Below are 57,671 nucleotides of genomic sequence, written 5' to 3'. Positions count from 1 at the left end.
TCTGCTTCGGTTACGATCAACCCGTTTACCGCGCCAAATAATTCGATTGCCGAGTCGCTGTCTTTGTAATTGTTTACCGTAATTGCCTTAACACGGCCGTAGCCCATGGCCATCAATTGCGCCTTAACATCAACAGAGAGGCCGGCAATGTTAAAGTCTATCTCTTCGGTATAACGCGGGCCCACCTGGGTTTTGGCCAGCTTGCTCGTGGTATTGAAGCTGTTATTGGTGCCCTCGAATTTGTAAACCTTAGCTGCGCTTACCGCAGTAAGACCTGTAACGATCAATGGGTTGGCCACATCGTAAGTGAGGGTGATATCATCCTGATTAAAAATGTAGACCACATCTTCGATGCCCGATGTAACGGGCCCGGCCGTACCCAGGCTAAAGCCCGCGTTTATTTTATTGTAAATTGACATAATTTAATTATTGAATTATTGATTTGGTGAATTGTAGGAGTTGTGATTGAGTTGATTAATCGTTAATTCACTCAATCACTAACTCGCTAATTGCCCTTAGGCGCTCAGGTAAAACAGCTCGTTAGCAAACTTGTAGTTTACGGCGGCTTTCATGCGGGCTTTCATCCGTACTACGTTATCGTTTGTGTAAGGCTTCATATAAACGGTAGATAGTTCTGAAGCATCGCCCAGCAGATCAACACCCAGGAAAAGGTTTGATGAACGAGCGCCCAAAATGGTATTGGCCTGCCAGTGGTTCATGAGTTGTAGCGGCACACCCAGGTAATCCATCTTCTTCGGATCAGTAAAGGCGTTTAATACATTAACTGCTTTATCAGCTTGTGCCTGTGCGTAGGCATAGCCAACGTGAAGCGGGATCTGCAAGTTAAAATCTTCCTGGCTGCGGTCGGCAGGATCAAGCTGGGCGTAAATTCCGGTTAACACATCCAGCACATTACTGCTGTTAATGTAACTTACAGTAGCAGCGGTTGAAGAGCCGCTGAACGTAGCCGGCCTGCGGGTGTTTACTTCGTTGTAATTACGCACTAGTTTAAAGGTAGTGGCACTTGCTACCTGGATAAAGTACGATTGTCCCTGCACATCGATACCTGCGCCGCCGTTTGTTGTATCTTTACTGGTACCGGTTACGGCAGTTATAGTTACTACATCGCCATCTTTGAGTGTAGAGGTAGAGCTAACGGTTACCTGCCCCGTGCCGCTTATGGCTGAAGCTGCCATCGACGTATTCGCTCTACCCAAACCTACTTTATAAACGCCGCTTGCAGCGGCTATAGTTGGCAATAAACCGGTGAACGGAGCGGTAAAAGCCGCCTCTTTAGTAGCGCCTTTGCCCAGCCAGTACAAACGCTCGTTAGCAATCTGTATCTTGGTGAGGTAGCGTTGAACCATAAAATCACTCAGGTCAACTACACCTTCGTAATCCTGGAAAGCACCGGGCTTTAACTGCTGGGTTTCCCATGATTGTACCAGCTTGTCCCATTGTTCCTGTTTCATGAATTCATACACTACAGGGTCAAGGTAGCTTTCATGTTGGGCGGCTGTGGTGCCCTGGTCTGTAAACAGGCCGCTTGGGTCTTGCAGTACCACATCGTCGTCTACATCAAGGATCACCTTGCGTGCTTTAACGTCGTTAATAACAGTTAGCAGTCCACGCTTTACGGAGTCGGCCTCCAGCAGCGTGCTTGCCATGAAACCCGCCAGCGCTTCACCGGCATAGGTGTTGTTTGTAAATGTAAATTGAGCCATTTCTTTTTTTTGTTGATTTAGTTAGATGGTTTATTAAGCAGTAGGAATTGGTTAAGTGCAGGTTACTTGTTATCCGATGTTTTATATATTTGAGTATTAGTTACAGCTATGGAGCATTCAAAATATAACCCCGATGAAATTCTGCAGATACTGAATGATTTTTATCATTGTCAGGCGGTTTTTGATCCAGAAGTTTATCCGGGCGAAGATTTGACCTTCCAGACCACTATTAAGGAGTGGAAAGAGACTTGCGATTTGGTAAATTATAAAAGCTTAGCTAAGTGTTATCATGACACATTTCAGCTTCCGACATGTTTAGAGGAGTTGGAAGAGATCTTGTCGACAAAGACAACTTCGCTGCTGGGATTTTGCCGTTATATAGCTGACTACGCAACAAAGCAAAACGTATCGCCCATAGTAATGATGGGGCAGCCTTGCATATCTGCTGCAATTTTCAAAACACTCATCAGTAACTTAAAAGACCGCGGTGTCGATATTCAACATATCAGTCCAAGCTCTAAATTCCCGCCACTTTTTTATAAACACGGTGCTATAATTTTAGAGGAAGTAAGCAAGTTGGCACCTGGTTCCTTAACAAAATTTGAGTTTGAGGATAATCGAATCAGTAAAGCGGGTAGTGTTTTTCTTCTTTTTTTCCTGCTTGCTATCATCATCGTGCCAGTATTCTGGCATTTTCATTGGCTGTTATTCGTTCCTCTTTTTGCGGGCATTACCTTATTGACCATTGGCAGCAAGTTTAGCCCTGCCAAACAAATTATCGGTGGTTATGATACTGTTAGAGATCTGATAAAAGGGATGCAGGCGTTCATGTAACTCTTATCAATGTTAGTTTATTCTGCTGTAGTTATTAATTTCTTTTTTATTTCCCCACCGCCTTCTTTACAGCATTTTGTGCCAGGGCACTTTGTGGGGCAAAAAAGGGTTGGGTTTCTGTTTTTGCCTTGCTGCTGCGTTTAGATCCTTCCGGGGTGAAGTCGCTTTTTATTTCGTTCTTTACCTCCTCCCGGGTTTTAGTGAGGCGGGTATTGGCTTCTTCTAAAGCGGCTTTAGCCTCAGCCAATAAAGCGTTTTGTGCATGTAGGCGGGCCTTAAATTGTTTGATATCGTTTTGTACATCGGCGGGTTTACGGGTCTTTTTAAATTTGTCGGCAGGCATCTCTTCTTCTTCGTCTTCATCGACAATCTCTGCCGGCGATACCTTTTGTACTTTACCTTTTTCGATAGCCAATTGCTCGCCGTCGGCTGTGGTATAGGTGTCTGTAATGGCAGGGGTGGTCATGTCCTCGTCCTGGTAAACTTCGGTGCCTTCGCAAAGATCGCCGCTGTGGTGCAGGGAACCTTTGTCTGTAACGGTTTGCTTGTTGACCACTTTCTTAAAAAAGTTCATAATCTTGTCTAAAACGGAGGTGGTGCGCTCCATTAGTTCTCGGTTGTCCATGTTCATAGTTGTTTTTTGGGTTAAGATCTTATTGATGCAACGCTGATAAACAGCTGGGGCGGTATCAGTGTATTTTTTGATGAGCGCGCTGTTAATGATGGTTTCGGCGTAATCTTCAATGGCATCTATAAAGCCCAGGTTAAGCGCCTGGTCGGCTGTCATCCAGGTAACGGAATTGATTAAACTGTTAACCGTAACGCTGTCCAGTCCGCTTTTGTCCATATAGATCTGCGCCAGTCGTGATTGCACTACATTCAGCATCTGCACATCTTTTAAAAGCTCATCGGCATTGCCGCCGCTGCCTATCATTGGTTTGTGAATCATGAGCAACGCATATTTGCTCATCACTATTTTGCTGCCTGCCATGGCTACGATTGATGCTGCCGAAGCTGCCAGTGCGTCGATATAAGTGGTTACGTTGCCGGGGTACTTCTTCAGCAGGTCATAAATGGCGATGGCATCGAAGGCACTGCCGCCTACCGAACTGATGTGCACTTCCAGATCTGCGCCGGCAGCGATCTGCAACTGGGTTTGGATGTAGGCCGACGATAAACTGCCCGTTCCGATGCAATCCGTTTCGGTATCATATAGATATATCTTCATTTTTTAATTAGTGAGTTATTAATTTAGTGAATGCGCTGGTTTAGTTGACTGAACCTTGATTTTTAGGATTTTCGATTGCTTGATTTAAAAATCGTGAAATCCTTTAATCATTATAATCAAGGTTCAAAAGATTGGTTTTGAATGCCGATTGGCATAATTCAAAGGTCGGAACAATTTATTTTGGTTGTGGTGACAGTAATTTGTCAGTAACTTGTAATTGTCATCCCGAACTTGTTTCGGGATCTCTAAAGATGAGCATTTGTGCAACATATAAACCTTAATGAGAGGTGTTGAAACAAGTTCAGCATGACCTTTCAATTGGAACTATACAAATATCAGCACTATCACTCCGACTTATGGTGACAGTAGTTTGTCAGTACCGTGATGTTGTCTGAATCAGGATTATCAGAATTCTTAAATTATCAGGATAAAAATTTTGATAATCTTTTAATCCTGTAAATTCTGATTCAGACGATCTAACTGTACAAATATCGGTGCTATTCTTTTTAGTGATGGTGACAGTAGTTTGTCAGTATGATTGTCATCCAAAATCACCTGAAATCTTTTAAAGAAAACTATCTATCAGTAGAGACAAGTTGATTACTCCTTGGGAGCGATTAAATTAATTGAAAAATCGTTAAACTCTGTTTTTATTTCTTCGATTAATGGATTTTCATTTAATGTTAGAAAACCTAAATACATTTCCTTTTTATTATCCGTGTCGTCGCCTATTACAACTTCTATTGAATGTTTTACTATTGTGTTAGCTTTAACTATGGTATCAGACCATTTATTAAATAATTTATTTCTACACGCTTGTTTTCCGTCGTTTGCATCACAATGATACAAAAGAACTGTTTCAATTCCTTGCTCTTGTAAAAAGTCTAAACAAATTTTATAAATTGTACTGGCTACTAATTCGTCATTTTTGTTTTTTGAGTCAGCATTGAATTTCTTTTTATGAAACCCAAAGGCATAACCTTTTTGTAGCAATAAAGGATAATTGTTTACATAGCCAGTGTATTCATCCATGTTGAAGTATACAGTATAACCAAGATTATGGTCAGTAGTAAATACATAGTAAATACTGCCATCCTGTTCCTCGGCTTCAAAGTAAGAGTAGTATTGATCAGGCAATTATTTGCTTTTTTTTGCCTTGTTGAATAAAGGAAGGTTATCGATTTTTTTGAAAGTTTCGGCTTTCTTCCTATTCAAGTCATCAAAAAAAGCAATAGCCTTTAGATTATTCGGCGATATTACAATTTTTTTAATTTCCATTTTCGATAGTTTTTATATGATTACATACAAACATAAATATTTGTTTCATAATAAAAAATTATTAGAAACGAGACCAATTGTGAGTGTAAAGTTGAAAAGCTTAACACTTTTTCACTTTTGTAGACTTTCATCTTGTCAATTGGCAATAGAAGCAGTTATAATCGTTCTAAACAAGTTGTGATGCATTTATAATATAATTATATGTATAAAATATATCATCGCTACAATCTCTTATAATAGCTATTTTTGATATTATTTGGAATAATTATAAATTGTATTTTAAATGTAAAATAAATAATTACCCTTTTATTTAACGATTTAATTATACCATTCATATACGTATTATAAAATGCACCCCGCACCACAATCCCGCACCTCAAACAGTGAAGCAATTCAGCGCCCGCCAGATGGTGCGCTCGTCCTTACCGAACTTTACTTCGGCCTCCAGCACGGCCTGGTGCTTGGTGATGGCGCGGGTTTGTACCTGGGCATTCACCCACAGGTAGATCTCGCGATAGGTAAATACTTTGGCAGTGATAAAACCGGCCTTGTACATGGCCGAGAATACCCCGTCGTCGAACAGGGTGTTGGCAAGTTGGATATTCATAAGATAAGTAAAAAGTAAAACGTGAGATATCAAAAGTCAACGCAAGGGTGTCCCGGTTTTAATTTGACTTTAAATTTGAATTAAAGATTCACCCTGTTAACCGTTTGGGCCAGGATGTTTTGCTGGTTGTTAACGTCCTTCACATCCACATAAATAGGGGGGAAGTTGTTGATCATTTGATAGGCCAGCGTGTTGGCCAGTTCTTTGGCATCATTAACCGGTTGGTTATAATAACGGTTGGCATTGCCGCCATCTGTATAGATGCCGCCTATGGCATAGCCGCGGCCGGTGTTAGATACCGAGAAATCGCGCCCGCCGTGGGCCACGTTGATGGCGCTTACCAGGTTACGCGCCCAGGGGTTGCGCATGGCCTCAGACACTACTACGGCCTCGCCGCTGCGCAGATAGGCGTTGGTATTATCGGTACGGCTATAGCCTGGTAGTAGGGTACCGCGACCATCAGATACGAAGTGCCCGCCTTTGGCAAATGCCGGTGGTTTCTGCGCCAGGATGGTAGCCACTTGCAGCGCGGTAGAAGCGATGATACCGGGGATAACAAAGGGTGCGATTACGCCCGTTTGCGCCGTTACCTTGGTTACCGCCAGCGCGCCGTTAACTATCGCCTGTAACAACGATGCCCGCTGCTCGGATTTAAAAGCCTTGAGTTTTTCTTCAGCTTCCTTTTTCTTGTACTTATCTTCAATAGCTTTACGCTGGGTGGCTGTAAGGCTGGTGTTACTCAGCTCGCCGACCTTTTGGGTTTCCAGCCCCTTTAGCTTGGCATCACTTGTCGACTTGATGTTGTTGCCGATGATGGAAAAGGCCTTATCGGCAACCTGTTGGGCGGAGTTCAGGGCAAATTCCTTACGTTGCTGCTCGTGTTGGTTAGCTACATCGGTAAGGGACTTTTGCTTGTCCAGTTCCAGCTGTTTTATCTTTTCGGTATTGCCGCCGGCGAGGGCAATTTCGTAATCGTATTTATCAGCTATCAACTTTTTCTCGGCATCCATTTGCTGACCGGGGAGGATGGCTTTGTTCAGGTCTTTTTCATCCTGCTCCATTTTACCTTTCTTTAATTGCACGTCCCGGTTATGCTGTTGTTCGATGATGTTTTTAAAGCGGGCCTCCATAGCAGCTTTAGCCTTTTCATTAGAGAGGTCTAAATTGTTGCCAATATTTTGATGATAGGTTTGCTGCAGCTGCTCGCTTTGCTTATTGTACTCCTCCTGGCTTACAAGTTTTTTTCTCAGTTGATCGTTCAGTAAAGCTAACTCTGTGTCATAAAGCTTTTTTTCTTCTCCAATTTTTTTAATAGCATAGCCCGAAGCCGCCTCAAGTACCTCCAGATGAGGTGGATGAACATCTTTAGGTGCTTTTGCTTTTAATATTTTCCTACTTGTGTTGACGGTTTTCTCTCCGGCATTTTTATAGGCTTCATGATATGCTTTTCCGGCATTGCCGCCTAACTCAACCATTTCATTTTTTAAATGATTGAAACCGTCTTTAATAGTAGTAGTAGTTTTATTGATTTCTTTACGGAGCGTTGATACCCCGGCAGAAATTTTTTCGGGGTTTAATGTAAATACGCCGCTAAGTATATCGCCCAATGCGCTAAAACTTTTGCTGAAAGTGTTTATAAGCCCTGTCCAGAATCGTTTAATGGTATCACCCGGGGAATACAGTGCATCTACAATCGATCTGCCCAGGCTTAAAAAGGCTCCGTTTATTTCATCTACAACAACTCCTACGGCTGCTAGTATGCCTTGAAATCGTTTAATCCCTATTTTATCTTTGGTAAAATATTCGGTAATCGATTCAAGCACCAAAACAAGCAACCCAAATCCGGTTGCTTTCAACGCCGAACCAACGCTTCGCAAACCTGTTTTAGCTACATCTAATCCGTCTTTCATCGCGTTAAAGCCTTTCGAAACAGAATCTAACACAGGTGCAAAATCACCCGCTCCGCTATACAGATCTTTATATGAATCTTCAACAGCCTCTATTGATTTCTTATGAAAATCGAAAACCTCCCTGCTTTTCTCAAGTTTTTTCCCCTGATCATCTACCGTTTTACCAAGCAGCGCAATTTGATTGTTTAATTTTGATGCACCTGTAACGTTATCGCCTTGTGAACTGGTAAGATCTACATATTGTGCTTTCAGCGACTCCAACAAGGCCTTGTTTTTTTCAAATGAACCTTTCGCCATGTCCAGCATCCTGGTGTTTTTATCAATCTGTTCGTTGTTGCTTTTCAAAGCGTTTTCAGCTTTTCTTAACTGCACGGAAATGTCTTGATAGGCCCTGGACGATTTTTCAGACGTTACTGCCATCTTGGATTGAGCTTGCATCAGCTTATCAAGCGTGTTAGTTAACTCAATGTTAGCGTCTTTTAAATTCTGTGTTTCCGATAAAACTCCGGATATACTTTTATCACTTTTCATATTATGTAATTTATGCTATTTGGCATATTTAAATAAAAAATATAAGCCCGAAACGGGCTTATTAAATTGTTTAGATTTTATTAAAAATCAGCTTTTTCTTTTTCTTTGCCCTGTTTAGTAGCCTTTTCTGTTAAATTACCCTCACTATAAATTAATACAACAGATCCGTCACTTTCAATTGTAGCAAATATTTTATTGTTTTCATTTGTCCATATCGTTTCATAATCTGCATTGCCAGTGGTTATGGCTTGTACCTCGAAACCATTTCCATCTTCGTATGGTTGCTTAAAAGTTTTGTGGCTTTTACCCTTTCCATAAACATCACTAATATCACTCACTAAACTGTTATAGTAATCTATTAGTTGAGGTTCTAACTCGGGTCTAAACACAAAATAAGCTCCATATGCCTTGTCATCTATAAACATTACAAAAAAGCTTTCAGCCTTTCTACTCCCTAATGAAATATTTGACGATGATAATAGAGTTGGCGAAGCGCCGGGGCTTATTTTACCACCCCTGTTTTTAAGTGCTGCTGTCACTTCAGCTACAGAACTTCCAAACTTTATGCCCAAAAAGGAATCTATCGGCTTTGTGGTTTGTGATTTAGCGTGAAAGGCAAAAAATAAAAAAGTGATAAGAAGGAGTTTTTTCATGTTTATAATTTAGTTGTATAGTTTACAATTGTTTAAGATTTAGAAGTTTTTCTGTTTTTAAAAGTGTGGTTGTATCAAACGTAATGTGCTTCGTTTTTTTAATAGCCTCAGATTCTTCTAATCTTACATCTGCAGCTTCTACGTAATAATAATCATTAGCTAAAACATAGCCTTTTGGGATAGTTATTTCATAGCCGCGATCAACAACGCGCTCATTAGGTATTAAGCCATACCATTTTACGTTTGTGCCACTTCCAACAAGCATCGTAAGGCTATCTTTTTCGGCAAAGGTGCCGATAAACGCTGATCCGTTTTTAAATAAATTTTCTTTTGTAATGACTATTTCGCTCATATCAAGCATCAGGTTACTTTTGTTATTTTTATCCAATTGCGCAATTATTTTTCTTTTCTTATCCACCGATAGCTTCATTTTTTTTACGTCAGCCTCTGTAATAGGTCTTATAAGACGGTTAAACCTAAACACAGCATCAGATGTATCTGTAACAAAATATTCGTCGGCGTAAAGTTTATCGTTTTTTTTTATCTTGTACCAGGAAAGATCAGCAGCCTTGTCATGCTGACGTATAAAATATATACCAGCTACAAATACCAGTAAAACAGTTAATGCCTTGGATGTACCATATTGGCGTACCCGCCTGTTCCAAATGCCTGTATGTTTTTCCCAATCAATTTCCAGAAGCTGATCCCTCAAGCTGCGCTCTCCAAATATTCCCATAGTTAATTAAAAGTCTGCGTTACTCTTTTTTTTATCTTGCTGAGACTTCAACGCCATTAAACTTTTGTCCTGGTAGGTTAGCATAATGGATAAATTATCGGTTATAATAACCATAACACTTCCAGGCTGTTGTTCATCTTCCAATCCCCAAAGCGTCTTAAAATCTGCTTTACCTGTCGATATAGCCGTTACTTCGTAACCATCACCATCCTCATACGGAGGCTTAAATTCTTTTGTAACAGTGCCCTCTCCATAAACCCCGGCAATATCTGCAACTAAATCATTGTAATAATCTAATGTTTTTGCCTCTAATTCAGCTTTGAAAATAAATCCGGCCTGGGCTGCTTTACCATTTGAAAAGGATACAAATGAATGAGTAGTTTTTCTGCCGCCTAATTTGATGTTGTCAAAAATTAAGAAATCTGCTTTGCTACTTGCTTTGATAAAAACAGCACCTTTAGCTTTTAAACCGGCGATAACCTGTGCTGGGGTACTGCCAAATTTAACACCTAAAAACGACGTGATGGGTTTTGTTGATTGTGATTTGGCCTGTAAAGCCGTACATAAAAACAGTACAAGTAAAAATTGCTTCATGATGGTATAGGTTTGCTAATATTATTGGTAAATATAAAGCTTAGTTTTTGAAATCCAAATAGTTTAGAAATTATTTCGCCTTAAGTAACAATACTAACAAATCATCGTCCAATAATAAATTGACCAATGATGATCGTATTAAAATCCGACTACTTTAGCACCCATGAGCGCCTTACCCGTTTTATTAACGAGAACCATATTAAGAGAGAGGATATTTTAGTAATCACTCAAATTCCCGGATCATTTACCATTTTATTCTATGCGGATGATTCGGTACAGGAGGTTACTCACGGGATGTTCTCTTAACCCAGTTTCACCAGTTCCACCTTTACGGGCTGCCCTTTGCGCCAGCTGTCTATCTTGTTAATGTAATAATAGGCGCTATCCTGCTCCAGGTAAACTGGGACTAACAGATCAAGTGTTAAAATATCCCGGGGCGAGAGCATAAAGTAACGTTCTACCTTTTTGGTTTGCTTCAATATCTTCTCCAGTTCGGGGTAATATTGCTTGCGCAGGTCGTCCCAGTGCAGGCTTTTACCGGTCATATCCGTACGGTAAAAGTAGGGGACGGATACGGCGCTGTTCACCACATGGTCATGCGCGGGGTTGCCATCGGTGAATTTGATGGTTTTGCCGCCGTGTTCGCGAAGGTCTATGGTTTTATTGATCAATACACGTGGCGATACCCCGATATTAAAATCGTTGTCCTCGTCGGCACCTTCTGTCATTTTTATCTGGGCGATGCTGCCGCCAATGTAGGGGCGGTTAAGAGTAGGGGCAAACTGGCTCTCAAACAGGTCGGCCGTGGCGGGCAGGGTCTTATCGGCCACGGTTATCCGGGCATCGGCAAAGCCTTTGGGTAATACGGCCTCGTCGTCTTTATATTTCAAATAATTTACCTGCGCATAATTTCCCAGCTGGAAAGCCACGCTTTTGCCCTGGTTCAAACACTTATTAGTCCAGTTTTGGGCCACGGGTATGTTACCTACAATGTCCCTGAAAGATGCAAAGTTGATAGTACGGGTATTGGTATCCGTTTGGCAAACAACACCAAAACGCTGTAGCACATCTTTAAGCAGGTCCTTTTGGCTGATATCCGGGAAGATGCGCTCGCACTGAATATCCTGCCCGTATAAAATGCCTTTGCTGGTAGGGATGATGGTCAGGGTTGCCCCGGTTTCGATGCTGAAGTAGGCGGGCCTGTCGCCAAAAAATTCGTAGCCTACTCTGAGCTGGTTACCTGCGGCCAGATCTACCGATGCCGATAATACTGTGTTGGAAAAATTGCGGTATCCCCTGATGCTTCCGCCGCTACCGCTTAAACGCTCAAAACCGCCTGCAAAATCAAAGTCGGTTTCGGCCAGTGAAATGGTGGTGCCCGCATCGGTATAAAAAATGCTTATTTTTAACGATGACGGGTGGCTGCCCGTTACCCGGCCTTCAAAACGGAGTGCCGGAATGGTGAGCTTAACCTCCACATTGCTGATCTGTTTGGCCGTAAAGGTGGTGCCCCCGGCAAACTGCCCGGCCGGATCTTTGATCATGGCATTGAACGGGATGTTACCCTTATTATCATATATCGGGATGTGGCTAACATTCAGTTTTTGGCCAATGGCCGCTTCCAGTCCGTAGGGGTTAGCCTTGTTCTGATACTCGGTGCCATGTTCAAATGTATTGTTGCTGAACTGTGCAATGAGCAGCGGGTACAGCGGGTCTTCCATTAACGATCCCACCCCTTTGTATCCATTGGCGGCCAGCAACATATCAATGGCGGTTTTGATGAAAAAGCCGGGGCGCAGGTAACGCACATTTACCTCGCACTGCCCCGCGAAATTGTAAAGCAGGTTGCCGTAATCAACCACCGGCCATATCCAGCCCTCTGTATGGGTTTGCGAGGCTACCACGTTGGCTACATTCCAGTTATGCTCCCATTTTTTGAATGGATGGTTGGCACCGTAGGCGGTGGTTTCATCGCCCATGTCATACAGTTTGCCGCTAATGGCATCAAAAAAATCTACGTTGCCGCTCAATATGGTTATGTTGGCGTTATCCTGTTCGATGCCGTTTAAAGTGGCCAAACCATAAGGGATGATCTCTAACCCGTCCTGCACAATTTTGGCTTCATAATTATCATAAGGTGCGGCTGTGGCAAAGGCCACATCATCCGGGAAGCCTAAAATCTGCCTGTTACGCTGCGTAAGCGGCAGTTTGAACTGGTTGCTGGTATTGCCCTGCTGGTTTTTCACCTCGGCCAGGTTGTTGATCTGGAAAGTGAGCGCAATGGGGCTATCGTCTGCAAGGTCAACTAATTGATTATTGATATAGAGTTGGATTTGGTTCATTAGATGTTACTAAATTTGTTATTTTCGCAAAAACCTTATCATGAAAAAGATCTACGCTCTGCTGCTTATTACACTACTTTGTTTAACTTTTTATTCTTGTAGAAAAGATTCACCGGCTAACAATACCTTCACAATTGTTGGTGAATGGCGAATTGATTACCGCATTTACGATTACTACGCGAATGGAAAAGTTTTGGATACTTTCACTTACCAGTACGATAATAGTAGCCTGGAATACGCGAATTTTAATGCGGATGGAACCGGCAGCTTTAAAAAAGCGGGCGTAGTGAATACAACATTTAATTACTCTGTTTCAAGCACCACAATTAAATTAACCAATGTTACCGCTATAAGTAACGGAACATCTAATACAGTTAGAGACGCTACTTACACGATCATTACGTCAAAGGCGAATGAATTGCTTTATTCGGTAGAAGGGGTTGTAGCCAGCCCTACTAATTACGATAAGTCCGTTACCCGCATCCACTTAGTAAAGTAAAAAACGCGGGTGCTTTGGTGTAATACCGGCCTATTGGGTTTGAATATTAATTGCCGGCAGGTTAAACGTTAAGCTGAATGGTGCCTGGCCGTTGCGGGTATCGTACTCGCTGTAGGTGGCGGTATTGATCACAATGGTTTGCCATTTAACCGGGTTTTTATTGACGAGCATTTGCACCTTTGGCGAGTACTTGATGGATTGCAGCCCCTTGATATCGGCCACAGCCAGGTCTTCGGCTACTACTTTTATTTTTTGTCCCGCTGTTTTGCTAATCACTTCTTCGATGCCCTGCTGGTTCTCCCAGTCGAACACGTAGTTTTTGATGATCACGGCGTTCTGTACATCCAGGCTAACTTCCTGGTTGTAAACAAAGCGGTAGTAGTTCCAGCAACCTGTAAGGCCTATCCAGCGCAAGTAAACCGATTGATCATCTACCGCATCGTCAACCCGTACGGTTTGGGTTTCAGTAAGGGTGTGGGTAACGGCATCTTCGTCAGTGTATTTCAGGGTGATATTCAAGTAATAAACATCGGCAGTAAAGTATTGATTGATCAATAGGCGGTTCAATCCCAGCTGCTGTGGTATAGGTATGGCTACTTGATTTTGGCGCGCTATCACCAGTTTGCTGCCGTCCTGATTTAATAGCCAGCTCCCATCATCATTGAGCAGGTAACTGGTTTGCGGGCCGCCTGGCAGGTGGCGGCGGTTAATATCCAGCAACGTGATTTCACAAAAGACGTCACGGCCGACTAAGTCATCGCTGTAAATAAAACCAATGTCAAACGGGTAGCCATTACTGTAAGCAGGTTCGGCAAAATCGGTTATCCATTTGGCCTTTTCGGCACCGGCCGGTACCGCGCTAAACGGCACGTAGGCGGCCAGGTTGCCACCGTAGCGCTCACCTAATTGTTTAGCCGCATAAAGTACATAAAACGGATGGCTTAAACAGATGAACGCCGATCTTTTGGCCTCGCCGCCCTCGTCCCACTCTTCTGCGTAGGCTACCCGGTAACTGGCACTCAGGTTATCATCGCGGTAGTTACTTTGGGTGTAATCGCTATCGTCTATAGGGCGCAAAATGCTTTGCAAAAAGTTAGAAAGATCGGCACGGGTTACGCCTTCATTATTGGGCCTGTTGCTGGCGGTGATAGTGCTTTGCGCCCCGGTTAATTTATCAAAATAGGTGATCTGTGTAATGATCTTATAATAGTGCCGCAGCCGGTTAATGTTGATAAAACCCGTGGCGGGGCCATTGTAGGGCGTGTTTATGATCAGTTGGTTAGGGCTTACTGTAACTTCAGTTTCATAAACACCCCGGTAGGCGCCCGCCTTCAGGTAAACCTTATCGCCTTTAACAATTGCGGCTGTATTCGCTGCGTTTACGGTTACCAGGGCCTTGCCACTTGCAGGGTGTTCCTGCACAGCCAACACGCCAAAATCTTTACGCTGATAAGTAAAAACTACCGGGTTGAAGGCTGCATTCCAACGGGAGATGTTGCCCCCGATAAGCGTTACTGACGGATCGGCAAGCAACAGATTATTTAACCCCGTTACATCGACAGATTGCTGAGCAGTGCAGTTATTGGCATCCTTTGCATAAACGGTTACCAACCCGGCGGCCAACCCTGTAAATATATTTGACGACTGGTAGGTAAGCTGATCTGTGCTGTACAAAATGGGCAGATAGCTGGATGTGGCATTAACCCTGATCTGCCCGTCGGCTGCACCGGGGGCACTTTCTGGCTGGATAGGCACTACAGAACTAATGAGCAGATCGCAGGTATTTACGGGTGGGGCGGGGGCAGGCACGGCTCCAACAAACGTAACTGAAAAAGTTACGTAGTATGGGTTAAGCGGGTTGGTATCTGTAAGCAAACCCGTGTATATGGCAATGCTTTGCCCGGGGATGCTCACGGTGTAGTTGTTAATAACCCCGTTTTCTATCACCTGGTAGCTTACGGGTACGTAATCGCCATTAACAGGCCGGCCTGTCGTGGCATCGGTAAGGGTAATGTACACCCGCCCGTTTACCTGGGTGCCGTTTTGGTAGGTGCTGCTATAATCTATACTTGCTATGAGTGACATTTTCGTAAGGTTTTTTTTGTTGCTATAGGCGATAGTTGGTTCCGGGAGGTTTTGGTTCTTATGCCTCAGCTAAAAGATTCATAATACATGGTACTGAGGGTAATGGTGAGGCCCACGCCGGTGGTATTCACATCAAATTTATTGTACACGGGCAAGCACTTGGCCTTTTCACCGGCTTTGACGCGGAAGTAACGGCCGTCACCATCGCGGTATTTGGCAGCCTTTACCATAAACTGGTTAGCCATATACATGGCCTGTTGCACGTAAGCCTCGTTTTGGGCGGTAAACTGGCCAAATTCAGTTTTGTACAAAAACTCTATGTAAATGGTGAAAATATTATTGACCGAGCCATTTACCTGCGGCGATACCACAATGGGCTGCAAGGGGTAAAGCATTACGCAGGGGAAGGCCGCATCGTCTGCCAGGGTGTTCAGTTCTTTTTCGGTACCGTACAAAAACGACGGCGCGCCGGTAAGTGTTTGGGTGATAGCTTCTATTTGGTTGCGCATGGATTAATTAGCGAATTAATGAGTTAGTGAATTAGTGATTGGAAATCAGCGACCTGTCATTTCTCCTCGCTCTCGCTCGGTCGGAATTACATCTGTTTATTACTGCCCGCTGCTCATCTCCATATATCTCTTTTGGTACTCGGCTTCTGTTTTGTTAAGGAGTAGTTTAGTGAGGATGCGTTCATAAGGCATGGCCAGGATGCTTTCCCATTTGGTGATATCACCGCCGGCCAGGGAATTGACGGTGTTGATGTATTTGAACTTTTCGAAAGCTTGCACACCGGCCCGTTTCTCTAAAGCCGTAACAGCCGACGCCAGAAGCCGATTCTCGGTTTCGATAAGTTGGGATAGTTCATAAAAAAATGTTTGGCTATGGGCAGCGCCTCCGTTACCCTAAGTTGTTTAATGGCTTCGGCAAAGTCGGCGGCGGCGTACTCGTTGTAGTGTTTGCCGGTTGCCCGGCAGTATAGGTAGTAACCCAATACTTTGCAGCAGGCCGTAAGCGAAGGGTTAAAATAATCCTGCCAGTTCTCTTCGCCGTACAGATTGATGTGCGCAGTGATCTCGTCGCTGATAATGTCCCTTGCGGCCATAAAGGCACCCGCAGGCTCTAAAGAAAGGTTGCGGATTACGTTAACGGTAACGATTTTATCATCAATCATCAGCGCGACTGTTTTTGGGATCTCATCGCTATTGTATAAATATTTGATCTGATGCGACAGGGATAACACGGCATCGGCAAAATCCATAAAATCATTGGCATTCACTACCGATTGCAGATCGCTCACCGGCACTCCCGAAAGGATGCTGATGGCTTCCAGGTCGCCCAAGTCTTTACTTTCCTGCAGGGCTATCATTTGCCCCAGGGTAACTTCGCTTAGCTGTGAGGGGAGTTTGAGGTTTAGCTTTCCGGTGGTTGTGCGGAGGGTTTTTTCTATCATCTGTTTTGTGATTATTTTGATTTAAATGATTATACTGATTTTCTTAGATCTCCTCTCGGCAGGGGGGGCAGGCGGGGCGCCCATTATGCCATCCCAATCAATTCCTCGTAAACGCTACCTTGATAGGAAGATGGGGCATATGGTAGTCGGGTAGTGTTTGGTTTTATAGGTTTTAACTTTAGCATGTTAAGTGCAACATACCTTAAAGGGTCTATCAGGTGGTTACAGGTGTCAATGGGCTGGTTGGTGCTATGGCCGCTTTTATCAGTTTTCCATTTGTATTTTTCAAGTTCCTTGCGCAGGTTTAGGCTGTTGCGGGTAACGTTAAGATGATAGCGCTTGAGGATATCTATCGAATGATTTACGCTGTCTGCGCCTTTTTTGGCACCTGTTATTTGCCAGCCTAAACGCCTTAACTCTTCAATAGATTTTGGCTCGGCACTATCGGCGATAACAGGGGTTGATTTTTTTAAACCCGCTTTGCTCAATCTTTTGGAAATATCCGTATTGGTCAATTCGGTTTCGTAAAGCAATTCCTCAATCCAAAGCTCACCGTTTTGCTTATACACCAGCAGGCAACCGGTTTCGTCTTGACTATAGCCGAAATCCAGGCCTGCTGCTAACAATTTAGCATCGGGCGGTATAGCCTCGCAAATGCTCCATTTACTAAAAATCAACCCGGTTACACGGCCGGTGAGGCCGCGAGCATAGACCTTCCATAGCTCCTCGTCTTCATTTTTTAGCGACTCGATCTTATGGCGCGTATTATCATCTAAAAATGGGTTATGTCTATGGTCGGATATAATCAGTTCAACGCCCGGTTTGCCAATTAGTTTCTCGTGCGCCCAAAAGCCGCTATTAGGGTTGTAATCAATAAAAATGCGCTTACGGGTACGCAGGGCCAGCTCGGTGTATATGTCCCATTCAATGCCGTTGGCTTCGTTTACAAAAAGATAATCTCTTTTGCCGCTTTTTGCATCCTGCGCATTGCCGTATGATTTAAATTCGATCAAACTGCCGTTATCAAACTCATAGATACGGTCTGTTTTGTTTAAGTTCTTTACCGCGCCCTGAAAGACCGGCGAACTGCCATGCACGGCGGCGGCATCGCGCATTACTCCCGATTTGAGGTTGGGGATATCCTGCCCGACAACGGTGATCACAACCTTTTGAGTAATAGCCAGGCTAAAAAGTACCTGTACAATTGCATAGGTTTTACCCGAGCTGGTGCCACCCTGGTTGATAATCACCTGCGCTGTTGATTGGTAATTGTGTTTAAATAAGGAGCTGGTTTTCATAGGTGAATTCAATAGGATTGATAGTTAAAGGCACGTATAACTGGAGCAAAAAACCCGTCGTAATGTTCGGTTACAGCAGTACGTCTTTTTCGTTGCCTGCTAATGCGGGGCCGGATTCAATTATTACCGCCCGCTCAATTGTGGCGGTGTTATTATTAGTCGCAGTGTCTGTTTTATCTGCCCATCCCATGCTTCTTAAAGCGAATATCGCACCGGTAGGTGATGCCTGCGATAAGCGTTTTTCATATTCAGATTCTATCTTTAGGCGGGCCTTTCGTAGTTGTAATTTGTGCTTGCCCTTCAATTCATATTCTTCCATTTCCTGCTTGCTACCAAAGCCGAGGTGCAAGGCAAGGCCGGTTAAGAGTGCAGGTTCGGGCAGGCGGTCCCATATAATCTTTTCTGTTACTTCCGGTTTTTTATCGGCAGGTTTTTCCGGTAGCTGCTCAATGTGGTATTCGCCTTTAATGTGCGTGAAATAGGCATCGATCCGCCGGGCAAACTCCGTAGGTTGGTAGACGTAATGCATGAAGATGTTAGTTTATGTTTAAAATGCCGATTGGCATAAATTATATTCAAAAGTACGAAAAAGTTTTGGTATTTGCTAATATTATTGGATTTATTTTAAAAGAAGGTATGTCTGTATTATGCAATTATCTATCGTGGCATAACTCATTTGCCAGCCAAAATAGCCAACCGGTACACAAAACCTATATATTTGAACAATCTGTCAATCAGTAACACCCACTACTTAAATTAATGACTATTCGTGCGGTAATTTTTATAACGGTCCTCGGGTTTTTATGCCCGGCCATGCTGAACGCGCAGGATAGAAAATCGAACATCCCCTTTACGCAGCAGCGGCTGAACGATACACTGGTGGCCCTGCAAAATGATACTATCAGGCAAAAGGATCTTTACGATGTGATTAGTTCGGTATTCAATAAGCATAAGGCTGTCGAAAATAAGGCAACGGTTATCGGCACCAAGCCCGTGTATTCAGTATTGCCCGCTATTGGCTACACCTTGCAAACTAAACTGGCGGTAACCCTATCGGGCAATGTGGCTTTCCGCACCGGGCCCGACTCGCGCATCTCAACCATATCCTCAAACGCGGCTTATACACAGCGTAAACAGATCATCATTCCCATACAATCCAACATCTGGACAACCGACAATAACTATAATTTTATAGGCGATATAAAATTTTATAAATATCCGCAAAGCACTTTCGGGCTGGGCAGTAATTCATCGGCAAAAAACAATAACGCGATGGATTACACGCTGTTCCGCTTTTATGAAACCATCCTGAAACATATTACCGGTAACTTGTATGCTGGTGCAGGTTTTATTGTAGACAAGCATTTAGGGGTGGAAGAAGAGGGTAACCCCGATGGCAGCCTCAGTGACTATGCGCGCTATGGCCCCCAGCAAAGCACCACATCAACAGGTATTACGCTAAATGCACTGATAGATATGCGTGATAACTCTATTAATCCTACCCGTGGTTTTTATACGGCATTGCTTTACCGGGATAATAAAGAATTTTTAGGCAGCACTTCCTCTTGGCGATCATTAGTGGTTGATGTACGCAAATACTGCCGTTTCCCTGCAGGCTCAAAAAATGTACTGGCCTTTTGGAGTTACGATTGGCTTGTGCTTAACGGCGAGCCGCCTTACCTTGATCTGCCCGCTAATACATGGGATCAGTACAACGGTACAGGGAGGGGTTACATACAGGGCCGTTTCCGTGGCGCGCAAATGGTTTATGCCGAAAGCGAATACAGGTATGCCATATCCCGCAATGGTTTATTAGGCGGCGTAGCATTCATTAATGCTGAGTCATTCTCCAGTGCGCCTGGTACACCATTACAAAGGGTACAGCCCGGCTACGGTGCAGGGCTGCGCATTAAACTTAACAAGGTATCAAAAACCAATATCGCGATAGATTACGGATTTGGCAACCAGGGGTCGAAAGGGGTTTTTGTAACCGTTGGCGAAATTTTTTAACAAAAATTTAACGTTGATCCCTTTCGTTTTGTAAAAGTTTAATTATCAGCGTAAATAATTAAAAAGCATGGTGAAAAAAAACAAACCTTTTTAATTGCGATCTCGTTTATATAGTAAGTTAAAAATTGTTAAATTTTAGCTAAAAGGAGTGTTGGAGGTCATAGTTAAGTTGTTTTTCATTAAGTTTATTGCATCTATTCGTTATGCAGCTAAAAAGGTTTACTAACTGGTGTATTTGTGTTGCTTTGCTACTTTCGGGTATGGCCTCATCTTGCCAGAAAGATGCTACAGATAGCGAGATTGCACGGCAACAGGCGGTAGTGAAAGCCGATAGCGCAATCGCCAAATCGTCGCCGGGTAATTACCTTGCCCTTAGCGGCACCCTTATTATCAGGGTGCAAGATTCTACTTATAAATTTGATGCCGCTACAGATTCTATCGCTTTTGTGAACATGAATGTGGGCGATGATAAATATTTTGGTGTTACCGCCATTAATAAAGATCACACTATGAGTTTTGGCCTTTCCTCAAAAGGAATGGCCGCCACCGATGTAACTCGTGGCATAGAGGGCAGCCAGTTAATATTAAGGCCCGATGCTATGCACACCCAACAGTACAGCCTTACCCGTTTTACGGAAACCGGCGATGCGGGCAACATTAAACTTACCGACTATCGCCGCGATACTGTTTTGGCCAAAGGATCATTCTTTACCTTCCTGGCTAAAGATGATAAGGAAGGTTCGCCATTTTACAGGGTAGAAGGCAAATTCGACCTGAAGATCAAAAAATAATGCTAAGACAAACAGCCGCCACAGCTTTTAAACAGTCTTTTTAAAACAGCCCTTTTTTGTATTGACAGTTTATTGTAAAAAAGGGCGTTATACGCGGTCTTAATCCCGCTAATTCTTTCAAAATTGGCCTTTTTTGTGTACATTTGTAAAAAAACAAAAGGAGATTAATGAAAGTATTTATTGGAGGCCTTCCGCTTGAAGTGAGTGAGGCCGAACTAAATGCGGTTTTTGGAGATTTTGGGCCTGTTAAATCACTCAGAATTGTTAAAGATCGTGAAACAAAAGAGAGCAGGGGTTTTGGGTTTGTTGAAATGGTGAACGAGGCAGAAGCTAAAGAAGCGATAAGATGCATGAACGGGCAAAGCTATTACGGCAAACGCATTACTGTAAACATTGCCGAAGATAAGGGCCCCGGTTTTGGTGGCAATGGTGGTGGTGGTAACAGAGGCTTTAGCCGTAATTAATAACCCCTTATAATATTTTCTTTTTTGATTAGCCGGCAGTGCCCGGCTTTTTTTGCGCCTAATATTTAAGCTACCTGTGCGCTACAATTATAGCTTTCTGGAATATTATTTTGCCTTGGTTAAATATTATTATTATAATTGTACTACCCCTAATCCGTTATTATAAGTGCTACTATTAGGTATATCAACAAACTCTGGATCCATATTACGGGGCCCACTGCCGAGTTTTCGTTAGAGACCAGGATATTTCACTCCCTATGTGTAATTGCCATTTTTGCGCTGGCATATAATGTTCCCTTTAATTATTTTATCGGCCTGCCGCTTATCGCTTTAATAAGCCTGGTTGCTGTTATCATCTTTTCTTTTCTGTATTATCGGTCGCGCCGCCAGCGTAAGTTTAACTCTACCTTTATCATGTTTGCGGTTACCGGGCACGTGCTTTTTATCGCTAACTTCATTTATAACTCGGGCACCTATGGCCCAACAGACGTACTGATGGGTCTGAGTATTTTACTGGTACTATGTGTGGTGCCAAAATCGCAGCAAAAGCCATGGGTAGCTGTTAATATATTGATTATTTGCCTGCTGCATTACATAGAATATAGTTGGCCTCAACTGATACCCGATACTTATATGAATAAGGAGAGTCGGTATTTCGATATAACATCGGGCTATATTGTGGTGGTTATAGTGATCTATTACACCGTCACTTATTTACGCCGCAACTACGATCACGAAAAACGGTCGGCATCTGATAAGGCTACTTCCATAGAGCAAAAGAACCACCAGATAGTTGATCAGAACCACGAGTTGGAACGTGTTAATACCGAGCGAAACAAACTGATGTCTATCATTGCGCACGACCTGCGCTCTCCGTTAAGCAATATTCAAAACTACCTGGAGATGGTTACCGAGTACGAATTGGAAACCGACGAGCGCCGAATGGTAGAGGGCGACTTGTTGAAGGTAACGCGCAGCACTATAGACATGCTGGGTAAGTTGCTGATATGGTCAAAAGCCCAAATGGACGGGGTAAACGTTAAATTGGGCTATGTAACCCTGCGCCAGTCTTTATTTAATACTATTGAACTGGAACGCTCAATTGCGCTTAAAAAGGATATTACGCTTATTAGCGAGATTGACTGGGAGGTAAAAATTGTTGCCGACAGCGACATGCTGCAGCTGGTTATTCGTAACCTGATCAATAACGCCATTAAGTTTACCCCGCATGGCGGGCAGATAAGCTTTAAGGCCAAACATATTGGCCGCGAGTGCTGGCTCATCATCCGCGATAATGGTATCGGTATATCTTCTGAAAAGCAAGCCGAACTGTTCTCGCTCCGTGCGGCATCAACCTTTGGTACCGATAACGAAAAGGGTGTTGGCCTTGGCCTGCTGCTTTGTAAGGAATTTACCGAACTGCAGGGCGGTCGCATTTGGGTAGAAAGCCCCGAAGGTGAAGGCACGGTGTTTTACGTATCTATGCCGACGGGTAGTTGACGTTATAAGTCGTACGTCTTACCTGGGGCGTTGTACGTAAAACGTATAACGTAATACGTACAAATCTGATTAGGTTTATTACACAACATGTACGGTTTTTTACTTTTGAATTTTTAATTTTGCCTTATATGAGGCCTGGTGATAAAGTTATTTGCGTAAACGATAAGATTGACCCTGATAAGAACGAAGAGATCCGCCGTGATTTTGAGATCTGGATCACGAGGGATAAGGAGTACACCATCCGCGAAATATTGGATAACAACGGCATCGTTACCGGCGTACTGTTGGACGAGGTTCACAACTTTCCTAAATTCTTTAAACTTATCAACCGTTTTCAGGAACCAGCCTTTGCTATCTGGCGTTTCCGGAAGTTACAGTACAACGCCACCCCGGCCGAGGCTTTAAGCGAAGTGGAAGAACTGGTGGACGTAGAAGAAGAGCAACTGATCAAAACTAAATAAGATTAGCATCATTGATTTAAAATGCTGACTATGCTTAATGGCATAACACGGAAGGTGAAATCAATTGTTTTGTATTCTACCTTGCTTTCAGCTTTCTGCACATAACTTTAAACTTTCCACTTTCTAAATCCATTCCTGTTCTGTCGCCGCTTCGGTTTCCACCAGGTAGGTGAGCACGTTGCGTAACACCGCCTCGCGCGCCCATTGCTGCTCTGTTAATGATGCATCTTCGCGGTACCAGTTAATGGCCTCGTTGATCTGTATCCGTGTTTTATAGGCAAAGTTTTTGGTGGGGTGTACTTTAGTTCCTTCGTAACTGTTCAGTCCCTCGGTTTTGATGATCTTTGCAAATTGTTTCAGGCTGATATCCAGCAGCAGGCATTCGTCCAGGGAGTTTTTAAAATCTTGCTTATCCTCCAGCCAAAGGGAAAAGGTGTCTTCGTTCAGTTCATGTTCGGCAATGCAAATGCGACTGTAATCGTAATCTACAGATATGATCATCCACCATAGCTGGTCTTTAAGTTTTTGAGTTAGTTTCATGTTAATAGTTTTATTGTTTTGTAGTAGTTTGTCATGTTGAGCTTGTCGAACCATTAGGCAGCCATTCCAACGCGTTTCCTTCGACAGGCTCAGGATGACCTTTCTTATTAAAAAGTTTATCCCTTCCGTTCAAAGGCAGGCGTCCATCCCGGCAGGTACTTTTGTATGGCGGCTATCTCGCGGCTGTATTTTTCGCAGATAGCCTGGTAAGCATCCAGCCGTTGCTGCAATTCGTTGCTTTTTAACTCGGTTTTATTGGTAGGGCGCAGGGCGCTGTAGGCGATATGCATCGGATATGTTTTTTTGGATTTTAAATTATATGGAGGCAGCCAAACCATTTTAACCCGCCCGGATTGCTTGTAAAGTACTTTCTTGATATTCTTTATTCATGATAGTTGGATTGTTAATAATTTGTATTAGATTAGCAAATATTGACGATTCAAATATACAGAATAATCTTTATTTAAATCAAGATAAATCTGTAATTATTTTTTATTTATATGGAAGACGCATCGAAGCCTAATAAAATTAAAACTATACGCCCCGAAACACTGGAGTTTATTATTTTATATAACCAGTTGCGAGGTAAAGCATTTAATAATAATACCGAGTTGGCCGAGTCGCTTGGTTTTAACTCGGCCAGCAGTATTACTGAGATTATTAAAAGCCGCCAAAATATCGACCCGGAAAAGCTAAAGATATTTAAGGATAAATACAGTGATATATTGGGGATAAAGAAGAGTACAGATAAAACTGTATCTGCCATGACAGAAGAAGGAATCCCGATGTACGATATCATTGCGACGGCATCGGGCGTAGAGGTTTACAACGACATTAACGACTCGCGCCCGGTTGGCCGCATGAACTTCCCCGGGATCGAGGAGTGCGATTTCGCCCTGCCGGTTTGGGGGCATTCTATGTATCCTTACCTGGAAAACGGCTGCTGGGTGGCATTGAAAATTATCAGCGACCGCAAGATATTGCCCGGCGAGGTTTACTATATTGAATGGGGTGATTATCGTATGTATAAGCGCCTGCTGGCCAGCGATAACCCCGAAGAAGTGATTGCCCACTCAGATAACGTTACCGAAATGATAGGCAACCGTTTAAAGTACGCGCCGTTCCCCATCCGGATAGACGAGATCAAAAAGCTTTGCCTGGTAAAGGATATCCATAAAAAGCATAACCATTAATGGATGTGCAGATGAGCAAATATGCGGATATGCAGATGTTCTTATTTTTGAATTTTTACTTTTAAATTGATGACTATCCGCCTTGCTACCCTTGCCGATATCCCGTATATCATGTTGCTGATAAAAGATGTGGTGCCCCTGATGCGCGCAACCGGTAATTTGCAATGGAGCGACGATTACCCTAATCCCGAAGTATTTGAGCGCGACATTAGCCTTAACCAGTTATGGGTAGCTGATATTGATGATGCCATTGCAGGCGTTATCGCCATTACCCATGATCAAAGCGAAGAATACACCCAGGCAGGCTGGGATATTACCGAGCAGGCCATTGTTACTCACCGGTTAGCAGTTAGTCCACATTACAGGGGCAGGGGTATAGCGGAGCAATTATTAAACAAGGCCGAAGAAGAGGCCATCCGCCAGAATATCCCCCTATTGCGCATAGACACTAACACCAATAACCAGGCAACGCAAAAACTTTTCCCGAAACTAGGGTACACCTACTCGGGCGAGATCAGCCTGAATTTTAGACCGGGCTTGCGGTTTTTGTGTTACGAGAAGCGGTTGTAGCCGCTTTTTTATAAACGCGTCATTGCGAGGTACGAAGCAATCCCCCGATAGACAAGTAGACTACGAGCATGTCGGGGATTGCTTTGTCGCTATCGCTCCGCGCAATGACGCGGGCTTTTTCATCAGCGTAATCCTAAAATCATTTAAATCAGCGGTCGGTATTATGTTATTCCTGTGATACAACTTTTACCGCTATCCCCGAAATTTGAATTTCTACTTATAAAAACATCGACATATGGAATACAGACAATTAGGCGGCTCGGGATTAAAGGTGCCCGTATTGAGTTTCGGAACCGCGACCTTTGGCGGCGCCAATAATTTTTTTAAAGCCTGGGGCGATACGCAGTTAGACGAAGCTAAAAAGCTGGTGCGCCTGTGTATGGATGCCGGTGTTAACTTTTTCGATACCGCCGATGTGTATTCGGGCGGGGTATCGGAAGAGATATTGGGTAAGGCGCTCGAAGGCATCCGTAACGAGGTACTGATATCGACCAAAGCCACCTTTAAAATGGGCGACGACCCCAACTACGGCTCATCACGTTTTCACCTTATCCGCTCGGCAGAGAATAGCCTGCGCAGGCTGAACACCGACCATATAGACATTTACCATATGCACGGATTTGACGGTAATACACCTGTTGAAGAAACCCTGCACGCGCTGGACGATCTGATAACCAGCGGCAAGGTGCGGTACATTGCCTGCTCCAATTTTTCAGGCTGGCATCTGATGAAATCCATGTCGGTTTCTGAGCGTTACGGCTGGTCGAAATATATAGCGCACCAGGCATATTACTCTTTATTAGACAGGGAATTTGAATGGGAACTGATGCCCGCAGGGATCGACCAAAAGGTGAGTACCATTGTATGGAGCCCACTATCATCAGGTAGATTGAGTGGTAAGTTTCGCAGGGGCGTACCGGTGCCGGCAGATAACCGTTTGGCACAAGGTGGTAGCCATGGCCCCGCGACAGATTTTGAACGCCTTTACACCATTGTAGATGCGCTGGACGAAGTAGCCGAAGAAGTAGGCAAATCGGTAGCGCAGGTATCGCTCAACTGGCTGTTGCAACGCCCGACTGTCGCTAACCTGGTGATAGGTGCCCGCAACGAAGAACAACTAAAACAAAACCTGGAGGCAGTAGGATGGAACCTGACTACAGACCAGGTTAAGAAGCTGGATGCGGCAAGTGAAATGGCCCCGATTTATCCATACTGGCATCAGAGGCAGGATAGGGACCTGAACCCGCTGCCAAAGTTCTATTAACAAAAAACGCCTCCCGGTTTTCAGGAGGCGTTTTTTGTTATACTGATTTTACCTGTTTCATTTTCTCGGGGTCCCAAAACATAGGGGCATTTTTAAAGTAGCTGTCGTTACATAGCAGTGCAGGGGCTGCTGCGCGATATCCAAATACCGCATCCTCGGTTACCTTACCCTTGTTGCGGATGGCGTTAATAAAGTTATTCATGTGATCATAGGGGCCGCCCAGGTAACCCTTTTCGGCGTCGTAGGTGATCTGCTCTGGTGGTAGCATCATTTTACGGCCGCTGTTGGTTTGGCCCATCTGCTTCATTTTTTCGATGTAGAAAGGGTCGCTGTTATCAATGGTTTTGTTGCGTTTAAGGGTCACACTATCCCAGGTAATATCCATCGAGCCTTCGCTGCCCACCAGTTTAAGGTAAGTGGTGCCGCTGGTGCCGTCTACAAAGTTACAGCGTAAGGATAGGTTAAACGCCGGGTGTGCCGCGGCTTTGGCATAATCAAAGGTGCCTAACAAAACATCCGGCACTTCGCGGCCATCGTTCCAGTAGCGTAACCCGCCCGATGCATAGATCTTATTAGGCCCCATCGAGCCGGTGATAAAATGCAGGCTGCTAAACAAATGCACAAATAAATCGCCCGCCATACCGGTGCCATAATCGGTGTAGTTCCTCCAACGGAAAAACCTTTTAGAATCGAACGGGCGTTTAGGTGCATTACTGATATAGGTATCCCAATCAATGGTTTGGGTAGATGCATCATCGGGGATGGGGTATTGCCAAACCTCTACCGCACCGCGGCGGGCCCAAAAGCCTTCGGCATAATTCAAATCCCCAATTGCGCCGCTTTTTAAAAGTTCGCGGGCCTTCTCATTCCCTAAAGATGATACACCCTGGCTGCCCACCTGGAAAACCATTCCGGTTTCCTGCTGCGCTTTAATTACCGCCGGGCCCTCCATAACGGAGTGTACCATCGGCTTTTCGCAGTACACGTGCTTGCCGGCATGCATCGCATCAACAGAGATCTGCTGGTGCCAGTGATCGGGTGTGGCGATGATCACCGCGTCGATATCCTTGCGGCTTAATATTTCTTTATAATGCTTGGTCGTGAAAAGGTCGGCACCCCATTTAGTTTTGGCATCTTTAAGGCGGCCGTCATACAGATCGCAAACGGCAACCAGTTTAACACCAGGCACTTGAAGTGCTGTATTGGTATCAGACGTGCCCATGCCGCCTGCGCCTATCAGTGCAATGTTTACCTGGTCGTTAGGGCCAAAGTTGTTGTATTGCTGTTTTAAATAGTAAAAACTACCGGGTTTATCGGTGGCTAACAAACTGCTGCCGGCTGTAACAGCCGCGGCGGTGGTTGCCAGTTTTTTAATAAAGCCCCTGCGCGATGCTTCCTGATCTTCTTTCATAAAGGGTATGATAAGAGGGTTTTTATTTTGGTTTATGTGATAAAGTGAAGGTATAAATTTATTTAATGAGTTTACAGATTATTGTTACGGACGCTTATATAGTCAAAATAATGATTAGCCTTTTTAGACTAATTAAACTAAAATTAGCCTTTTTAGGCTAGTAAGTATAAAAGCAAATGCCGGATGTTTGCGGCCTTTTTTTCTTAGCACTTCCTTGTATTAGTTACAACCCAAAGTAAGGGCAACCATACAGTTGCATCATAGAAATGCATTTTTATGGTATACCACAGGGCACAAACTATCAACTCCAATCAAAACCATTATCTTTGCTGCATACACATGAGCAAAACCGTAACACCCTACCAAAACGAGCAGGCTACCAAGAAAGAGCAGGTGGCCGATATGTTTAACAACATCTCAAAAACCTACGATTTTTTGAACCATTTTATGTCGCTGGGCATTGATATTATTTGGCGCAAAATTGCCATTAATGAATTAAAGGTCAATCAGCCTAAATTAATTTTGGATGTTGCTACAGGTACCGGCGATTTTGCTTTTGAGGCCTTATCTATTTTAAAGCCCGATAAGATCATCGGAGTGGATATCTCGCGCGGGATGCTGGATATTGCCGATCAAAAAATAGCCAAACGCGGCCTGGGCGATCAATTTGAGGTAAAACTGGGCGATTCTGAAAAACTCCCGTTTGAAGCTGATATGTTTGATGCGGTTACCGTAGCTTATGGTGTGCGTAATTTCGAGAATCTCGAGACAGGCCTTGCCGATATTCACCGGGTATTAAAGCCGGGTGGTAAAGTGGTAGTGCTGGAGTTCTCTAAACCTAAAGTATTTCCGGTAAAACAACTGTACAAATTTTACTTTAACTATGTTACCCCAGGTATTGGTAAGCTGTTTTCTAAAGATGCCCGCGCGTATAGCTACCTGCCCGAATCCGTCGAGGCGTTTCCCGATGGTGCAACTTTTACCGGTTTAATGGATAAAGCAGGCTTTAAAAATACCAAAAACAGGCCTTTGGCGTTTGGTATCTGTTCCATTTATACAGGCGTTAAATGATTAAAACCCGGTACCTATCCATTTTATTGCTATTAATGAGTTGCAGCAATCGCTTGTTTGCCCAGCAATTAATACCTGCATGGGGTGGCGGTGCCGATGTTAGTGATTTTAGTGCAGGGTTTAGTTTCTCATACGTTTCCAGCAATTTTAAGATTGTAAAGCAACCAAATTGGCGCAGCCCTTATCTGGACCCTGCCAATAATAACCGGCCCGTTACTGATTCGTTAAACAGTATCAGTTCGAGATCGCTGCCGGGTTTTTCGGTTGGGTTTTTAGCCCGCTACCGCTTAACAGATCATTTAGAGGTGCGGGCTACGCCATCGCTGGTGTTTGCAGACAGGTCTGTAAGTTATAAATATGCCACCCCATCGCAGGATGTGGATAAACAGGTGCAAACCACCACGGTAGATTTCCCCATTTCAATAAAGCTTAAATCCGACAGGATAGGCAACATGCGGGCCTATCTGTTAGGCGGCATGAAGTTTTCAAACGCTATCGGCTCCAAAAAAGGATCGGATGTAAATGCCGGGCCGCTGGAAAAGTTACTGAAGAACAATCGGAGTTATTCATCGTACGAAGCAGGTTTTGGTTTCGATATCTACTTTGAGTATTTCAAGCTCTCGCCAGAAATTAAGGTTAGCAATTCTCTCGGTAATATCCTGGTGCAGGAAAATCACCCGTTCTCGTCGCCTATCAGCAAGCTATCATTGCAAACGGTAATGTTTAGCCTGTTTTTCGAGTAAATACCGTCTGAATCAGAATTTTCAGAATTATAGAATTAACAACATAAATTAACACTCGCATTCTGAGAATATATAAATCCTGAAAATTCTGATTCAGGCGATTTAGAGAGTGCAGTAATTATCCCAACATAAAAACATAATTTCGCTGCCGATAGTTAAACTACCTATGGCTAAAATTGCATTAATTACAGGAGCTACCGCCGGGATAGGCGAGGCCTGTGCACATACCTTCGCCCGCGAAGGTTATGATCTGATACTGACCGGCCGCCGCATGGACAGGCTGGAGAAACTGGCCGAAGAGCTGAATACTAGATATAATGTTGAAGTGGCGGTATCGTCGTTCGATATCCGCAGCCGCGAGCAGGTGGTAAGTAACCTGGAAGGGTTGCCCGCCCAATGGAAGAAGGTAGATGTGCTGATCAACAACGCAGGGCTAAGCCAGGGGCTTGACCCGATTGATAAGGGCAGCTTTGACGATTGGGACACCATGGTTGATACCAATATTAAAGGGTTGCTTTACGCCAGCAAAGTGGTGAGCAACTGGATGATCACAAATGGGAGCGGCCACATCGTTAACTTAGGATCTATAGCCGGGAAAGAAGTTTACCCTAACGGCAATGTGTATTGCGCAACCAAGCACGCGGTTGATGCCTTAAATAAAGGGATGCGTGCAGATTTGTTGCCGCATGGCATCAAAGTATCGGCCATTCATCCGGGTATGGTGGAGACGGAATTCTCTGAAGTTCGTTTCAAGGGCGATAAGGAAAAGGCCAAAAAGGTGTACGATGGCTTTGAGCCGCTAAGGGCGCAGGATATTGCCGAAACCATCTGGTTCATCGCATCGCGCCCGGCACACGTAAACATTAATGATCTGCTGATCATGCCTACAGCACAGGCATCAGCAACAAATATTTTCAGAAAGTAAAATAGTTGTGCAGATAAAATAAAAAAATGTCGTTTCGAAAGAGCGATAGCGATGAGAAATCTTCTGCACTTTGCATTTAGGAATTCAAAGCTAAAAATTGTCCCTTTTAGAAGATTTATCTTTATATCTTGTTCGAAATGACAATCTTTTTAACCCAAAATTAGAAATCTGAAGCTTCAATCACTAATTCACCAAATCACTAATTACAAATATGTCACTTATCACACAAATAGACCAGGATATTAAACAAGCCATGTTATCTAAACAGGCCGACCGCTTGCGCGGTTTGCGTGCAGTAAAATCAGCCTTACTTTTAGCTAAAACTGAAAAAGGTGCGGCAGAGGAACTAACCTCAGAAGCAGAGATTAAGGTACTGCAAAAGCTGATCAAACAACGTAAAGAATCGGCAGATATTTACAAAACGCAGGGCCGCGAAGACCTGTACGATATTGAAATGGCCGAGATGTATGTAATTGAACCCTACCTGCCACAGCAAATGACGCGTTTCGAAATAGAAGGTTATATTCAGGAGGTGATTGAACGCTTAGGCGTCACATCGGTAAAAGACATGGGCCGCGTAATGGGTGTAGCTAATAAAGAGCTTGCGGGCCGTGCCGATGGTAAAACGGTATCTGAAGTAGTAAAACAATTGTTAGGATAATTTAATTGTTATTATAGTTGCATGTGCAACCTAATAACCTAAATTTACAACTTTTCAGACTGTTATTTAAAACGGTCTATTATACTTACAATAACCAATACTATATAAAGTTTTGCTATGGATCACGTGCTTAAAGAAGAAAAAGGTTTTAGTTACATCGAAGCGGGTGAAGGTGAAACGCTGTTACTTCTGCACGGTTTAATGGGCGCTTTAAGCAACTGGGAAGATGTTGTGAACGAGTTTAGCCCACATTACCGCGTTATATTGCCTATACTGCCAATTTATGATATGCCATTGCTCACTACCGGTGTGCGTGCGCTTTCAAAATTTGTACATAAGTTCATAAAATTTAAAAAGCTGAGTAACGTTATTTTATTGGGTAACTCATTAGGCGGGCATGTAGGCTTAATTTATGTACTGGCACACCCGGGTTATGTGAAGGCGCTGGTTTTAACGGGCAGTTCGGGTTTGTATGAAAATGCCTTCGGCGGGTCGTTCCCAAAACGCGAAAGCATAGATTTCGTTCGTGAGAAAGTGCAGTATACTTTTTATGACCCGGCAATTGCTACCGATGAGTTAGTGAACGATGTATTTGTGATGATCAACGACAGGCATAAGGTGATCCGCATATTGGCTATGGCAAAATCGGCTATCCGCCATAATATGAATAAGGATCTGCGTAAAATTACGATGCCGGTTTGCCTTATTTGGGGCCGCGATGATAAAATAACCCCGCCGGAAGTGGCAGTGGAATTTAATGAAATGCTACCTAATGCCGAATTGCATTGGATAGACAAATGCGGCCACGCCCCGATGATGGAGCGGCCTGTTGAGTTTAACCGGTATTTGAAGGCTTTTTTAGATAAAATCAAAAAATAGATATGCTTGCAATTGAGCTGATAAGTGATGCGGTACCGCCGGTACATACTTCTGACAGTATTCAGAAGGTTTATGACCGCATGCAGGAGTTTCGCATCAGCCATTTGCCAATTGTAAACGAAGAACAGTTCCTGGGGCTACTGTCTGAAGATGATTTGATAGAAGAGCCTGACTATAATGCACCTGTAGGTGCATTGGCATTATCGTTGGTAAACCCTTACGTACTGGAAGATCAGCATATTTATGACGTGATCCGGCTGTTTTACGAGCGCAGGTTAAGTGTAGTGCCCGTACTCAATGCCAAACACGATTACCTGGGCATGGTTACCATTACCAGCATGAACGAATATTTCGCCACCCTTACATCGGTATCGCAGCCGGGCGGGATCATCGTGCTGGATGTGGATATAAAAAACAACTCCCTTGCACACATGTCGCAGGTGGTGGAGTCAGACAATGCCCAGATCCTGAGCTCATACGTCCGCAGTTTCCCCGACTCGACCAAACTGGAGATCACTCTGAAAGTAAACAAGCAGGATATCTCCAACATCCTGGCTACATTTCTGCGTTATAACTACGATGTTAAGGCCACCTTTAACTTTACCGACCACAACGATAACTCAATGGACCGGTTCGATTCTTTTATGAATTACCTGAATTTGTAGGTTTGGTATTTGTGCTATAACACTATTATTTAAAACAATAAGCCGTATTTTAACTGCAAAGTTCGATATTCGTCTCAACTTATGAATATAGCAGTTTACGGCAGGCAATTTAATGATGCTTCGGTGTTCCCCTTCATTCGCCAGGTGTTTGATAGCCTGTTGCAGCATAACGTAAATATATACCTGCATCAGCAACTGAACGATAACCTGCAGGGCAATATAGATACCTCGGGCTTTAAGGTGCTAAAAACCGGCGACCCTATAAAAGGCATAGTTGATGTATTCATCACCATTGGCGGCGATGGCACCCTGCTGGATATGGTTACCCTTATCCGCGATAGCGGCGTGCCTGTAATCGGTATAAACTTTGGCCGTTTAGGTTTCCTGGCCAGTATTAATAAAAGTGATATCGCGGCGGCCATCCATGCCGTAGTGAATAAAGAATTTACGATCGATAGTCGCGAATTACTGGTGATAGAATCTGACCAGAAGATCTTTGGCGACGATAATTTCGCGCTGAATGATGTAACCATCCACAAGCGCGACGACTCTGCCATGATTACTACCCATGTCACCCTTAATGACGAGTTCCTGAATTCGTACTGGGGCGATGGTATCATTATTTCTACTTCAACCGGGTCCACAGCCTACTCCTTAAGTTGCGGCGGCCCCATCATCTTCCCGCAAAGTAACAGCATAGCACTTACCCCGGTAGCACCACATAATTTAAACGTACGGCCTATCATCCTGCCAGATACCAGCGAACTGGCCTTTGAGGTAGAGTGCCGCGGCAGCAATTACATCGTATCGTGCGACAGCCGCACCGTGATCATAGATAAAACCATGAAATTCAAGGTTTATAAAGCGGGTTTCCAGCTCAACCTTATCCGCCTCAATAATGAAAGCTACTTATCTACGTTAAGGAAAAAGCTGTTGTGGGGTTTAGATGCCCGTAACTATTAAATTTGCCTTAATGCCAAAACGTTTATTATTTGTTCTGTTAGTATCGATATGTACCGTTGCAAGTGCCCAAACCTGGGAAGTTGGGGTCGGCGTAGGTGGCGCAGGTTATATCGGCGATTTAAATACTAATCCGGTTAAGCCAAGCGGCCTATCGGGTGGGTTGTTTTTTAAACGAAATTTTAATGGGTATCTGGCAGCAAGGTTAAACCTGGCAGCAGGGCAAATAAGCGGTTACGATAGCAAATCAAACGACCAGCAACAGCGCGACCGCAACCTGAGTTTCACCGATCCTTTGAAGGAAGCCAGCCTGGTGGCCGAGTTCAATTTTATGAAATACATCCCGGATGCCGGTAAAAATAAATATACACCTTACATTTTTGTGGGTGGCGGCATTACCCAATACACACCGCGTACCAAATATAAGGGGGGCACCTACAGCCTGCGCGATATCATGACAGAGGGGCAAAGTATCCCCTATAAAAAATCGGCTATTGTTGTGCCTTATGGGGCAGGCTTCAAATATAACTTTGCCGGTAAATGGACGGTAGGGGCGGAATTAGGTTACCGCTACACCAATACCGATTACCTGGATGATGTGAGCGGCGTGTACCCTGATAAAAGTAAGCTCGTTACCGCACCGCAAAAAGTATTGTCAGACCGTTCCGGCGAAAATACAGGCGTTTTTACCGGTTCGCCGGGTTCGCAGCGGGGCGATTTTAAGGCGCATGATACCTACATGTTTGGTTGGTTTACCCTCTCTTATACTTTTGTTACGCAAAAGTGCTATTACGAGAATTAAATTCTGATAAATAAATATAAACAGAATTATATTCTGTTTTATGAAATAAAGCATTAATTTTAAGCGTTTAATAATTAATTAACCAAATTATAAACCTTAAAATTTAATGCCATGGCCGAATTAACCGCAACCCCGCAAAAACAAGGCGCTCGTATCCGCACCGTTAAAGCACCGCTCCGGGTAGATCTAACCGCTATGGTCGATCTGGCTTTCCTGCTGATCACCTTTTTTATCCTGACAACCACGCTGGCCAAACCAAAGGCATTAGATTTGGTGATGCCTGTAGGTGATGAGCCGGGTGGTGTATCAAACTTGCGCACTCTTACGCTTTGCCTGGGCAAAAACAACCAACTCTTGTATTATTTAGGCGAGGCTGATAAACCGGTTGTATCCGCCACGCTTACCAACTACGGCAGGCAGGGTCTTCGCCGGGCAATAATTGATATGAAGGCCAAAGTGAAGCACGATACCGGTAAAAGTATGATCGTGCTGATCAAGCCTGCCCAAAGCTCCGTTTACGAAAACTTGGTAAACGCGCTCGACGAAATGAAAATAACCGGTGTACAGCAATACGCCATCGGCGATATAACCCCTGCGGATATTAATCTGCTGAAGGGCAAAGAGGTTTATTGATAGGACGATTTTTTATTACGGCACCATTACATTAAAAGTAATGGTGTTTTTTTATGGTATAATCACTTGTAGAATACCATCTTAATTGACAGAAATTGTGATACCTGTGATAACTACATTCAAAAAAAGCCTGTTTATTTCTTTTTTACCGCATACTAAAATAAATACAATTAAGTTTTACCTTTGTCACCTGAAAAAAACAGCATAAGTTATTGAAAGCTTTGCTTAAAAGATGTTTAATTTTAACAAGGCCATGTATTTAACTGCCCCAATAAAGCAGTTAAAAACGCATAGAAAATGAGTATTAAGGATCAGATTGATTTGCACAGATTGCCGCGCCACATAGCTGTTATTATGGATGGCAACGGACGGTGGGCTAAAGGCAAAGGCAAATTAAGGGTGTTTGGCCACCACAACGGCGTGCTGTCTGTACGAGACGTTGTTGAGGGTGCCGGCGAATTGGGTATAGAGTACTTAACACTGTACACCTTTAGTGCCGAAAACTGGAACCGCCCCACCTTAGAGGTTAACGCCATTATGGAGCTCCTGATCAGTACGATCAATAAAGAGATTGCCAAGCTGATGAAAAACAATGTGCGCTTAAATGCCATCGGCGACCTTAATCAGCTGCCTGCAAAATGCCACAGGGAATTGAATAACGCTATTGAAAAAACATCTGTAAATACAGGGTTGGTAGTTACACTGGCTTTAAGCTACAGCTCGCGTAACGAGATTGTGCAGGCTGCGGCCAAACTGGCTGCCCAGGCGCAAAACGGCGAAATTAACCCTGCCGATATTGATGAACAAATGTTTGAGGATAATTTATATACAGGCGGTATGCCCAACCCCGAGCTATTGATACGCACGAGCGGAGAATACCGGATAAGTAATTACCTGCTTTGGCAAATTGCCTATGCCGAGCTTTACTTCACCACAAAATTATGGCCCGATTTCCGTCGGGAGGATTTGTATGAAGCCATATTGGATTATCAGAAACGCGAACGCCGTTTTGGTAAGATAAGTGAGCAGGTAAACTAAATTTTTACTTTTAACACTTTTTAACAACTGTATAAATTATTTTTAGCCCACTAAAATATTCGAATGAATAAAGTTTTTTTTGCTATACTTTTCTCTTTTATAAGCGCTACAGCACTTGCACAGATACCCGCTGGCGGGCGGGCTCCGCTTACAAAATCCATACCTGCCGATAGTTTAAGCTACCTTAATCCTAAAGATTATATTATTGGGGGCATCAGTATATCAGGGGCTAAATATCTGGATAAAGATGTGCTGCTGCAGATATCTAAACTAAACAAGGGTGATAAGATCAACCTGCCCGGCGAGCAAAATGCCAACGTTATTAAAGACTTGTACAAACAAGGCCTTTTTGACGATGTGCAGTTAAATGTTCTGCGGATAAATGCAGATACCATTTACCTGGAAATTGCCGTTACCGAGCGCCCCCGCTTGTCAAGGTTGCACATAACCGGCATCCGTAAAGGCGAGATTGAAGATGTAACTAAAAAACTGAGCGATAAAACGGGTAAAATAGTAAACGAAAACTTACTGAGCACCACTACCGCTATCATCAAAAAGCACTTTAATGAAAAGGGCTATTTAAATACCACTGTAAACATCACCCAAACAAAAGACCCGGGCGATGCTAACAGTGTGATACTGGAAGTTGCCGTTGATAAAAAATCGAAAGTGATGATCAACGACGTTACTTTTGAGGGTAACAAAGCATTCTCGACCGCCAAGTTGAGGAAGTATTTGAAAAAAACCCGCAAACGCCGCATCTACAATATTTTCGGTTCCAAAAAATTCAAGCAGGACAAATACGAAGAGGATAAACAAAGTCTGATCGAAAGTATGCAGGGCAAAGGTTACCGCGATGCTGAAATTATTAGCGATACCGTGACCAGGCATGATGATAAGACTGTTGATGTAAAGATCAAACTGAACGAAGGCCCTAAATATTACTTCGGTAAAATTACCTTCTCTGGTAATGCAAAATATCCGTCAGAGATCCTGACCAAAATACTCCAGATTGGCAAAGGGCAAACCTTTAGCGAAGAGGAGTTAGGTAAAAGAATATCGGGCCCAACGCCAAATAACGATGATATATCATCACTGTATTTGAATGACGGTTACCTTACCTTCAATGCCGACCCTGTACAAACCCGTATCTATAATGATACAGTTGATATCGATGTGCGTATTTACGAAGGCCCGCAATACACTATTAACCGTGTATCATTAAAGGGAAATGATGTTACCAACGATAAGGTGGTAATGCGCGAGATTCGTACTAAACCGGGTCAGAAATTTAACAAAGAGTTATTGATCCGCAGTGCACGTGAAATTGGCCAGTTGGGTAACTTCGACGAGCAAAAGACGGAGCCCAAGCCAACCAATATCAACCCTGCCGATGGTACCGTTGATCTGGTTTACAACGTGGTTGAAAAACCGTCAGATCAGATCGAACTTTCGGGTGGTTTTGGTGGCGGCCAGTTAGTGGGTACCCTGGGTTTAACGTTCAATAACTTCTCGTTACGTAACATATTCAACTTAAAAGCTTACAAACCGTTACCAAAGGGCGATGGGCAAAAGTTAAGCTTAAGGGGCCAGTCAAGCGGGCGTACTTATCAAAACTTCTCGTTCACATTCTCCGAGCCCTGGTTAGGTGGTAAAAAACCTATTTACTTCGCGGTATCGGCTTACACGCAAGGCAGTTCAACCGGGCAGTATTATCCTAAAACAAGCCCAAGTTATAATAACCTGCGTATCAATGGTGTGGGTGTAACTTTAGGTAAGCGTTTAAACTGGCCTGATAACTACTTCCAGTTAAACTACTCATTAAATTTTGACCACTATAACCTGGATAATTACCCCGGTTACCTGTTCAATAACGGTACATCATATAACATCAAGTTAACGCAAGACTTTAGCCGTAACTCAGTCGATGTTCCAATTTATCCAACAGCTGGTTCAAATATCAAGTTAACGTTGCAGGCCACGCCGCCATACTCGTTATTTAATAGCATCAACTATAAGATTGCTACGCCAGAGCAGCGCTACCATTTTGTAGAGTACTATAAAGTTAAGTTTGATGCGCAGTGGTTTACCAAAATCACCGGTAAATTAGTGTTGATGTCACAAACCAGGTTTGGTTACTTAGGTACCTACAACAAACTGGTTGGGCAGTCGCCGTTCGAGCGCTTTAAATTGGGTGGTGATGGTATGCAAACCTACCAGTTCCTGCAGGGTACGGATATCATCGGGCTAAGGGGTTATGAAAACTTCTCTATCGTGCCCGAAGGTTCGAACCTGAATGCCAATACCAACCAGGGTGCTGCTATTTACGATAAATTTACTATGGAGTTAAGGCACCCGGTAATTGCCAGCCAGTCGGCAACCATATTCTTCCTGGCCTTTGCCGAAGGTGGTAACGTGTGGGATAATATAAGCAAGGTTAATCCGTTTAACGTAAGGCGTTCGGTAGGTGTAGGCGCAAGGATATTTTTGCCGATATTTGGTTTGCTTGGTTTAGATTACGGTTACGGTTTCGATGCGATACCTGGCGCGCCTGATGCTAACAAAGGGCACTTCCACTTTACCATTTCACAAAGCTTAAGCGGTGGTTTTAATTAAAATTTGCTAATCCATATATGAAGAAGATAATATTAATTCTATTTTTTACTTTTGCAGCCTTTACGGCGGCAAACGCGCAACGCTTTGCTTATGTAGACTCCGATTATATTTTAAAACATATGCCGGAGTATGCTTCATCGCAAAAGCAGTTGGCAGCTATATCAGACCAATGGCAAAAAGAGGTTGACGGGCGCTTTCAGGAGATTGACCGTTTATATAAAGCCTACCAGGCCGATCAGGTTTTGATGACAGCAGATATGCGTAAACGCCGCGAAGCAGAAATTGTGGATAAAGAGAAACAGGCAAAAGATTTGCAACGTGCAAGGTTTGGCCCCGATGGCGAATTGGCAAAGAAAAGTACATCTTTGATTAAACCAATTCAGGATAAAGTGTCAAAGGCAATACAGGCAATTGCCGAAAGTGATAACCTGGATATGATCTTTGATAAAAACAGCGAGGTGATCATGCTTTATGCAAGCCCCCGTTATGACAAAAGCAATGATGTGATTACACGGTTAGGGCTTAAACCCGGTGTATTTGCCAAATAAAGATTAAACAGACAATAAGAACTATTTTTTAAACACCAGAGAACAAACAGAAATGAAAAAACTATTTAAAGTTGCTTTTGTTGCAGCAGGATTGTTATTTGCAAGCAACTTTGCAAAGGCGCAAACTAAAATTGGTTATGTACCTTTTGAGCAGATTTTAGGTTTAATGCCAGAGGCTAAAACCTTGAACTCTCAGATCGATATCTACAAAAAAACCTTTATTGACCAATTGGGTGCCTTAAATACCGAGTTGCAAAACAAAAGCAAAGAGTACCAGGACAAAAGGGCAACCATGACAGATGCTATCCGTGTAGCTAAAGAAAACGAATTACAGGATTTGAGTAAACGTTTCCAGGAGTACCAGAACACTGCTCAGCAGTCTGTTGAAACTAAAGGTAACGAGCTAATGAAACCGTTAATTGAAAAAGCGCGTACCGCTATCAATGCAGTAGCTAAAGAAAAAGGTTACACTTACGTTTTAAACTCATCTAATACAGATCTGATCGTATCTCCTCCGGGTGATGATATGAGCGCAGCTGTAAAGTTGAAGTTAGGTATCAAATAAGCCGAAAGATTTAATTATTTATAAAAGCGCCCTATCCGGGGCGCTTTTTTTAGTTTTGTACAAATGGCATCTCCTATAGGTATATTTGATTCTGGCTACGGCGGCTTAACTGTATTCCGCTCCATTGCAGCGCAACTGCCGGGTTACGACTATTTATACCTGGGTGATAACGGACGCGCGCCTTATGGCAACCGCTCGTTCAAAACCATTCATCAATATACCTGGGAGTGTGTGCAGTGGATGTTTAAACAAGGCTGCCCGTTGGTGGTGCTGGCCTGTAATACGGCGTCGGCAAAGGCGCTGCGCACCATACAGCAGCAGGATTTGCCCAACGGCTATGCCGATAAACGCGTTCTAGGAGTGATCCGTCCTACAGCCGAGGTAGTAGGTAACTACACTAAAACTAAACAGATAGGGGTGTTGGGTACTACCGGCACCGTGCAATCTGGTTCATACTTATTAGAGATCGAACATTTTTTCCCCGAACTAAAGGTGGAACAGCAGGCCTGCCCGCTATGGGTACCGTTGATAGAGAATGGCGAGTACGATAAACCGGGCGCCGACTACTTTGTGCAGCTCTATCTGGACCAGTTGATGCAGCAGTCGCCCAATATCGATACCATTCTCTTAGCCTGCACCCATTACCCGTTACTAATGGATAAGATAAAGGCCCACGTGCCGGCCCACGTGCAGGTATTGGCACAAGGCGATATTGTTGCCGCCAGCCTGGCAGATTATCTTGCCCGCCATATGGAGATAGAACAGACCCTAACCAAAACCGGCGACAGGAGTTTTTATACCACCATAGATGATACCGATACGTTCGACCATCACGCATCGGCCTTTTTTAAGGATATAGTTAAAAGCCGGTTTGTTGATGTAAGGGAATGTTTGTAGATGAGCCTTTAGATATGCAGATGTGCAAATATGCAGATGTGCAGATATAAGAGCCCGACAACCCCAACGATAACTGCGCTAACCGGCATAGCATAACACACGGGTGGCACAGGCACTGATAAAGCACCAACTTTAATAGGGGGTTACCAAGCCGTCAGTTTTCTTTGGTTACTTGTCTTTTGCTGTTAAAAGAAAGTAACATCCACTAACCACTCATAGAGCAAACCCATTCTTCACTGAGATCTAATCGCAAACCGGTCCGCTGAGATTGCCGCGCTGCGCTCGCAAGGACATGTGATTAAAATGGCATCCTGTTCAACACGACGATAAAATCCAATCTCCTTCCATCCGCTAAATCCCGGCGTTAAAATTCCCCTACCAAATCAGTCAACTATCCGTGGCATTTACTAAGTTTGCAGCCAAAGCAAACGCCCTTGAACTTTTACGTTACATATTTTTTAACAGCTGCAGGTTTATTTGGCTTTGTGGGCGCTTTTACCCTTTTTGGCGTATGGGGCGAGCGTAAGATCAGCGCGTTTATCCAAAACCGTTTAGGCCCGACAGAAACGGGCAAGTTCGGCAGTTTGCAAACCCTGGCCGATATAGTAAAACTGCTGCAAAAAGAGCTCATTATCCCCGCAGCGGCGGATAAGGTATTGTTCCTGATGGCACCTGGGATTATTTTTATAGCTGTTTACCTGGGTTTTGCGGCATTGCCCTGGGCGCCAGGACTGGTGCCCTCGCAAATCAATATCGGGCTGTATTACATCTTCGCCATTATCTCTATCGAAACCCTTGGCATCCTGATGGCCGGATGGGGATCTAACAACAAATATTCAATACTGGGGGCCATGCGCTCGGCGGCGCAGATCATCTCTTATGAAATCCCCGCTGGGTTTGCCGTTATATCGGCAGTGATGATAGCCCAAACGCTTAACCTGCAAACTATTGCCATGCAGCAGGGTATTTTATCCTCAGAAACCAGTAAGTTTTTAGGGATGTGGGATGTATCCAAAATAGGCGGGATTTTATCATGGAATGTTTTCCAGGCACCGCACTTGCTGGTGGCTTTCGTGATTTATTTTATAGCATCGTTAGCGGAGAGCAATCGGGCACCATTTGATATCCCTGAGGCGGAGTCTGAACTGGTGGCGGGTTTCCATACAGAGTTTACCGGCCCTCAATTCGCGCTGGTTTTCCTGGCCGAATACTCGATGATGTTTTTAGTATCGATGGTTGGCGTTATCCTGTTTTTAGGGGCATGGAATACGCCGTTGCCAAATATAGGTTCCGTAACTTTGGCCACCTGGACTACGGGCACTGTATGGGGTATCGTCTGGATCCTGGCTAAGACTATGGCCTTGGTTGCCGTACAGATGTGGATAAGATGGACGCTGCCCCGTTTACGGGTAGACCAGCTTATGAACCTTTGCTGGAAAGTGCTTACCCCGCTGGCCTTTGCCTGTATGCTGCTATCCGGCGTATGGCGGCTGTGGGTGATGTAGGGGTGGGAGATAAAAGACAGTAAGAGGCAGGAATAAAGACAGAAGAATAGCAATAGATCAACGGAATCAATTAATCATTAAAATCAACGGTTCAGAAATTGTTTAAGAACGCATTCAACGGATTAACTACTGCATGGAAAGGCCTTAGCCTTACCCTGAAGCACCTGTTTACGGGGAATTCCAGGCGCGAGATCATATCCGTTAAGGACGATAATTACTTTAAACGCCAAAACGATACCAATACTATCCAATACCCTAAACAGCAATTGCCGGTGCCCGAAGTGGGCCGTTACCAGTTAGAGGTAGAGATTGATGACTGTATCGTGTGCGACCTGTGCGCTAAGATCTGCCCCGTAAATTGCATCGATATCGAATCTATCAAATCAACAGAAGGATCTATCGGCGAAACATCCGACGGGTCGAAGAAATTGCTTTATGCCGCTAAGTTTGATATTGACATGGCCAAGTGTATGTACTGCGGTCTGTGTACTATTGTGTGCCCTACCGAATGCATTGTGATGACCAATCAGTACGATAAAACCGTATTTGAGCTGAAGGATTTGAACTACGAGTTTTCGGACATGTCGCCCGAGTTTGCCGCCGAAAAGCGTATGCTGCTCGAAAAACAAACTGCCGAAAAGCAAGCTGCTAAATTAGCCGCCATGAAGGCAAGGGAGGCCGGCGCATGAGTGTAGTACAGCTCGCTTTTTACTTTATGGCTTTGGTAACGTTGGGTTCGGCATTAACGGTTGCTATCAGCAAAAACTTGGTGCGCAGCATTTTTATGTTCTTTATTACCCTGTTCGGCCTTGCAGGGTTATATGTGTTGGCCCTGGCTGATTTTGTAGCTGTAACCCAGATAGTAATCTATGTAGGTGGTATTTTGGTGCTGATCTTATTTGCATTTATGCTCTCAGGCAAGGAAGCGCTGGAAGCCGCTCAAAAACAAAGCAGCCGTTTTGTAAGCTTAAAAAATTTGCCGTCTTTATTGTTGGCACTGTTTTTTTTAGTGGTGATGATCAACGTGATCTTTAAGGCTGATGTAGCTAATCTGCAATGGTTAAAAGAAGCCAATGGGACGCAAAATGTCATAGGCGTTAATGAATCAATGATCAACAATATCGGCGTTAACTTGATGACGCGCTACCTGCTGCCGTTTGAGGCTATATCGGTGTTGTTGATGCTGGCGCTGGTAGGCGCCGCCCATTTATCCCGGAAGGAGGACATGCGCGGATGATAACCCTGACCGATTTTATGGTGGTAAGTGCTGTGCTGTTTTGTACCGGCCTGTTCATTATCGTATCGAAAAAGAATGCTATCCAAATCCTGATCGGTATCGAACTGATGCTGAACGCCGCCATTTTAAACCTGGTAGCCTTTGGCAAGTATGACCGCGTAAACAACAGCGGACAGATATTCGCACTGTTTGCTATTATACTGGCCGCAGCAACAACTGCTGTAGCATTGGCCATAATATTGAATGTGTATAAGCAATACAAAACCATTAACCCCGATCAAATAAAGGATTTAAAAGATTGAAAGAGGCAATTTTACCACAGGAACTGCAAACCATTTACCTCACTATCCTGATAGTGCTGCTGCCTTTTGCCGCCTTTATACTTAACTTTTTATTTTTAAATAAAAGCAAGGCTTCCGGCTGGGTATCAACTATAGCTATTTTAATCAGTAGCATATTTTCAATATTCGTATTTACTGCTATCTGGAACGGCCCTGTTATCCACGTACAAACCATCTGGTTCACCATTGGGGATAGCCAGGTGCACGCGGGGTTGTTATTAAATAATTTATCTGTATTGATGCTGGCGTTGGTGCCTTTAGTGGCGCTGCCGGTGCATATCTATTCTACCGCCTATATGAAGGACGACGCGGGCTACGGTAGGTATTTTCGCTATCTGAGCTTTTTTTGTTTCAGCATGCTGGCTTTGGTTGTGGTGGATAACCTGGTACTGTTTTACGCTTTTTGGGAATTGGTGGGCTTCGCCTCGTACCTGCTCATTGGTTTCTGGTTCGACAGGCCTGCTGCGGTGCAGGCCAATAAAAAAGCCTTTATCATGAACCGCATCGGCGATATTGGTTTGCTTACCGCGATCATCATTATATATACGTTATTTGGAACTTTCGACTTAGAAAAACTATTTGGCGCAGAAGGTTTTGTAACAAGGTATTCATACATTGAAAATGGGACTTGGTCATTTTATTTAAATCATGTCTTGCACGTTCCTGTGAGCAGAGGTTGGACCGTTATGGCACCTCACACAGTAACACAAATCCCGGCTATTTGGCAATACGTAGCGTTTGGTGGTATATTTTTAGGTGTCGCGGCAAAATCGGCACAGTTCCCGCTGCATACCTGGCTGCCCGATGCCATGGAAGGGCCAACCTCTGTGTCGGCATTGATCCACGCGGCAACGATGGTAGCCGCAGGAGTGTTTTTATTGGGCCGCGTATATCCCATGTTCAACACTACCGAGCTGAATATTTTGGCCGCTGTGGGTTGTTTTACCGCGTTTATGGCCGCCACCATCGCTCTCACACAAACTGATTTGAAACGCATACTGGCGTACTCTACCATATCACAATTGGGTTACATGGTCATGGCTATGGGGATAGGTGCGTACGCTTCGTCGTTATTTCACCTGGTGACACACGCTTTTTTCAAATGCCTGCTGTTTTTGTGTGCCGGTATCGTTATCCATCAGATCAAGCACGTTAAAGAAGATAATCACCTCGACATCGATCCACAGGATCTGGCCAATATGGGCGGCCTGCGCAAAAAGCTGCCTGTTACCTTTGTAGCCACTTTAATCGCCGGACTGGCGCTGATAGGCCTGCCGCTAACTTCGGGCTACCTATCCAAAGAAGGCATTTTGGTACAAGCCTTTGAATGGGCGGAACTAAAGGGCGGTGCATTTATGCTGATCCCTGTTTTCGCCAGCATCACCAGCTGGTTAACCGCATTCTACGTAGCGCGGATGATCCTGAAGGTTTTTTACGGCGACATGAACCTGTCGAAGCTTTATCCGAACATCACCATACATATAGGCGATGGCGGCTGGCGCTACCAGCTGCCTTTGATAATGCTGGCCTTGTGCAGTTTGTTCCCGCTGTTTTCGCTTAACCCGTTAGCGCATTCGGGCTGGTTAACGGGCGGTTTGCCGCAGTATGGCCAATATACAGCGGGTTTAGTAGAATTGATGGTGCCCGTGATCATCAATGTAGGTAGTATCGCGATGCTTTATTATGCATACATGGCGTACATCAAGCAACGAGATAAAGTAGCTGCCCAACCCAGCCTGCTGCACCGCATCTCTTTTAACGAATGGTATATCGATGCATTTTATCAGCGGGTTATTGTACGTGCTGTAATGACTTTCAGTAAAGCCCTATACTGGTTCGACCTAAAGGTTATAGACGGTTTGGTGAACCTGTTTGAACGCATAGCCCGCTGTATAGCCGGTGCCGCCGCCTGGTTTGATAAATATATTGTAGACGGTCTGCTGCATTTGGCTGCGGCTTTAGTAGCTTACATCGGTGGGATTGCGCGCCGTTTTCAAAACGGTAAAGTGCAGTACTATTTATTTAGTATGCTATTGGCCGTAATTGTTGTGTTTATTTTAAAAATACTGATCTGGAATTCATGAACTTGTTAACCCTGCTCATATTTACCCCCGTACTGTTCGGCCTCATCATACTGGTGCTGCCATCATCTATGCGGGCAAGTTTTAAATATATTACCCTGTTCGCTACTTTGCTGCAGCTGGCCTTCAGTATTTTTATATACGTGAACTTTAATGCCGATGCGGCACACGCGGGGATTAGCCACGAGGCACAGTACCAGTTTGTACAAAAGCTGCCCTGGATCAACTTAAACCTGGGCGGTGCGGGTAAAATGCAGATTGAATATTACGTAGGGATAGATGGTATTTCGGTAACACTGCTGGTAATGACCGCCCTGGTAATGGTGGTAGCAGCCGTAGCTTCCTGGGAGATCAAAAGTAATTTGAAGGGGTTCTTCGCGTTGTTCTTGCTGCTGGATATGGCCGTAGTGGGCGTATTCTGCGCTTTGGATTTCTTCCTGTTCTACACGTTTTATGAACTGATGTTGCTGCCTTTATACTTCCTGATAGGGATGTGGGGCGGTGCCCGGCGCGAATACGCCGCCATTAAATTTTTCCTGTACACTTTGTTCGGCTCTGTTTTTATGTTGCTGGTGATGATCGGGCTTTACCTGAGTGTAAAAGACCCGGTTACGGGTAACCACACCTTCAACATGGTACAGATGATGGATCCGAAGAATTTTATCGATGGTTCGGTATTTTCCATATTGAGTCACCAAACAATAATGGGCATGCCGGCGCGTACAGTTGGCTTTGTGGTGCTGTTTATCGCCTTTGCTATCAAGGTGCCGGTTGTGCCGCTGCACACCTGGCTGCCCGATGCGCATGTAGAAGCGCCCACGCCGGTATCTATCATACTTGCGGGGGTGTTGCTTAAAATTGGGGGCTACGGTATTATCCGCATTTGTCTGGGCATCTTCCCGGATGTGGCCCATTCCGGTGCCTTTTGGCTGGGGTTGCTGGGGATCATCTCTATCCTGTACGGTGCGTTCAACGCCCTTGCCCAGCGCGATCTGAAGCGGATGATCGCCTACTCGTCGGTATCGCACATGGGTTTTGTATTACTGGGGATTGCCTCACAAACTGCCGAGGGCATCAGCGGAGCGGTACTGCAAATGGTAAGCCACGGTTTTCTATCAACCATGTTATTCTTTTTGGTGGGTGTGGTTTACAGCCGGGTGCATGACCGCGATATCTACCACTTCCGCGGTCTCGCAACTTTAATGCCGCGCTATACGGTTTATGTAATGGTGGCCTTTTTTGCCTCATTAGGTTTACCGGGTTTTTCGGCCTTTGTAGCCGAGGCGTTTACGCTTGCCGGCGCATTTAAATCGCACAATATAAACGGTCTGTTGCCTTATTGGATGGCGGTTTGTGGTTCGGTGGGCATCCTCTTAAGTGCCGCCTACTTCTTGTGGACACTACAAAGGATGTTCTTCGGTACCATATCTTTAAAGGGCGGCGACTTCTGGAAGGGAGCACTTACGGACATCGACTGGCGCGAAAGGCTTACCCTGCTACCCTTAGCGATAATGGCTTTGGCACTGGGCATTATGCCCTCATTGGTGCTGGGTAAAATAAATGAGTCAGTATTGGCGCTGGTGCAATATTTACAACTAAAATAATTTTAAAAATATTTATGGAATAAGGCAGGCAGGTGCATCATACAGGTAAATAAGATAACTCCATATGAAAAAGCTATTATTTATGACCTGCCTGCTTATCGGTTTCCAAATGGTTAAAGCCGCCGATGGCGAACAAAAGATCACCTCAAAAGTGCAAAAAGTAACGGTGTTTTTAAACAGCGCGCAAATAACGCGTACGGCGCTTGCCAATTTACAGGCGGGTACGTCAACGCTGGTGTTTGAGAATATCTCGCCTGATATTGATGTACAGAGCCTGCAGGTAAAGGCCCCCGGCGAATTTACTATCCTATCGGTTAAGCAGGAAATGAATTATCTGGTAGATCAGACTAAGCTCAAACATATTGATGAGTTACGCGCACAACAAAAAGCTATTCAGGATAAAATTGCATTGTTGAACAACGCATTTAACGTTAACCAACAGGAAGCAGAGATGTTAAATAAAAATCAGGTAGTGAGCGGGCAAAACTCCGGGCTCGATCTGCTGAAATTAAAACAGGCACTTGATTTCCAGACCCAACGTTTAACAGATATTAAAAAGAGGGATCAGGCCATTCAAAATGAGATCAATACCTTAAATGCCGACCTGCGCAAATACGATAAGCAAATTGCAGACATTGCCAAAGGCCGCAGCGGTGCTACCAGCAACGTATTGGTAACGGTATCATCAAAAACTGCGGTGCAATCGTTATTTACTTTAAGCTACGTGGTAAACAATGCAGGCTGGTACCCTACTTACGATATCCGTGCCAAAAACGTGAACAGCCCTATTACCATTGCTTATAAGGCCAATGTATCGCAGCAATGCGGCGAGGAGTGGAAAAATGTGAAGCTTACACTTTCTACAGGGAATCCAACTGTTAGCGGCAGCAAACCAGAGTTAACGCCCGATTATTTAAACTTCGGCATGTACTACAGCGGCGGGCCAAACGCCATTACAAAAGTTACCGGTCACATATCCTCATCGGATGACAGGCAGCCTTTGCCGGGAGTTACCATCAGGGTTAAGGGGACGTCTATCGGCACACAAACCGATGCTGCCGGGAACTACAGCTTACAGGTGCCTGCAAACAACCCCACGCTTGTATTTGGCTATATAGGTTATGCTAACCAGGAATTGCAGGCAAGTAGCAGCGTGATAAATGTAATCATGCAAGCGGAGTCGAATGCGCTAAACGAAGTGGTTGTTGTGGGATACGCAAATGAACCCCAGTACAAAAGGGATCTTACAGGTAGCGTAGCAACTTTAAATGGCAAAGCAGCCGGAATTATGATTCGCGGAAACTCCAGCATTCTATCTATCCCGGTAGCGGTTAATCAAACTGAAAATCAAACCAACATCGAATTTAATATCGATAACCCCTATACTATCCCTGCGGATGGTAAGCAATACCTGGTAGAAATACAGGAAGTAAATACTGATGCAATTTACCAGTACTATGTGGCACCGAAATTAAGTACAGACGTATTCCTGACTGCCCGCATCACGGACTGGAATAAGTTTAACTTTTTAAGCGGCGAGGCCAACCTGTTTTTTGAAGGGACATTCATCGGGAAATCGCTGATTGATACCCATGTGGCAACAGATACGCTCAACCTGTCGTTAGGGGTGGATAAGAATATTGTGGTGACCCGTACCTTGCAAAAGGAATTGAACGGCAAGCAAACCTTCGGTGCCAACAAAAAAGAAACCCGCGACTGGCTTATCACCGTAAAGAACCGTAAAAATCAACCCATTAATTTGCTTACCGAAGACCAGGTGCCTGTTTCCCGTAATTCAGACATTGAGGTAAATACGCAGGATATAAGCGGCGCCGAAATGAATAAACTTACCGGTAAAACTTCATGGAGTTTAGTTGTAAATTCGCAGGCAGAAAAACAGTTGCATTTAAAGTACCAGGTTAAATATCCTAAAAACCAATCTGTAATAGTTCAATAGCTCAATGAAATATTTGTTCCCCGAAATAAGCAATCAGTTAACCAATGCCTTAGGCAGCATCCAGTTTTTTATGCCCGAGGTTTACCTCACCGTGCTGTTTGTACTGGTATTGGTTACTGATCTGTTCTTCGGTAAAAATTCTGCCAAAATTTGCCGTGGTGTAGCCTCAATGGGGATGGTGTTTGTACTGTTTAAAGACCTGCAGCAGTTCGAACTCATTATTACCGGCGGCAGGCTTATATTTAGTAATATGCTGCTGCTGCATCGTACAGGCATATTTTTTAAACTGGTTATAGATTTATTGAGTTTTATCCTGCTGCTTTATTTTCCCTGGGATCATCGCCTTGCGGCGCACCGTAAGGGGTTGTCTGACCTGTATACTATCGTTATTGGTTCCGTGCTGGGCTTGCACCTAATGGTAATGGCGGTTAATCTTTTATCTATTTACCTGGCGATAGAATTTGTATCGCTGGCATCATACTTATTGGTAGCCTACCGGTCCGAGAATGCCTTTAGCACCGAGGCGGGGTTGAAATATGTATTGTTTGGTGCAGCAGCATCAGCGGTGATGCTGTATGGGATCTCGCTTCTTTATGGGTTCACAGGCACTTTAGATCTTTTTTCGGGCCACCTGGCCGAGCGTTTGGCGCAGGTAAACGGCCTGAGTGTTTCGTTCGCGATCACGTTGGTTTTAGCCGGCATGGGTTTTAAATTATCATTTGTGCCCATGCACTTTTGGGTGCCCGATGTTTACGAAGGCGCGGCCACGCCGGTTACGGCCTATCTTTCAACCTTGCCTAAAATAGCTGCCTTCGCTTTGCTTTGGAATTTTATTACCCCGTTTGTATTTTATAATAAGTGGCAGGGGTTCGATTTCAGGCTGGTGCTTTCGGCGGTGGGCATCCTTACCCTCATAGCCGGTAACTTTGCCGCGGTGCTGCAAAGTAATGTAAAACGCATCCTGGCTTACTCGGGTATAGGGCATACCGGCTTCGCGTTGATGGCTTTGGTTACTTTTACGCCGCAGGGCCTTTCGGCGTTAACCTATTACCTGCTCATGTACGGGATGGCTAATATTGCCGCCCTGGCACTGGCTAACTACTTTGAAAATACCGAGGGTATTACCGATGTGAAGGATTATAGGGGCCTCGGCTTTAAATATCCGCTGGCTTCGGTAGTGTTTGTAGTAGTGCTGATCTCGCTGACGGGGATCCCCATCAGTGCCGGTTTTACGGGTAAGCTGTTTGTGTTTTCGGCAGTGTATAGTATCTATCAGCAAAATCATGATGTTTGGTTGCTGGCGCTGATGATAACCGGGGCCATTACCACAGTTGTAGCACTGTTTTACTATATCAAGATCCCGTTGAACCTATTCCTGCGTCGCAGTGAGTTGATCGTAAGCGAGAATAAATGGTCCATTAAACTGGTGGTCCTTTCGCTGGTGATTGCGATTGCTTTGGTTAGTTTTGGGATCTTCCCTGATTTGTTGATGCGGTATTTGTAGAGAGGAATCCTGATGGAATAGGCTTTTAAAAACTATGCTGTCATTTCGAACGATAGAGAGAAATCTTCTACAAGGGATGTACAGACTTTACCGTACTCAGAAGATTTCTCCTCGCTGTCGCTTTTTCGAAATGACATTATAAATAAATGATATTAATAAATTCATAATAAAAAGCTATGCATGCATAATTAACTATACTTAATTGGTAGTATATTTTCATTTTTCATAAAAAGTTGGGCAAAAGTTTATAAATTCAGGCCGGTTTTAACCTATCGGCTACTAAATTTATATGAAACGTTACTTTCCTTTCTTTATCATCCTGGTAATCCTGTGCCTTACATTTATTTTTCCATCTATCGAATACGACAAATCGGTAAAGGCGAACTTCAATACCGGCGACATTGCCTGGATGCTTATGTCTACTGCCCTGGTATTGATCATGACACCCGGACTGGCCTTTTTTTACGGCGGGATGGTGAACAAGAAAAACGTGATCTCTACCATGCTGCAAAGCATTGTTTGTATGGTTATTATCACGGTAATGTGGGGCATATTTGGTTTTAGCCTGGCCTTTGGCGATAGTATTGGCGGGTTGATAGGTAACCCGTCTACCTACTTTATGATGAAGGGCATGCTGGGTAACGCCAGCTGGAAACTGGCCCCGACCATACCACTGCTGCTATTTGCCATGTATCAGCTTAAGTTTGCCATCATTACTCCGGCACTCATCACCGGTGCCTTTGCCGAGCGCATCCGCTTTAACTCATATATCATCTTTTTGGTGCTGTTCTCCATATTCATCTTCTCGCCACTGGCACACGCCACCTGGCACCCCGATGGCGTATTGTTTAAATTAGGCGTACTTGATTTTGCAGGCGGAACGGTAGTACACATGTCGGCGGGGTGGGCGGCGCTGGCGTCGGCACTGTTCCTTAAAAAACGTAATGAGGCTAATCACTCGCCCGCGCGGATAACCTATGTAATGATAGGCACCGGGCTGTTATGGTTCGGTTGGTTTGGGTTTAATGCGGGGTCGGCATTTGGGGCAAACCATTTGGCGGTAACGGCGCTGGCCACCAGTACCACGGCATCGGCTGCGGCAGGTGTTACCTGGATCTTTTTTGATATGCTGCGCGGCCGTAAGCCATCGGCTATGGGTACCTGCATAGGGGCGGTGGTGGGCCTTGTTGCCATTACACCGGCAGCTGGCTTTGTAAGCGTGCCGCACTCGCTGGCTATCGGCATCATATCGGCAGTGGTGAGTAATTTGGTGGTAGAGTGGCGCACGCGTACTTCTATTGACGATACTTTAGATGTTTTCCCCTGTCACGGGGTGGGCGGTATGGTGGGGATGCTGCTCACCGGCGTGTTTGCCAACCAGAATGTAAACCCTGGCAACACCACCGGCGATGGTCTGTTTTTCGGGCATACGCATTTGTTTTTTGTGCAGTTGCTGGCCTTAGCGGCTACTTCCATCTTTTCATTTTTCGGGTCGATGCTGTTGCTGAAGATCACAGATATGATCTCGCCTTTGCGTGTTTCAAAAGAAGATGAGGTGCTGGGGCTTGATATTAGCCAGCACGGCGAGAAGCTATAAAATGTTCACGTTCACTACATGAACATCGTGAACATTCATGAACATCTCATTATCAGTTATTTAAGCGTTTGGCTTTTTGCTTTTACTGACACGGTTGCGTCACCTAAATGCATTGAATTTATATTACGTACAATTCCGGCTTGAACCTTTTGGCCAGTAGTCCGGTTGCCTGTTCGGGATCTATTTCCGCTACCAGTATGCCCGGCTCACCATAAGGTTGATAGGCTATGCATTTTCCTTGCGGATCTATCAATGATGTGGTTGATTCCTGGAATTTCATGGCGTAACCTACGCTGGCAAAGTAGATGGTGTTCTCTAAAGCCCGCATCATCATTGCCTTTTCATAATAAGGGCTGTTGATGCTGCCCCATTCCGTTAACTTTACCCCCTGCATATCGCTGCCGGACAGATGGGGGTGAAACACTATCCGGGCACCCTCGCGCGCAGCCCATCGGGTCGATTCGGGGTAGCGGAAACCCTCGTGACAGATGGTAATACCGAATTTAATACCGTTCACCTCAAATAACCGGCGGGTGGTGCCAGGTGCCCACTGCCCGTCTTCACTGGGGTCCAGTTGGTTTTTACTTTGATAGCCCAGTTGTACGCCCGCGGCCGATACGACATGCGCCACATTTAAAAATTGGTCACCTTCATACCAATCCATGGGGATGATGATCGCAATACCATGAGCAAACGCAATTTTACAAACCTTATCCAGGGCATCCTGCAAAACAGTAAGGGGTTGTTTAGGCACCTCATGATCTGCCAGCGGATAACCCGGTAAAAAAGTTTCAGGAAAGCAAATGATCTCGGCATCTTGATTGGCAGCTTTTTTCGCCATGTTGTCAATAACAGACAAAGCATCATCAATTGATTTGGGGAATGGGGGAGTAGCTAAGGCAATTTTCATAACAGTTATTTGTGGTGCTAATTTAATGGTCCGGACCGTCATTAAACGGATTAAGAAGATCTTTCGATTAAAAATAAAGCTCTTTTTTAAAAATCAAAATGCATCTGTAAATCACCTCAAACAAGATCAATAAAAAGTACTAATTAATGACACGATGTTTAAACACAAATCCAACTAATCTGTTACCTTTGCGAGCTCATTCCAAATCATGAGCGATCAGATTAAACATGAATGCGGTGTGGCATTTATCCGCCTCTTAAAGCCACTGTCATTTTATCAGCAAAAGTACGGCACTGCGCTGTACGGACTAAACAAGCTTTACCTTTTAATGGAAAAACAGCACAATCGCGGCCAGGACGGCGCAGGGGTAGCTACCATTAAACTGGATATTGAACCGGGTAAACGCTACATTAGCCGCCACCGTTCAATGGCTTCAAACGCCGTTGCAGATATATTTGAATACATCCAGAAAAAATTTTCCGAGATCCAGAAGGAAACCCCTGAACGGATGTTAGATGCCGAATGGTTAAAGGAACACGTAAGCTTTACCGGCGAAGTGTTATTGGGCCACCTGCGCTACGGCACCCACGGTAAAAACAGTATTGAAAGCTGCCACCCTTTTCTGCGTCAAAACAACTGGATGACCCGTAACCTGGTTATTGCCGGTAACTTTAACATGACCAACGTTGATGAGCTACTGCAGCAGTTATATGACCTGGGGCAGCACCCCAAAGAACAAGCCGATACCATTACCGTGTTGGAAAAAATGGGCCACTTCATCGATACCGAAGTACAGGGCTTGTTTGACCAGTACAAGCGCGAAGGACTGGACGATAATGCCGAGATCAGTAAGCTGATCGCTAACGATATGGACGTAGCCAAGATCCTGCGGAAATCGGCCAAGAACTGGGATGGTGGTTATACCATTGCCGGTATATTGGGCCACGGCGATGCATTTGTAATGCGCGACCCGGTAGGCATCCGCCCGGCGTACTATTATTATAACGACGAGATTGTGGTTGCCGCTTCTGAGCGCCCCGCTATCCAAACGGCTTTCAATATCCCTATCGGCGAGATCAAAGAGATCCGCCCAGGTCATGCCCTTATTGTTAAAAAGAACGGCACCATTACCGAAGATATGTTTAGCGAACCGGTTGAGAAAAAGGCATGTTCATTTGAACGCATCTATTTCTCGCGCGGCAGCGATGCTTCTATTTACCGCGAGCGTAAACAGCTGGGCCGTTTGCTTTGCCCGCAGATACTGGAGAACATCAACAACGATATTAAAAATACGGTATTCAGCTATATCCCTAATACTGCCGAAGTTGCGTTTTACGGCATGGTGGAGGGTATACATAAGTATATTAAAAAATACCAGCGCGAAAGGTTGCTTAACCGCGACGATAAGATCAGCGAGGAAGAACTGACCGAAGTGTTATCCCTTGCACCACGTGTAGAGAAGATAGCAATTAAGGATGTTAAGCTGCGTACCTTTATTACCCAGGATGCCGACCGCAGCGAAATGGTCGCCCACGTTTATGACACCACTTACGGCTTGATCAAAAATGATCAGGACACGCTGGTGGTATTGGATGACTCGATAGTGCGTGGTACTACTTTGAAGGAAAGCATCCTGAAGATCTTGGACAGGCTTGGGCCTAAAAAGGTGATCGTGGTATCGTCTGCCCCGCAGATCCGTTACCCGGATTGCTATGGTATCGATATGTCGCGTATGGGCGAGTTTGTTGCGTTTGAGGCCGCCATCAGTTTGTTGAAGGAGCAGGGTATGGAAAAGATCATTACCGATGTTTACCAGCAATGTAAGGATGGTTTGAAATTGCCAAAAGAGGATGTAAAGAATTATGTAAAGGCCATCTATGCGCCATTTACGGATCAGGAAATATCTGACCGGATAGCTAAGATCATCACCCCTAAAAATATTAAGGCCGAAGTAAAAGTGCTGTATCAAACGTTAGATAACCTGCACATTGCCTGCCCCGATCATACCGGCGACTGGTACTTTAGCGGCGATTACCCAACCCCGGGTGGTAACAAGGTAGTAAATCGCGCCTTTGTTAACTGGATGGAAGGTAAAAACCAAAGGGCTTACATGTAAATCCTGTCATTTCGAGGGAAGCGCAGCGACGAGAAATCTTTTGGAACAATAAGCGTAGACATTGCTCGTGAAGAAGATCTCTCCTCTCTATCGTTCGTTCGAGATGACAAGGGTTTTAAATCCTGTCATTTCGAGGGAAGCGCAGCGACGAGAAATCTTCTGGAACAATAAGCGTAGACAAGGTTTTTTTAAATCCTGTCATTTCGAGGGAAGCGCAGCGACGAGAAATCTTCTGGAACAATAAGCGTAGACATTGCTCGTGAAGAAGATCTCTCCTCTCTATCGTTCGTTCGAGATGACAATGTTTTTAAAATCCTGTCATTTCGAGGGAAGCGCAGCGACGAGATATCCTCTGCGAACAATAAGTGTAGACAAGGTTTTTTTAAATCCTGTCATTTCGAGGGAAGCGCAACGACGAGATATCCTCTGCGAACAATAAGTGTAGACAAGGTTTTTTAAAATCCTGTCATTTCGAGGGAAGCGCAGCGACGAGAAATCCTCTGCGAACAATAAGTGTGGACATTGCTCGTGAAGAAGATCTCTCCTCTCTATCGTTCGTTCGAGATGACAAGGTTTTTTAAATCCTGTCATTTCGAGGGAAGCGCAGCGACGAGAAATCCTCTGCGAACAAAAAGTGTAGACAAGGTTTTTAAATCCTGTCATTTCGAGGGAAGCGCAGCGACGAGAAATCCTCTGCGTGCAATAAGCGTAGACATTGCTCGTGAAGAAGATCTCTCCTCACTAACGTTCGTTCGAGAAGACAAGGGTTTTAAATCCTGTCATTTCGAGGGAAGCGCAACGACGAGAAATCATCTGTGAAGACGTTGCGCGTGAAGAAAATCTCTCCTCACTATCGTTCGTTCGAGATGACAAGGGGTTTTTAAACAAGGCAACCCACCCAATCTCTAACTCGCGGCTGGTGCAGCAAATACATAATGGGTTACCAACCTATCCACCAATACTAACGCAGCGATGATCAACGCGATGCCGGCAATTTCATTAAGCCTGTGTACAAACTTCGGCGAGATCTTATCGCGCAATTTATTGGCGTAAAAGGCTTTTACGGTATCTAAACCAAATTGTACTACCAATATGGTAATAAACATTACCGCTATTTTTATGGCGCGGTTATGCACGCCCTCATGAAAAGCGGTACTGGCTACGCCGATAACTACCGTCCAATGGAAAAGAATTGTAGGGTTAAAAATGCACATCACAAAGCCCTTGATAAAATAACCTGCACGGTTTACCTTGGTTGGTACCTTGTTCTGGTAATCCACATCGGCTTTTTTGAAAATGTAATATACACCTATAGTAAAAAGGATGGTTGCACCAATGATGCCTGCCACTGTTTTATCGTGCGGGGTAATATCAAAGTATTGCGAGCCGAACAGGATGGCACCAACAAATACCATATCGCTGCTTACCACACCAAGGGCAAGGGCTACCCCAGCATGAAAGCCTTTTTCAATACTGGTTTTTATTAAAGCGAAAAAAACCGGGCCGGTAATAAACGTAAGTACTAAACCAAACCCAATTCCCGAAATGATGGCTTCTATCATTAATTAAGGCTTATATCACTGTTTTTTATCAAGTAAAAAAATCAGGACACTAATATGCGACTTTTATTGGTTAAACAACAAAAACATAATTTGTGATTTATATTTTGAAAAAAAGATGGTCGTAATTCTAAAAAAATGGTTTATGTTTAGTGTTTTAAACACACCAATTTAATAACCTCATTTTAACAATGGCACAAGACAATACTAAAAGCTATGGTTCAGCATTATACACGCTGGCCACAGTATTTTTCTTTTGGGGCTTTTTAGCTGCCTCTAATGGT

58 protein-coding genes (2 of these 58 running past the window's edge) are annotated in these 57,671 nt (G+C 44.3%); 36 read left to right on the top strand and 22 right to left on the bottom strand.

Features of this window, described 5'->3' with window-relative positions; genetic code table 11:
* Both IDJ76_RS15990 and IDJ76_RS15985 read right to left on the bottom strand, forming a co-directional pair.
* On the bottom strand, positions 1-419 hold the 5' portion of the coding sequence (locus tag IDJ76_RS15990; RefSeq protein WP_191164348.1) for a hypothetical protein. Its footprint begins 166 nt before the window's first position; only the first 419 of its 585 coding nucleotides appear in the window; it begins with the start codon at positions 417-419; its stop codon lies off the left edge, out of view.
* A 96-nt stretch (positions 420-515) separates the two neighbouring features.
* Positions 516-1,724: a hypothetical protein gene (locus tag IDJ76_RS15985; protein WP_191164347.1), complete on the bottom strand. Its 1,209-nt coding sequence runs from the start codon at positions 1,722-1,724 to the stop codon at positions 516-518.
* Positions 1,725-1,832: 108 nt separating this feature from the next.
* Between IDJ76_RS15985 and IDJ76_RS15980 the strand changes: the two genes are divergently transcribed.
* Complete coding sequence (locus IDJ76_RS15980; protein WP_191164346.1) at positions 1,833-2,558, top strand: hypothetical protein; 726 nt, start codon at positions 1,833-1,835, stop codon at positions 2,556-2,558.
* A 46-nt stretch (positions 2,559-2,604) separates the two neighbouring features.
* Here IDJ76_RS15980 and IDJ76_RS15975 read toward each other — a convergent pair whose 3' ends face one another.
* The 8 genes from IDJ76_RS15975 to IDJ76_RS15940 all read right to left on the bottom strand — a co-directional run bounded on the left by IDJ76_RS15975 (position 2,605) and on the right by IDJ76_RS15940 (position 10,095).
* Complete coding sequence (locus IDJ76_RS15975; RefSeq protein ID WP_191164345.1) at positions 2,605-3,786, bottom strand: head maturation protease, ClpP-related; 1,182 nt, start codon at positions 3,784-3,786, stop codon at positions 2,605-2,607.
* 600 nt (positions 3,787-4,386) lie between these two features.
* On the bottom strand, positions 4,387-4,818 hold the full coding sequence (locus IDJ76_RS15970; RefSeq protein WP_191164344.1) for a DUF6169 family protein: 432 nt from the start codon (positions 4,816-4,818) through the stop codon (positions 4,387-4,389).
* 105 nt (positions 4,819-4,923) lie between these two features.
* On the bottom strand, positions 4,924-5,064 hold the full coding sequence (locus tag IDJ76_RS15965) for a hypothetical protein (RefSeq protein ID WP_191164343.1): 141 nt from the start codon (positions 5,062-5,064) through the stop codon (positions 4,924-4,926).
* Positions 5,065-5,440: 376 nt separating this feature from the next.
* On the bottom strand, positions 5,441-5,671 hold the full coding sequence (locus tag IDJ76_RS15960; protein ID WP_191164342.1) for a hypothetical protein: 231 nt from the start codon (positions 5,669-5,671) through the stop codon (positions 5,441-5,443).
* Positions 5,672-5,751: 80 nt separating this feature from the next.
* Entirely contained in the window at positions 5,752-8,112 is a 2,361-nt protein-coding gene (locus tag IDJ76_RS15955; RefSeq protein ID WP_191164341.1) for a hypothetical protein, read from the bottom strand.
* An 80-nt stretch (positions 8,113-8,192) separates the two neighbouring features.
* Complete coding sequence (locus tag IDJ76_RS15950) at positions 8,193-8,765, bottom strand: hypothetical protein (RefSeq protein ID WP_191164340.1); 573 nt, start codon at positions 8,763-8,765, stop codon at positions 8,193-8,195.
* A gap of 22 nt (positions 8,766-8,787) precedes the next feature.
* Positions 8,788-9,501 carry a hypothetical protein gene (locus tag IDJ76_RS15945; protein WP_191164339.1) on the bottom strand — a complete coding sequence of 238 codons (714 nt, stop codon included), beginning with the start codon at positions 9,499-9,501 and terminating at the stop codon, positions 8,788-8,790.
* Positions 9,502-9,507: 6 nt separating this feature from the next.
* Entirely contained in the window at positions 9,508-10,095 is a 588-nt protein-coding gene (locus IDJ76_RS15940; protein ID WP_191164338.1) for a hypothetical protein, read from the bottom strand.
* A gap of 126 nt (positions 10,096-10,221) precedes the next feature.
* On the opposite strand from IDJ76_RS15940, the gene IDJ76_RS15935 reads away from it, so the two are divergent.
* Positions 10,222-10,401 (top strand): hypothetical protein, encoded by a 180-nt coding sequence (locus IDJ76_RS15935; RefSeq protein WP_191164337.1) that lies wholly within the window; start codon positions 10,222-10,224, stop codon positions 10,399-10,401.
* On the opposite strand, the gene IDJ76_RS15930 is transcribed toward IDJ76_RS15935, so the two are convergent.
* Positions 10,398-12,437, bottom strand: a complete 2,040-nt coding sequence (locus IDJ76_RS15930; protein ID WP_191164336.1) for a hypothetical protein — start codon at positions 12,435-12,437, stop codon at positions 10,398-10,400. The genes IDJ76_RS15935 and IDJ76_RS15930 overlap by 4 nt on opposite strands.
* A 40-nt stretch (positions 12,438-12,477) precedes the next feature.
* Between IDJ76_RS15930 and IDJ76_RS15925 the strand changes: the two genes are divergently transcribed.
* Positions 12,478-12,936, top strand: a complete 459-nt coding sequence (locus tag IDJ76_RS15925; RefSeq protein ID WP_191164335.1) for a hypothetical protein — start codon at positions 12,478-12,480, stop codon at positions 12,934-12,936.
* 30 nt (positions 12,937-12,966) lie between these two features.
* Here IDJ76_RS15925 and IDJ76_RS15920 read toward each other — a convergent pair whose 3' ends face one another.
* From IDJ76_RS15920 to IDJ76_RS15895, 6 genes are all read right to left on the bottom strand, one after another.
* A complete protein-coding gene (locus tag IDJ76_RS15920) occupies positions 12,967-15,021 on the bottom strand; it encodes a hypothetical protein (RefSeq protein ID WP_191164334.1) in 2,055 nt (684 codons plus the stop codon).
* A 65-nt stretch (positions 15,022-15,086) separates the two neighbouring features.
* Positions 15,087-15,530 (bottom strand): hypothetical protein, encoded by a 444-nt coding sequence (locus IDJ76_RS15915; protein ID WP_191164333.1) that lies wholly within the window; start codon positions 15,528-15,530, stop codon positions 15,087-15,089.
* A 99-nt stretch (positions 15,531-15,629) separates the two neighbouring features.
* Positions 15,630-15,809 carry a hypothetical protein gene (locus IDJ76_RS15910; protein WP_191164332.1) on the bottom strand — a complete coding sequence of 60 codons (180 nt, stop codon included), beginning with the start codon at positions 15,807-15,809 and terminating at the stop codon, positions 15,630-15,632.
* A 14-nt stretch (positions 15,810-15,823) separates the two neighbouring features.
* Complete coding sequence (locus IDJ76_RS15905; RefSeq protein ID WP_191164331.1) at positions 15,824-16,471, bottom strand: hypothetical protein; 648 nt, start codon at positions 16,469-16,471, stop codon at positions 15,824-15,826.
* 83 nt (positions 16,472-16,554) lie between these two features.
* Positions 16,555-17,769: a PBSX family phage terminase large subunit gene (locus tag IDJ76_RS15900; RefSeq protein WP_191164330.1), complete on the bottom strand. Its 1,215-nt coding sequence runs from the start codon at positions 17,767-17,769 to the stop codon at positions 16,555-16,557.
* A gap of 70 nt (positions 17,770-17,839) precedes the next feature.
* Positions 17,840-18,298 (bottom strand): terminase small subunit, encoded by a 459-nt coding sequence (locus tag IDJ76_RS15895; RefSeq protein ID WP_191164329.1) that lies wholly within the window; start codon positions 18,296-18,298, stop codon positions 17,840-17,842.
* 230 nt (positions 18,299-18,528) lie between these two features.
* On the opposite strand from IDJ76_RS15895, the gene IDJ76_RS15890 reads away from it, so the two are divergent.
* The 5 genes from IDJ76_RS15890 (at position 18,529) to IDJ76_RS15870 (ending at position 22,995) form a co-directional block, all read left to right on the top strand.
* Positions 18,529-19,779 carry a BamA/TamA family outer membrane protein gene (locus tag IDJ76_RS15890; RefSeq protein ID WP_191164328.1) on the top strand — a complete coding sequence of 417 codons (1,251 nt, stop codon included), beginning with the start codon at positions 18,529-18,531 and terminating at the stop codon, positions 19,777-19,779.
* A gap of 203 nt (positions 19,780-19,982) precedes the next feature.
* Positions 19,983-20,570, top strand: coding sequence for a hypothetical protein (locus IDJ76_RS15885; RefSeq protein ID WP_191164327.1), 588 nt, complete (start codon positions 19,983-19,985; stop codon positions 20,568-20,570).
* Positions 20,571-20,737: 167 nt separating this feature from the next.
* The gene (locus IDJ76_RS15880; RefSeq protein ID WP_191164326.1) at positions 20,738-21,034 is read left to right on the top strand and encodes an RNA recognition motif domain-containing protein; all 297 of its coding nucleotides are present in this window, start codon (positions 20,738-20,740) and stop codon (positions 21,032-21,034) included.
* A 414-nt stretch (positions 21,035-21,448) separates the two neighbouring features.
* Positions 21,449-22,534, top strand: a complete 1,086-nt coding sequence (locus IDJ76_RS15875; protein WP_224746357.1) for a sensor histidine kinase — start codon at positions 21,449-21,451, stop codon at positions 22,532-22,534.
* 128 nt (positions 22,535-22,662) lie between these two features.
* Positions 22,663-22,995: a hypothetical protein gene (locus IDJ76_RS15870; RefSeq protein WP_191164325.1), complete on the top strand. Its 333-nt coding sequence runs from the start codon at positions 22,663-22,665 to the stop codon at positions 22,993-22,995.
* Between the two features lie 123 nt (positions 22,996-23,118).
* On the opposite strand, the gene IDJ76_RS15865 is transcribed toward IDJ76_RS15870, so the two are convergent.
* Entirely contained in the window at positions 23,119-23,535 is a 417-nt protein-coding gene (locus tag IDJ76_RS15865) for a hypothetical protein (protein ID WP_191164324.1), read from the bottom strand.
* Between the two features lie 116 nt (positions 23,536-23,651).
* On the bottom strand, positions 23,652-23,825 hold the full coding sequence (locus IDJ76_RS15860; protein ID WP_191164323.1) for a hypothetical protein: 174 nt from the start codon (positions 23,823-23,825) through the stop codon (positions 23,652-23,654).
* Between the two features lie 210 nt (positions 23,826-24,035).
* Here IDJ76_RS15860 and IDJ76_RS15855 point away from each other — a divergent pair, with 210 nt between their 5' ends.
* The 3 genes from IDJ76_RS15855 to IDJ76_RS15845 all read left to right on the top strand — a co-directional run bounded on the left by IDJ76_RS15855 (position 24,036) and on the right by IDJ76_RS15845 (position 26,562).
* The gene (locus IDJ76_RS15855; RefSeq protein WP_191164322.1) at positions 24,036-24,728 is read left to right on the top strand and encodes a S24 family peptidase; all 693 of its coding nucleotides are present in this window, start codon (positions 24,036-24,038) and stop codon (positions 24,726-24,728) included.
* A 69-nt stretch (positions 24,729-24,797) separates the two neighbouring features.
* Entirely contained in the window at positions 24,798-25,298 is a 501-nt protein-coding gene (locus tag IDJ76_RS15850) for a GNAT family N-acetyltransferase (RefSeq protein WP_191164321.1), read from the top strand.
* A gap of 235 nt (positions 25,299-25,533) precedes the next feature.
* Positions 25,534-26,562 (top strand): aldo/keto reductase, encoded by a 1,029-nt coding sequence (locus IDJ76_RS15845; RefSeq protein WP_191164320.1) that lies wholly within the window; start codon positions 25,534-25,536, stop codon positions 26,560-26,562.
* Between the two features lie 37 nt (positions 26,563-26,599).
* Here the strand turns inward: IDJ76_RS15845 and IDJ76_RS15840 are convergent, their stop codons facing one another.
* Positions 26,600-27,973: a Gfo/Idh/MocA family protein gene (locus IDJ76_RS15840; protein WP_191164319.1), complete on the bottom strand. Its 1,374-nt coding sequence runs from the start codon at positions 27,971-27,973 to the stop codon at positions 26,600-26,602.
* A 339-nt stretch (positions 27,974-28,312) separates the two neighbouring features.
* Between IDJ76_RS15840 and ubiE the strand changes: the two genes are divergently transcribed.
* From ubiE to IDJ76_RS15725, 23 genes are all read left to right on the top strand, one after another.
* Positions 28,313-29,044 carry a bifunctional demethylmenaquinone methyltransferase/2-methoxy-6-polyprenyl-1,4-benzoquinol methylase UbiE gene (gene ubiE, locus IDJ76_RS15835; RefSeq protein ID WP_191164318.1) on the top strand — a complete coding sequence of 244 codons (732 nt, stop codon included), beginning with the start codon at positions 28,313-28,315 and terminating at the stop codon, positions 29,042-29,044.
* Positions 29,041-29,787, top strand: coding sequence for a type IX secretion/gliding motility protein PorT/SprT (gene porT, locus IDJ76_RS15830; RefSeq protein WP_449560064.1), 747 nt, complete (start codon positions 29,041-29,043; stop codon positions 29,785-29,787). The genes ubiE and porT overlap by 4 nt, the downstream gene beginning before the upstream one ends.
* 166 nt (positions 29,788-29,953) lie before the next feature.
* A complete protein-coding gene (locus IDJ76_RS15825; RefSeq protein ID WP_191164316.1) occupies positions 29,954-30,712 on the top strand; it encodes an SDR family oxidoreductase in 759 nt (252 codons plus the stop codon).
* 211 nt (positions 30,713-30,923) lie between these two features.
* Entirely contained in the window at positions 30,924-31,373 is a 450-nt protein-coding gene (locus IDJ76_RS15820) for a GatB/YqeY domain-containing protein (RefSeq protein ID WP_191164315.1), read from the top strand.
* A 117-nt stretch (positions 31,374-31,490) separates the two neighbouring features.
* Positions 31,491-32,252, top strand: a complete 762-nt coding sequence (locus tag IDJ76_RS15815) for an alpha/beta fold hydrolase (protein ID WP_191164314.1) — start codon at positions 31,491-31,493, stop codon at positions 32,250-32,252.
* A 2-nt stretch (positions 32,253-32,254) separates the two neighbouring features.
* On the top strand, positions 32,255-32,917 hold the full coding sequence (locus tag IDJ76_RS15810) for a CBS domain-containing protein (protein WP_191164313.1): 663 nt from the start codon (positions 32,255-32,257) through the stop codon (positions 32,915-32,917).
* Between the two features lie 81 nt (positions 32,918-32,998).
* The gene (locus IDJ76_RS15805; RefSeq protein WP_191164312.1) at positions 32,999-33,880 is read left to right on the top strand and encodes an NAD kinase; all 882 of its coding nucleotides are present in this window, start codon (positions 32,999-33,001) and stop codon (positions 33,878-33,880) included.
* Between the two features lie 10 nt (positions 33,881-33,890).
* On the top strand, positions 33,891-34,679 hold the full coding sequence (gene porG, locus IDJ76_RS15800) for a type IX secretion system protein PorG (RefSeq protein ID WP_191164311.1): 789 nt from the start codon (positions 33,891-33,893) through the stop codon (positions 34,677-34,679).
* 111 nt (positions 34,680-34,790) lie between these two features.
* A complete protein-coding gene (locus IDJ76_RS15795) occupies positions 34,791-35,312 on the top strand; it encodes an ExbD/TolR family protein (RefSeq protein ID WP_191164310.1) in 522 nt (173 codons plus the stop codon).
* A gap of 297 nt (positions 35,313-35,609) precedes the next feature.
* Entirely contained in the window at positions 35,610-36,350 is a 741-nt protein-coding gene (locus tag IDJ76_RS15790; RefSeq protein ID WP_191164309.1) for an isoprenyl transferase, read from the top strand.
* 63 nt (positions 36,351-36,413) lie between these two features.
* The gene (gene bamA / locus IDJ76_RS15785) at positions 36,414-38,966 is read left to right on the top strand and encodes an outer membrane protein assembly factor BamA (protein WP_191164308.1); all 2,553 of its coding nucleotides are present in this window, start codon (positions 36,414-36,416) and stop codon (positions 38,964-38,966) included.
* 17 nt (positions 38,967-38,983) lie between these two features.
* Complete coding sequence (locus IDJ76_RS15780; protein WP_191164307.1) at positions 38,984-39,514, top strand: OmpH family outer membrane protein; 531 nt, start codon at positions 38,984-38,986, stop codon at positions 39,512-39,514.
* A gap of 52 nt (positions 39,515-39,566) precedes the next feature.
* A complete protein-coding gene (locus tag IDJ76_RS15775; protein WP_191164306.1) occupies positions 39,567-40,079 on the top strand; it encodes an OmpH family outer membrane protein in 513 nt (170 codons plus the stop codon).
* 63 nt (positions 40,080-40,142) lie between these two features.
* Positions 40,143-40,976, top strand: coding sequence for a glutamate racemase (gene murI, locus IDJ76_RS15770; protein WP_191164305.1), 834 nt, complete (start codon positions 40,143-40,145; stop codon positions 40,974-40,976).
* A 434-nt stretch (positions 40,977-41,410) separates the two neighbouring features.
* Positions 41,411-42,481, top strand: a complete 1,071-nt coding sequence (locus tag IDJ76_RS15765; protein ID WP_191164304.1) for a complex I subunit 1/NuoH family protein — start codon at positions 41,411-41,413, stop codon at positions 42,479-42,481.
* Positions 42,482-42,579: 98 nt separating this feature from the next.
* Positions 42,580-43,170 carry a NuoI/complex I 23 kDa subunit family protein gene (locus IDJ76_RS15760; RefSeq protein WP_191164303.1) on the top strand — a complete coding sequence of 197 codons (591 nt, stop codon included), beginning with the start codon at positions 42,580-42,582 and terminating at the stop codon, positions 43,168-43,170.
* Entirely contained in the window at positions 43,167-43,718 is a 552-nt protein-coding gene (locus IDJ76_RS15755) for an NADH-quinone oxidoreductase subunit J family protein (protein ID WP_191164302.1), read from the top strand. The genes IDJ76_RS15760 and IDJ76_RS15755 overlap by 4 nt, the downstream gene beginning before the upstream one ends.
* Positions 43,715-44,020, top strand: coding sequence for an NADH-quinone oxidoreductase subunit NuoK (nuoK, locus tag IDJ76_RS15750; RefSeq protein WP_191164301.1), 306 nt, complete (start codon positions 43,715-43,717; stop codon positions 44,018-44,020). The genes IDJ76_RS15755 and nuoK overlap by 4 nt, the downstream gene beginning before the upstream one ends.
* Positions 44,017-46,143, top strand: coding sequence for an NADH-quinone oxidoreductase subunit 5 family protein (locus tag IDJ76_RS15745; protein ID WP_224746356.1), 2,127 nt, complete (start codon positions 44,017-44,019; stop codon positions 46,141-46,143). Before nuoK ends, IDJ76_RS15745 begins: the two co-directional genes overlap by 4 nt.
* Positions 46,140-47,744: a complex I subunit 4 family protein gene (locus IDJ76_RS15740; protein ID WP_191164300.1), complete on the top strand. Its 1,605-nt coding sequence runs from the start codon at positions 46,140-46,142 to the stop codon at positions 47,742-47,744. Before IDJ76_RS15745 ends, IDJ76_RS15740 begins: the two co-directional genes overlap by 4 nt.
* A gap of 64 nt (positions 47,745-47,808) precedes the next feature.
* Positions 47,809-49,701 carry a DUF4139 domain-containing protein gene (locus tag IDJ76_RS15735; protein WP_191164299.1) on the top strand — a complete coding sequence of 631 codons (1,893 nt, stop codon included), beginning with the start codon at positions 47,809-47,811 and terminating at the stop codon, positions 49,699-49,701.
* Between the two features lie 4 nt (positions 49,702-49,705).
* Positions 49,706-51,205, top strand: a complete 1,500-nt coding sequence (locus tag IDJ76_RS15730; RefSeq protein ID WP_191164298.1) for an NADH-quinone oxidoreductase subunit N — start codon at positions 49,706-49,708, stop codon at positions 51,203-51,205.
* A gap of 289 nt (positions 51,206-51,494) precedes the next feature.
* Positions 51,495-52,802 (top strand): ammonium transporter, encoded by a 1,308-nt coding sequence (locus IDJ76_RS15725; protein ID WP_191164297.1) that lies wholly within the window; start codon positions 51,495-51,497, stop codon positions 52,800-52,802.
* A 118-nt stretch (positions 52,803-52,920) separates the two neighbouring features.
* Here the strand turns inward: IDJ76_RS15725 and IDJ76_RS15720 are convergent, their stop codons facing one another.
* Complete coding sequence (locus IDJ76_RS15720; protein ID WP_191164296.1) at positions 52,921-53,712, bottom strand: carbon-nitrogen hydrolase family protein; 792 nt, start codon at positions 53,710-53,712, stop codon at positions 52,921-52,923.
* Positions 53,713-53,920: 208 nt separating this feature from the next.
* Between IDJ76_RS15720 and IDJ76_RS15715 the strand changes: the two genes are divergently transcribed.
* The gene (locus IDJ76_RS15715) at positions 53,921-55,828 is read left to right on the top strand and encodes an amidophosphoribosyltransferase (protein ID WP_191164295.1); all 1,908 of its coding nucleotides are present in this window, start codon (positions 53,921-53,923) and stop codon (positions 55,826-55,828) included.
* A 905-nt stretch (positions 55,829-56,733) separates the two neighbouring features.
* On the opposite strand, the gene IDJ76_RS15710 is transcribed toward IDJ76_RS15715, so the two are convergent.
* A complete protein-coding gene (locus IDJ76_RS15710; protein WP_191164294.1) occupies positions 56,734-57,390 on the bottom strand; it encodes a LysE family translocator in 657 nt (218 codons plus the stop codon).
* Positions 57,391-57,578: 188 nt separating this feature from the next.
* Between IDJ76_RS15710 and IDJ76_RS15705 the strand changes: the two genes are divergently transcribed.
* Positions 57,579-57,671: the beginning of an MFS transporter gene (locus tag IDJ76_RS15705; RefSeq protein ID WP_191164293.1), read on the top strand. Its footprint extends 1,518 nt past the window's final position; the window shows 93 of its 1,611 coding nt (coding positions 1-93); it begins with the start codon at positions 57,579-57,581; the stop codon falls past the right edge of the window.

Origin of the sequence: Mucilaginibacter glaciei (assembly GCF_014773245.1) — a bacterium.
Classification (GTDB): Bacteria; Bacteroidota; Bacteroidia; order Sphingobacteriales; family Sphingobacteriaceae; genus Mucilaginibacter; species Mucilaginibacter glaciei.
The sequence above is the reverse complement of the archived record's forward strand: the minus strand, read 5'-3'. Positions and strand labels throughout refer to the sequence as shown.

What these genes read in the sequence shown, in the direction of transcription:
- IDJ76_RS15860 (WP_191164323.1), bottom strand. Translation starts at nt 23,825, where the DNA reads ATGCATATCGCCTACAGCGCCCTGCGCCCTACCAATAAAACCGAGTTA.
- IDJ76_RS15775 (WP_191164306.1), top strand. Translation starts at nt 39,567, where the DNA reads ATGAAAAAACTATTTAAAGTTGCTTTTGTTGCAGCAGGATTGTTATTT.
- porT (WP_449560064.1), top strand. Translation starts at nt 29,041, where the DNA reads ATGATTAAAACCCGGTACCTATCCATTTTATTGCTATTAATGAGTTGC.
- IDJ76_RS15945 (WP_191164339.1), bottom strand. Translation starts at nt 9,501, where the DNA reads ATGGGAATATTTGGAGAGCGCAGCTTGAGGGATCAGCTTCTGGAAATT.
- IDJ76_RS15825 (WP_191164316.1), top strand. Translation starts at nt 29,954, where the DNA reads ATGGCTAAAATTGCATTAATTACAGGAGCTACCGCCGGGATAGGCGAG.
- IDJ76_RS15805 (WP_191164312.1), top strand. Translation starts at nt 32,999, where the DNA reads ATGAATATAGCAGTTTACGGCAGGCAATTTAATGATGCTTCGGTGTTC.
- IDJ76_RS15920 (WP_191164334.1), bottom strand. Translation starts at nt 15,021, where the DNA reads ATGTCACTCATAGCAAGTATAGATTATAGCAGCACCTACCAAAACGGC.
- IDJ76_RS15780 (WP_191164307.1), top strand. Translation starts at nt 38,984, where the DNA reads ATGAAGAAGATAATATTAATTCTATTTTTTACTTTTGCAGCCTTTACG.
- IDJ76_RS15925 (WP_191164335.1), top strand. Translation starts at nt 12,478, where the DNA reads ATGAAAAAGATCTACGCTCTGCTGCTTATTACACTACTTTGTTTAACT.
- IDJ76_RS15730 (WP_191164298.1), top strand. Translation starts at nt 49,706, where the DNA reads ATGAAATATTTGTTCCCCGAAATAAGCAATCAGTTAACCAATGCCTTA.
- IDJ76_RS15970 (WP_191164344.1), bottom strand. Translation starts at nt 4,818, where the DNA reads ATGGATGAATACACTGGCTATGTAAACAATTATCCTTTATTGCTACAA.
- IDJ76_RS15820 (WP_191164315.1), top strand. Translation starts at nt 30,924, where the DNA reads ATGTCACTTATCACACAAATAGACCAGGATATTAAACAAGCCATGTTA.
- IDJ76_RS15870 (WP_191164325.1), top strand. Translation starts at nt 22,663, where the DNA reads ATGAGGCCTGGTGATAAAGTTATTTGCGTAAACGATAAGATTGACCCT.
- IDJ76_RS15735 (WP_191164299.1), top strand. Translation starts at nt 47,809, where the DNA reads ATGAAAAAGCTATTATTTATGACCTGCCTGCTTATCGGTTTCCAAATG.
- IDJ76_RS15915 (WP_191164333.1), bottom strand. Translation starts at nt 15,530, where the DNA reads ATGCGCAACCAAATAGAAGCTATCACCCAAACACTTACCGGCGCGCCG.
- IDJ76_RS15810 (WP_191164313.1), top strand. Translation starts at nt 32,255, where the DNA reads ATGCTTGCAATTGAGCTGATAAGTGATGCGGTACCGCCGGTACATACT.
- IDJ76_RS15795 (WP_191164310.1), top strand. Translation starts at nt 34,791, where the DNA reads ATGGCCGAATTAACCGCAACCCCGCAAAAACAAGGCGCTCGTATCCGC.
- IDJ76_RS15815 (WP_191164314.1), top strand. Translation starts at nt 31,491, where the DNA reads ATGGATCACGTGCTTAAAGAAGAAAAAGGTTTTAGTTACATCGAAGCG.
- IDJ76_RS15965 (WP_191164343.1), bottom strand. Translation starts at nt 5,064, where the DNA reads ATGGAAATTAAAAAAATTGTAATATCGCCGAATAATCTAAAGGCTATT.
- IDJ76_RS15930 (WP_191164336.1), bottom strand. Translation starts at nt 12,437, where the DNA reads ATGAACCAAATCCAACTCTATATCAATAATCAATTAGTTGACCTTGCA.
- IDJ76_RS15880 (WP_191164326.1), top strand. Translation starts at nt 20,738, where the DNA reads ATGAAAGTATTTATTGGAGGCCTTCCGCTTGAAGTGAGTGAGGCCGAA.
- porG (WP_191164311.1), top strand. Translation starts at nt 33,891, where the DNA reads ATGCCAAAACGTTTATTATTTGTTCTGTTAGTATCGATATGTACCGTT.
- nuoK (WP_191164301.1), top strand. Translation starts at nt 43,715, where the DNA reads ATGATAACCCTGACCGATTTTATGGTGGTAAGTGCTGTGCTGTTTTGT.
- bamA (WP_191164308.1), top strand. Translation starts at nt 36,414, where the DNA reads ATGAATAAAGTTTTTTTTGCTATACTTTTCTCTTTTATAAGCGCTACA.
- IDJ76_RS15790 (WP_191164309.1), top strand. Translation starts at nt 35,610, where the DNA reads ATGAGTATTAAGGATCAGATTGATTTGCACAGATTGCCGCGCCACATA.
- IDJ76_RS15755 (WP_191164302.1), top strand. Translation starts at nt 43,167, where the DNA reads ATGAGTGTAGTACAGCTCGCTTTTTACTTTATGGCTTTGGTAACGTTG.
- IDJ76_RS15850 (WP_191164321.1), top strand. Translation starts at nt 24,798, where the DNA reads ATGACTATCCGCCTTGCTACCCTTGCCGATATCCCGTATATCATGTTG.
- IDJ76_RS15840 (WP_191164319.1), bottom strand. Translation starts at nt 27,973, where the DNA reads ATGAAAGAAGATCAGGAAGCATCGCGCAGGGGCTTTATTAAAAAACTG.
- IDJ76_RS15865 (WP_191164324.1), bottom strand. Translation starts at nt 23,535, where the DNA reads ATGAAACTAACTCAAAAACTTAAAGACCAGCTATGGTGGATGATCATA.
- IDJ76_RS15710 (WP_191164294.1), bottom strand. Translation starts at nt 57,390, where the DNA reads ATGATAGAAGCCATCATTTCGGGAATTGGGTTTGGTTTAGTACTTACG.
- IDJ76_RS15960 (WP_191164342.1), bottom strand. Translation starts at nt 5,671, where the DNA reads ATGAATATCCAACTTGCCAACACCCTGTTCGACGACGGGGTATTCTCG.
- IDJ76_RS15725 (WP_191164297.1), top strand. Translation starts at nt 51,495, where the DNA reads ATGAAACGTTACTTTCCTTTCTTTATCATCCTGGTAATCCTGTGCCTT.
- IDJ76_RS15935 (WP_191164337.1), top strand. Translation starts at nt 10,222, where the DNA reads ATGATGATCGTATTAAAATCCGACTACTTTAGCACCCATGAGCGCCTT.
- IDJ76_RS15985 (WP_191164347.1), bottom strand. Translation starts at nt 1,724, where the DNA reads ATGGCTCAATTTACATTTACAAACAACACCTATGCCGGTGAAGCGCTG.
- IDJ76_RS15855 (WP_191164322.1), top strand. Translation starts at nt 24,036, where the DNA reads ATGGAAGACGCATCGAAGCCTAATAAAATTAAAACTATACGCCCCGAA.
- ubiE (WP_191164318.1), top strand. Translation starts at nt 28,313, where the DNA reads ATGAGCAAAACCGTAACACCCTACCAAAACGAGCAGGCTACCAAGAAA.
- IDJ76_RS15980 (WP_191164346.1), top strand. Translation starts at nt 1,833, where the DNA reads ATGGAGCATTCAAAATATAACCCCGATGAAATTCTGCAGATACTGAAT.
- IDJ76_RS15895 (WP_191164329.1), bottom strand. Translation starts at nt 18,298, where the DNA reads ATGCATTACGTCTACCAACCTACGGAGTTTGCCCGGCGGATCGATGCC.
- IDJ76_RS15905 (WP_191164331.1), bottom strand. Translation starts at nt 16,471, where the DNA reads ATGATAGAAAAAACCCTCCGCACAACCACCGGAAAGCTAAACCTCAAA.
- IDJ76_RS15845 (WP_191164320.1), top strand. Translation starts at nt 25,534, where the DNA reads ATGGAATACAGACAATTAGGCGGCTCGGGATTAAAGGTGCCCGTATTG.
- IDJ76_RS15720 (WP_191164296.1), bottom strand. Translation starts at nt 53,712, where the DNA reads ATGAAAATTGCCTTAGCTACTCCCCCATTCCCCAAATCAATTGATGAT.
- IDJ76_RS15900 (WP_191164330.1), bottom strand. Translation starts at nt 17,769, where the DNA reads ATGAAAACCAGCTCCTTATTTAAACACAATTACCAATCAACAGCGCAG.
- IDJ76_RS15885 (WP_191164327.1), top strand. Translation starts at nt 19,983, where the DNA reads ATGCAGCTAAAAAGGTTTACTAACTGGTGTATTTGTGTTGCTTTGCTA.
- IDJ76_RS15975 (WP_191164345.1), bottom strand. Translation starts at nt 3,786, where the DNA reads ATGAAGATATATCTATATGATACCGAAACGGATTGCATCGGAACGGGC.
- IDJ76_RS15875 (WP_224746357.1), top strand. Translation starts at nt 21,449, where the DNA reads ATGTTTGCGGTTACCGGGCACGTGCTTTTTATCGCTAACTTCATTTAT.
- IDJ76_RS15950 (WP_191164340.1), bottom strand. Translation starts at nt 8,765, where the DNA reads ATGAAAAAACTCCTTCTTATCACTTTTTTATTTTTTGCCTTTCACGCT.
- murI (WP_191164305.1), top strand. Translation starts at nt 40,143, where the DNA reads ATGGCATCTCCTATAGGTATATTTGATTCTGGCTACGGCGGCTTAACT.
- IDJ76_RS15740 (WP_191164300.1), top strand. Translation starts at nt 46,140, where the DNA reads ATGAACTTGTTAACCCTGCTCATATTTACCCCCGTACTGTTCGGCCTC.
- IDJ76_RS15940 (WP_191164338.1), bottom strand. Translation starts at nt 10,095, where the DNA reads ATGAAGCAATTTTTACTTGTACTGTTTTTATGTACGGCTTTACAGGCC.
- IDJ76_RS15715 (WP_191164295.1), top strand. Translation starts at nt 53,921, where the DNA reads ATGAGCGATCAGATTAAACATGAATGCGGTGTGGCATTTATCCGCCTC.
- IDJ76_RS15890 (WP_191164328.1), top strand. Translation starts at nt 18,529, where the DNA reads ATGACTATTCGTGCGGTAATTTTTATAACGGTCCTCGGGTTTTTATGC.
- IDJ76_RS15955 (WP_191164341.1), bottom strand. Translation starts at nt 8,112, where the DNA reads ATGAAAAGTGATAAAAGTATATCCGGAGTTTTATCGGAAACACAGAAT.